The following is a 42844-nucleotide window of genomic DNA, read 5'->3' as shown; positions in this document are numbered from 1 at the left end:
TTTACAGCCCTACTCAACTGTGCGGGGGTGGGGAAGACGAACTCTTTTTAACTAGTCGGAGTTCTTTCCCACTCCCTTTTTAAACTTTTTATAGCTAAACTATCACTAATTATATATATTTTTAAAGAGGTCTTTAGAAATCGTTTTCAACATGCTATACTGGAGCTATAAAAAAGACCGAGATGTCTCAGTCTTTTTGGTTCTTAGTGATCGCGGTCACAGGAGATAAATTTAATCTTGTAGTAGTCACCGCGTTTATAGGTTTCCGTGTATTCAAGGATTTGGCCAGTCGCTTCTAGCTTGGTCGTCTTCACTTGTTTGACCGTTGGGAAATTTTCGTCGATCTTCAATACTTTAGCAACCTTGCTTGGTGTAGGAAAGACGATTTCGTTGACTTCTTCGAAGTGCTCGTCATTCATATGAATGTGGTAGTCTTCTTTGAAGCGATCATAGATAGAGCTGTAGTATTCCAAATTTGGATAGTTTGGATTGATGTATTGTTCAGGAACATAGGTTTGGTGGAAGATATAGGTATCATCCCCTGTCTGGCGAGTCCGTTCGATCTTATAGTAGAATTGCGTTGGGTTGAGGCCTAGTTTGTCTAGGATGCTTAAGGTATTTCCACGTTTAATAGAGAGAACTTTGACTTTGGCCTTTTGGATTGGGAAGGTTTCAACATCTGAAAATTCAACCAGTTTGTGTTTTCGAGCACGAGAAACAAAGGTTCCTTTTCCTTGCTGACGGACAATGTAGCCATCAGCAGCGAGGTCGTTCAAAGCACGGACAACGGTGATAGAGCTGACATCATAAATTTTAATGAGTTCAGCTTCAGTATAAAATTTATCTCCATTTTCAAATTTTCCGGAGATAATTTGCTGCTTCAATTCATCTTTGATGTGTTGGTACTTTGGAATTGCCATAGTGCTACCTCTCTTTAGATTTCTCTTATTTAACCCTATTTTAACATATTTTTTATAAAAGTGTTGACATTTTTTAAATAATTTATTATATTAATAAATGAAAAGGGTTACATATAAGAAAGGGGGGCGTTTATGGGAGTTTTTGAGATTCGCGATGCTTTCTATTTAAAAGATCAACCCTTCAAGATTTTATCCGGAGCGATCCATTATTTCCGAATTGACCCAGCAGACTGGTATCATTCCTTGTATAATCTAAAGGCTTTGGGGTTCAACACGGTTGAAACCTATGTCCCTTGGAATGCGCATGAACCCCGCAAAGGGCAGTTTGACTTTAGTGGTCGATTGGATCTAGAGCGTTTCATTCGAACAGCCCAGTCCCTAGGACTTTACATGATTGTAAGGCCGTCGCCCTTTATCTGTGCAGAGTGGGAATTTGGTGGATTACCAGCCTGGCTCTTAGAAGAAGATCTGCGAATCCGCTCATCTGACCCAGCCTTTATCGAATCAGTGGATCGTTATTATGATCGCTTGCTTGGCTTGTTGACACCCTACCAAGTGGATCAGGGTGGTCCAATCCTCATGATGCAGGTGGAAAATGAGTACGGCTCTTATGGAGAGGATAAGGATTATCTTCGTGCCATTCGGGATTTGATGAAGGAAAAAGGCGTGACCTGTCCTCTCTTTACATCAGATGGACCATGGCGAGCAACGCTAAGAACAGGAACCTTGATAGAAGAAGACCTCTTTGTGACGGGAAACTTCGGTTCCAAAGCAGCCTATAACTTTGGTCAGATGCAAGAATTCTTTGACGAATACGGCAAGAAATGGCCCTTGATGTGTATGGAATTCTGGGATGGCTGGTTTACCCGCTGGAAGGAACCCGTGATTCAAAGGGACCCAGAGGAGTTGGCAGAAGCTGTCCATGAGGTCTTGGAGCTTGGCTCCATCAATCTCTATATGTTTCATGGCGGGACCAATTTTGGCTTCATGAATGGTTGCTCAGCTCGGGGAACGCTCGATTTGCCACAGGTGACGTCCTATGACTATGGGGCTTTGCTCAATGAGCAGGGCAATCCGACGGAGAAATATTATGCTATTCAAAAAATGATGGCGACCTATTATCCGGAATACCCACAGCAGGAACCGCTCATCAAAGAATGTTTGCCAGAACAAACCTTGCAACTGGCAGCCAAGACTAGTCTTTTTGGAAATCTGGACAATCTGGCTCAGGTCGAGACCAGCCTTTATCCCGAAAAGATGGAAGAGTTGGGGCAAACCACAGGTTATCTACTATATGAGACAGACCTTGAGTTGGATGCGGAAGAAGAAAAACTGCGCATCATTGATGGTCGGGATCGGGTACAGATTTACCTGGATGATCAACATGTAGCAACACAATACCAAACAGAGATCGGTGAAGATCTTTTTATCAAAGGAAAAAAGAAAGCGGTTACGAATTTAAAAATCTTGCTTGAAAATATGGGTCGTGTCAACTACGGGCACAAGCTCTTAGCTGATAGCCAGCACAAGGGCATTCGCACAGGCGTCTGTGTGGATTTGCATTTCCACCTTCATTGGAAGCAGTACCCACTGGATTTACAAGATCTCAGTCAGCTCGATTTTTCAAAGGAATGGCAGGCAGGTGCTCCAGCATTTTACCGATATGATTTTCAGCTGGACCACACCCTTGACACTTATCTGGATATGACAGGATTTGGGAAAGGGGTCGTCTTTGTCAACGGCCACAACCTTGGTCGCTTCTGGGAGGTCGGACCGACCACTTCACTTTACGTGCCTCATGGTTTCCTCAAAGAAGGAGCCAATAGCCTGATCGTCTTTGAGACAGAAGGGCGTTACCAAGAGACACTTGAACTTGTTCAACAACCTACATTCAAAGAAGTAAAGGGGGAAAACTTATGACTATTGTAGGATGCCGTATCGATGGACGTTTGATCCACGGGCAGGTAGCCAATCTTTGGACTACCAAACTAAATGTTTCACGTATCATGGTGATCGATGATGAAGTCGCTCAAAATGATATCGAAAAAAGTGGCTTGAAACTAGCGACACCACCTGGTGTTAAGCTCAGTATCTTGCCAGTCGCAAAAGCTGCGGAAAATATCTTGGCTGGAAAATATGATAGCCAACGACTCTTTATCGTAGCTCGCAAACCTGATCGTTTCCTTCGTTTGATCGAAGCAGGCGTTCAGCTTGAAACGCTGAATGTCGGCAATATGTCTCAATCTGATGAGACACGCGCGATTACCCGCTCGATCAATGTGGTGGACGCGGACGTGGAAGACTTTAACAAAATCCACGAAAAAGGTGTGAAGATTACGTCTCAGATGGTGCCAAACGACACTGCAGAAGACTTTATGAAGTTATTAAAGTAAAAGAAAATTTTTAGGAGGAAATTGTCATGATACAATGGTGGCAAATTTTACTACTTACTTTGTACTCAGCTTATCAAATCTGTGATGAGTTGACGATTGTTTCATCAGCAGGATCACCAGTCTTTGCTGGTTTCATTACAGGACTTGTCATGGGAGATTTAAAGACAGGTCTATTTATCGGAGCTTCTCTTCAATTGACAGTGCTCGGTGTTGGTACTTTCGGTGGAGCTTCTCGTATTGACGCCACTTCTGGTGCCGTTCTTGCGACTGCCTTCTCAGTAGCAAAAGGGATTGATGCAGAGCTTGCTATTGCTACAATCGCTGTGCCGGTAGCAACTTTGTTGACTTACTTTGATATTCTTGGTCGTATGACTACAACTTACTTCGCTCACCGTGTAGATGCTGCGATCGAACGTTACGACTATAAAGGAATTGAACGCAACTACCTTCTTGGAGCGATTCCTTGGGCTCTTTCTCGTGCCCTTCCAGTCTTCTTGGCTCTTGCCTTTGGTGGTTCTTTCGTAGAAACTGTTGTTACAGGTCTTGCTAATGTACAATGGTTGGCAAACGGTCTGAAACTTGCAGGTCAAATGCTTCCAGGTCTTGGATTTGCGATCTTGCTTCGTTACCTTCCTGTTCGTCGTAACCTTCACTATTTAGCACTTGGCTTTGGCTTAACAGCAATGTTGACAGTGCTTTATAGCAATGTTCAAAGCCTTGGTGCTGCAGTGTCTAGCATTGTTGGTTCTGATGTGTTCGCTAAACTTCCAAAAGAACAAGCTATTACTTTTGTTAACAACTTCAAGAGTGTATCTATGATTGGTATTGCCATCATCGGTATCTTCCTTGCAGTACAACACTTCAAAAACAGCCAACGTACAGTTGTAGCTGCTCCAGCAAGCAATGTAGAAAGCGGGGAAATTGAAGATGACGAATTCTAATTACAAACTAACAAAAGAAGATTTTAAACAAATTAACAAACGTAGCCTCTTCACCTTCCAATTGGGTTGGAACTACGAACGGATGCAGGCTTCTGGTTACCTTTACATGCTTCTTCCACAATTGCGTAAAATGTATGGTGATGGCACTCCAGAATTGAAAGAAATGATGAAATTGCATACGCAATTCTTCAATACTTCACCATTCTTCCACACCATTATCACTGGTTTTGACCTTGCTTTGGAAGAAAAAGATGGTGTCAAATCAAAAGATGCGGTGAACGGGATCAAGACAGGTCTCATGGGACCATTCGCTCCTCTTGGGGACTCAATCTTTGGATCATTGGTACCAGCTATTATGGGTTCAATCGCAGCAACTTTGGCTGTTGCAGGAAACCCAGCCGGTATCTTCTTGTGGATCGCTGTGGCAGTTGCTTATGACATTTTCCGTTGGAAACAATTGGAATTTGCCTATAAAGAAGGGGTTAACCTCATCAACAACATGCAAAGTACCTTGACAGCTTTGATCGATGCAGCTGCCGTTCTGGGTATCTTCATGGTTGGTGCCTTGATTGCCAGCATGATTGGTGTTGAAGTTTCTTGGACTCCACACATTGGGGACAAAGCGATTGAAATTCAAGATATGCTCAACCTTATCTTCCCACGTTTGGTACCAGCTATCATCACAGGTGTAATCTACTGGTTGCTTGGACGTAAGGGTATGAACTCTACAAAAGCTATCTTGCTCATCATCCTTGCAGCAATCGCATTCTCAGCATTTGGCCACTTCTTCTTTGGAATGGCATAATGGAGTAAGGTATGGCAAAACACCTAGTATTGGTCAGTCATGGTCGCTTCTGTGAAGAGCTCAAAGCCAGTACAGAAATGATTATGGGACCACAAGACAACATTCATACAGTTGCACTCTTACCAGAAGAAGGGCCAGAAGACTTTACTGCTAAATTTGAAGCAACCGTCCAAGGTCTAGAAGACTATATTGTATTTGCCGATCTCTTGGGAGGAACTCCTTGCAACACTGTGAGTCGCTTGATCCTTGAAGGACGTGCGATTGACTTATACGCAGGGATGAATCTTCCGATGGTCATCGAATTCATCAATAGTAGCCTGACTGGTAATGAAGGGGACTACCCTGAACGTGCAAAAGAAAGTATTGTCAAGGTAAATGACCTCTTGTCAAACCTTGATGATGATGAAGATGAGTAGGTTGGTATGGGAGTCTGGGAGAATCATCTCAGGCTCCTTTCCCATTTATCAACGTTAGATTGTAGAAAGGAACAACAGGTTCTATGTTAGACTATACAAAAGAAGACTTGCAGGAGCTAGGAGCAGAGATCACCACTCGTGAGATCTACCAACAACCAAGTGTTTGGAAAGAAACGGCTCACTTGTACCAAGAAAGAAAAGCGGAAATAAAAGCTTTCTTAGAAAAAATTGGGCAAGAGCATGACTATATCAAGGTCATCTTGACAGGGGCAGGGACCTCAGCCTATGTAGGGGATACCTTGGTTCCATATTTGCAGGAAGTGCATGATGAACGCCACTGGAATTTCCAATCCATTGCGACGACGGATATCGTAGCGCATCCTCAAACCTATTTGAAAAAAGAGGTTCCAACGGTTTTAGTATCTTTTGCACGAAGTGGCAACTCGCCAGAAAGTGTCGCCACCGTGCAGTTGGCTCAAGACTTGGTTGATGAGCTCTATCAGATCACCATTACCTGTGCCGAAGAAGGAAAACTGGCCCAGCAAGCCCACGGAGATAAGCGCAATCTCTTGCTTCTTCAACCCAAAGAAACCAACGATGCTGGCTTTGCCATGACATCCAGCTTTACGTCTATGCTCTTGACAGCTCTCTTGGTCTTTGATCCAAGCGAGGAAGAGATCAAGGAAAAACGAGTAGCAGAGCTGGTTCATCTATCTGAGCAAATCTTGGAGCAGGACCGTGCGGTCAAGGAAGTGGTCGATCTAGACTTCGAGCGCGTGATCTATCTGGGAGCAGGACCTTTCTTTGGTCTAGCCCATGAAGCCCAACTCAAGATTTTGGAATTAACAGCAGGCAAAATCGCAACCATGTATGAGAGTCCTGTCGGTTTCCGTCACGGTCCGAAATCCCTCATCAATGACCAGACCCTCGTCTTGGTCTTTGGCTCCATTGATCCTTATACCCGACAGTATGATCTGGACTTGGTTCGCGAAGCTGCAGGGGATCAGATTGCCCGTCAAGTCGTCCTCTTGACGGATCAAGCTGCAGGCATTGAGCATGTACGAGAAGTGTTAGTGGAATCTTCTGCGGATTCCCTAGATATCTACCGTGCCTTCCCATACATTATCTATGGTCAATTGATTTCTCTCTTGACTTCGCTCAAGGTGCAAAATCGCCCAGATACGCCTTCACCAACTGGTACCGTCAATCGGGTTGTTCAAGGGGTGATCATTCATCCATTTCATAAAGAATAGCCACTAATTTTCTATAAAAAGTGGAGTGTTTCTTCTTGTGAAACTGATACAATGGAGAAAAACAGTGAGAGGAGAAGGTTTGTGAAACAGTATCAAGAAAGCGTGTTTGGGAAATGGCAGAATCAAGAGGTTCGGGCTTATCGCCTCGAAAATGACAAGGGTTACCAATTATCTGTCATGACCTATGGGGCAACGATCTTAGAATATGTGACACCGGATAAAGAAGACCAGTTTACGAATATTATTCTAGGCTTTGATCGCTTTGAGGACTATGTGGGCAATAGCCCTAAATATGGGGCTAGTATTGGCCCGGTAGCAGGCCGGATTGCAGGAGCTAGCTTTGAACTCAATGGAGAGACCTATCACTTGGAAGCCAATAACGGTGCTAACTGCAACCACAGTGGACCGACGGGTTGGGACAGCGCTTTGTTTAGCGTGGAGTCGGTAACGGATCAGGAAATCACCCTGTACACAGAGCGTGCAGATGGAACCGGTGGTTTCCCTGGAAATCTCAAGATCTGGGTAACCTATGGTTTGACGGAAGATGGTGAACTCGAAATTGCTTATCGGGTAGAAACGGGTCAAGATACCTTGGTCAACCCGACCAACCATAGCTATTTCAACCTATCTGGGAACTTCACCCAGCCGATCAATGATCATGTCTTTCAGATCAACCATCAAGGGCTTTACCCTATCCATCCAGACGGTGTCCCTCTTCAGACCGTGGATAGAGAAAGTCCGGTTGTTCAGCATCTCTACCAAGCCATGCTCTTGGAGGATCTTTTTAAGGACTCTGATCCGCAAATTCGCCTGGTAGAAGGATTAGACCATCCATTTGCTCTTCCAGAAGGGCATGAAAATGCTGGCTTTCTTTACCATCAGCCATCTGGACGTTTCTTGACCTTCAAGTCAGAAGCCCCAGCCTTGGTGGTATATTCAGCGAATTTCGTAGACGAGACCGTTCATCTGCAAGGCCAACCAATGGTTCAGCACAATGGCTTGGCTCTAGAATTCCAAACCGTGCCAGATGCCATTCACAGTGACCAAGCTGAAAAGGTCATCCTGAGGGCGGGTCAAGTCTTCACCAGTAAGACTAGCTACCATGCCATCGCTAAGAAATAAGGAGGAAAGGGGTGACCCAAACAAGGATGTGAAATCCTTGCTTGGGACATCCTCTTTTTCTCGAAAAAAATTTTTTAGAAAAACTATAAGGAAAGTTTAAGCTTCCTATCGTATACTAATACCATCATCAAAGACCTCCTAACTTTGAATGATAAAACTCCTAAAACTTTTTCATAATAATCTCCCTATAAGAGCCACCAAAACCGGTGGCTTTTTTCTGGGAGTGAGACAGAACAATTTTTTAAAATTGTTCGTTGTCTCACCCCCGCACAGTTGATTAGGTAATCTTTGGAGCTATAAGAGCGAACAAAGATACCAATCAACCACTGCGTTATGTAATTATTACTAAACCTATTTCATCTAACCAAGCCTGATAGGGACGTAGACGAGCTTAGGTACATTGATGCAATTTGAACGGAGCGAAAACTACGTTCCTTGTTTCTTAGCAAACGTTAGTGAGCTTAGGTACGTTGACGCAGTTCGAACGCAAGTGAGAACTACGATCTTTAAAAAACACATCCTATTTATGGTACCGAAGGTATCATTTTTTGCTATAATAGACTGTATGAGTAGAATTTTAGACAATGAAATCATGGGCGATGAAGAGGCCGTTGAACGGACGTTGCGCCCGCAATATTTACATGAATATATCGGTCAAGATAAGGTCAAGGACCAGCTGAAAATCTTTATCGAGGCAGCTAAGCTTCGGGATGAAGCGCTGGATCATGTCCTTCTTTTTGGCCCTCCGGGGCTTGGGAAAACCACCATGGCCTTTGTCATCGCCAATGAACTGGGCGTCAATCTCAAGCAGACTTCTGGTCCTGTCATTGAAAAGGCTGGTGACTTGGTAGCTATCCTCAATGATCTAGAGCCGGGCGATGTCCTCTTTATCGATGAGATCCACCGGCTGCCTATGTCAGTCGAAGAAGTGCTTTACAGCGCCATGGAAGATTTTTACATCGATATCATGATTGGCGCTGGGGAGAGCAGTCGGAGTGTCCATCTGGACCTTCCTCCTTTCACTTTGATTGGGGCAACGACGCGAGCTGGTATGCTGTCCAATCCCTTGCGCGCTCGCTTTGGGATTACCGGACACATGGAATACTATGAGCAGGATGATCTGACAGAGATTGTCGAGCGGACCGCCGAGATCTTTGAGATGGAGATTACCCACGAAGCTGCCGAAGAGCTTTCTCTTCGTAGTCGTGGGACTCCTCGGATTGCCAACCGTTTGCTGAAGCGGGTGCGCGATTTTGCCCAGATCATGGGCGATGGCTTGATTGACGATACCATTACCGACAAGGCCCTCTCTATGCTAGATGTGGACCATGAAGGACTGGACTATGTCGATCAAAAGATCCTGCGCACCATGATTGAGATGTACGGCGGTGGCCCGGTCGGGCTTGGGACTCTATCGGTCAATATTGCCGAAGAGCGCGAGACTGTAGAAGATATGTATGAGCCTTACTTGATTCAGAAAGGCTTTATCATGCGGACCCGGACAGGGCGCGTGGCGACCCGCAAGGCCTATGAACATCTGGGTTATCCCTACAATGGAGACTAGAAGAAGATGCTGACGGAAGAAGCAATAGTAGAACAAATCCAAGTGGATCCGGAGATGATGACTGTTTTGGCTATCATTCGGGATCTCAACTTAGCAGATGCCTGGTTAGCGGCGGGCGCGGTGCGCAATTTCATCTGGAACCAGCTCTCTGGAAAACCAGGGTTTGATGCGACGACAGATCTGGATCTGGTCTTTTATGACCCTACGATCAGCTATGAGGAGACTCAGCAGATCGAGCAGGAATTAAAGAAGACCTATCCCCAGTACGCTTGGGAAGTGAAAAATCAAGTCTATATGCACCAGCATAGCCCGGGGACGGCTCCATATCATAGTGCCTGTGATGCGGTTTCTAAATACCCCGAGCAGTGTACGGCTCTTGCGGTTCGCTTAAGGAAAGAGGGTCAGCTAGAGCTCTTTCTCCCTTATGGGACAAAGGATATCGAAGACTTCATCGTTCAGCCGACTCCGCATTTTTTAGCCAACCCAGAGCGTTTAACGGTTTATACAGAGCGGATGAAAAAGAAAAATTGGCAGAGTAAATGGCCTCCATTAGAGGTTCGTTTTCCAAAATAGAGAAACAGATCAGATTTGAAAAAGGAATCTGATTTTTCTTTAAAATGATGGAGCCACTTTGTCATCTTTCTGTCACATTTTTGTTATAATAGTAATAGTATGCTGGTTTTCCATAGTGGAAAGCCAAGAGCTCAGCTAGGTTGGGCAGTCCGAACAAGGAGTTAGGTGGAATCATGAAAAAAATCGTCTTTGTCTGCTTAGGAAATATTTGTCGGAGCACCATGGCGGAGTTTGTCATGAAGGATTTGACGGATCAGTATGAGATTGAAAGTCGGGCCACCTCGAGCTGGGAACATGGCAATCCCATCCATCGGGGAACCCAGAAAATCTTTCAACAACACCAAGTCCCTTATGATCCAGCCAAGACGTCCTTACAGATCAAGGAAGAGGATTTTTACAACTTTGATTTGATCCTAGGGATGGACGAAAACAATGTAGCAGATCTGAAGCAAATGGCTCCTGCGGGTACAGAGCACAAGATTCATCTTTTTGCTGCTGAAAGTGTGCCAGATCCGTGGTATACCGGTGATTTTGAGGAGACCTATTCCAGAGTCCTGAGTGGCTGTAAGGCTTGGTTAGATCAGTTAGCAACTTCTTAAGAGTTTGATATGTGAGAGAATACAGAATATGAAAGAATTTTATGAGACCTATAAGGTCTATCTGACGCGAAAAAATTTAGAAATAGCAGCAGTAGTCGTGATTATTCTATCTGCTTTGATGGTTTTCCTTTCAGCCATTCCAGGTCAGGGCGTCTTGACCTTGGATAAGGGTGCGATCCGTTACGACGGAAGTTTGGTCCGTGGCAAGATGAATGGCAAGGGAACCGTCACCTTTAAAAATGGGGATACCTATACAGGTAACCTCGTCAACGGCTCTTTTAGCGGCTATGGTAAGTTTAAGTCCAAGGATGGTTGGACCTATGAAGGGCAGTTTGTTAACGGCCAGCCGGAGGGCAAAGGCACCTTAACCACAGAAGCCAACGTCGTATACAAAGGAACATTCAAGCAGGGGATTTATCAAAATGCGCATTAAATGGTTTTCACTAGTCCGTGTTACAGGACTCTTATTGGTATTGCTTTACCATTTCTTCCAAAAAGCCTTTCCTGGAGGCTTCATTGGGGTAGATATTTTCTTCACCTTCTCAGGATTTTTGATTACAGCGCTCTTGATCGATGAATTTGCGCGCAAGCAAGGAATCGACTATCTGGCATTCTTGAAACGGCGTTTTTACCGGATCGTACCACCCCTTGTCTTTATGGTCTTGGTCGTGATGCCCTTTACCTTTATGGTCCAACGGGACTACGTGGCTGGTATTGGGACTCAGATTGCGGCGGTCTTCGGTTTTGTGACCAATTTCTTTGAGATGGCAACGGGTGGTAGTTACGAAAGTAACTTCATTCCACATCTCTTCCTTCATACCTGGAGTTTGGCCCTAGAAGTGCATTACTATGTGCTCTGGGCACTTTTGGCATGGTTCTTGGCTAAGCGGGCTAAGACGGTTGGAAAGTACCGAGGCATGCTCTTCCTGGCGTCCAGCGGACTCTTTCTCTTCACCTTCTTGTCTATGTTCATCCGCGCCTTTCTGACAGCTAATTTCTCCACTATCTATTTTTCTAGCTTCACTCACATCTTCCCCTTCTTTGCGGGATCATGCCTAGCAACGGTGACAGGGATTGCCAATGTCAGCCCGAACTTTACAAAGCTGGTGCAGTCTTGGAGCATGAAAAAGACCTTATCGGTCTTGGGTGGAAGCTTTGTCTTCTTGTTTGTGCTCAGTCTTTTCTTACCATTTGATAGCTTGTGGACCTATCTGTTTGGCTTTTTAGCAGCGACAATCGCAGCTTGTGCCATGATTCTGTCGGCCCGCATTCTCCATGAAAAGACGCCAGATAAAAAAGAACCAGCCATTCTCAATTTCTTGGCAGATACTAGTTATGGTGTCTACCTTTTCCACTGGCCTTTCTTTATCATCTTCTCTCAACATTTAGGGAATATGATGGCAGCCCTTGTGACGACGATCGTTTCCTTGATTCTAACGGCTCTGTCCTTCTATATTTTGGAGCCAACCATTGCAGGCAAGGAGCCTCGGGTCTTTGGTATGAAGATGGATCTCAGCTTTTTGACCAAGCCGATCTTTTACCTCATGATTCCACTGGCTCTCTTGATGATTGGCATCTCCGCCTTTGCACCAACCGTTGGAGCTTTTGATGAGAGTTTGGTAGTGAGTGGGCTCAATCAAGCAGACAGCAAAATGCAGGTCACACGGACGCAGGTGGACAATGCGACGGCAACAGACTATAACGTCTCAAATGGTGTGACCATGATCGGTGATTCCGTTAACTTGCGAGCGCAGGACTACCTGACTAAAGCCATCCCTGGCATCCAGATCGATGCAGTGGTGAGCCGTCAGTTGGAAAATGGAATGAAGGTCTTTGAGACTGATATCTCCAATAAAGTTCTCCTAAAAAATGTGGTCATTGCCCTAGGAACCAATACTGTAAGCAACTACAAAGAATTGCTGGATCAGTATGTTGAGAAACTTCCAAAAGGCCGTCGCTTGATCCTTGTGACACCATATGATGGGCGCTATGCCAACGATCAGTCCAGTGAATCGGTTCAAACCCGTCTTTATGAGTTGGAACTGGCTAAGAAATACGACTTTATCACGATTGCGGACTGGTACCAAGTAGCAATTGAAAATCCAAACATTTGGGTGGGAACAGACTCTGTTCACTTCAATATGGAAACCAATGGTGGGGAACTCTATGCTCAAACAGTCAAAGAAGCTCTTGATAAGGCCGAAAAAGGTCCGGTCAAGAAGTAAAAATGCTTCTCTGAAACTGAAACAAAACAAATCCTAACAAAATAAAACAAAAAGCAACTTTTTACTTGTAAAAAGTTGCTTTTTTTAGTAAGATTAAGAAAACGCTTACATAAATCAATTGAAAATATCACTTTGTGAAGAAAAAAATTTTTTAATTATTTTTTCACAATTTTGCTAGATGATTACTTTCACAGCAATAGGATTGATAAAATTTTCACAAACTTCAAAAAAATCTTTGTGAAAGTTGCTTGGAAGTGTTTACAAAAATCTCAAAATAGAGTACAATTATATTGTGAAATAATTAACAAATCGAAATTTCTTACACTATTCTTGAAAATTTCCGAAAACATGAAAAAAGTTCTAGAAAAGGATAAGGGTTTCAAACATTGGAGGAAAGCATCAAATGGCTGATAAAAAAACTCTCTCACCTGAAGAAAAGAAACTCGCTGCTGAAAAACACGTAGACGAGTTGGTGCAAAAAGCGCTCGTAGCGCTTGAAGAAATGCGCAAATTGAACCAGGAGCAAGTGGACTACATTGTAGCGAAAGCATCTGTAGCTGCTCTTGACGCACACGGTGAGCTCGCTCTTCATGCTTATGAAGAAACTGGTCGTGGGGTCTTTGAAGACAAGGCGACGAAGAACTTATTCGCTTGTGAACACGTTGTGAACAACATGCGTCACACCAAGACAGTTGGTGTCATTTCAGAAGATGATGTCACTGGTTTAACTTTGATTGCGGAGCCAGTCGGAGTTGTCTGTGGGATCACTCCTACAACAAACCCTACTTCAACAGCAATCTTTAAAGCATTGATTTCCTTGAAGACACGGAACCCTATCGTCTTTGCCTTCCACCCATCTGCTCAAGAATCATCTGCTCATGCGGCACAAATCGTACGCGATGCGGCAATTGCAGCTGGAGCACCTGAGAACTGTGTGCAATGGATTACCCAACCTTCTATGGAAGCAACTAGTGCCCTTATGAACCATGAAGGAGTTGCGACCATCCTTGCGACCGGTGGTAACGCCATGGTAAAAGCCGCTTATTCTTGTGGAAAACCAGCTCTTGGGGTAGGTGCCGGAAACGTTCCTGCTTACGTTGAAAAATCAGCCAATATCCGCCAAGCAGCACACGATATCGTCATGTCTAAATCATTTGACAATGGTATGGTCTGTGCGTCTGAACAAGCGGTTATCATCGATAAAGAAATCTACGATGAGTTTGTTGAAGAATTCAAATCTTACCACACTTACTTCGTTAACAAAAAAGAAAAAGCCCTTCTTGAAGAGTTCTGCTTTGGTGTAAAAGCCAACAGCAAAAACTGTGCGGGTGCGAAATTGAATGCGGACATCGTTGGGAAACCAGCAGCATGGATCGCTGAACAAGCTGGCTTCTCAGTCCCAGAAGGAACCAATATCCTTGCTGCAGAATGTAAAGAAGTTGGTGAAAAAGAGCCGTTGACTCGTGAAAAATTGTCACCAGTCATTGCTGTTTTGAAATCTGAAAGCCGTGAAGACGGAATTAACAAAGCTCGCCAAATGGTTGAATTCAACGGTCTTGGTCACTCAGCAGCCATCCATACTGCTGATGAAGAATTGACAAAAGAATTTGGTAAAGCAGTTAAAGCCATTCGTGTGATCTGCAACTCTCCTTCGACTTTCGGTGGTATCGGGGATGTTTACAATGCCTTCTTGCCATCATTGACACTTGGATGTGGTTCTTACGGACGCAACTCTGTTGGGGACAACGTTAGTGCCATCAACCTCTTGAATATCAAAAAAGTCGGACGCCGGAGAAATAACATGCAATGGATGAAACTTCCTTCAAAAACATACTTTGAACGTGATTCAATTGAATACCTACAAAAATGTCGTGACGTTGAACGTGTCATGATCGTTACAGACCACGCTATGGTAGAGCTTGGTTTCCTTGATCGTATCATCGAACAGCTTGACCTTCGTCGCAACAAGGTGGTTTACCAAATCTTTGCAGACGTAGAACCAGATCCAGATATCACAACCGTTGAACGTGGTACAGAGATCATGCGTGCCTTCAAACCAGATACCATCGTCGCTCTCGGTGGAGGATCTCCAATGGATGCGGCCAAAGTAATGTGGCTCTTCTACGAGCAACCAGAAGTGGACTTCCGTGACTTGGTTCAAAAATTCATGGATATCCGTAAACGTGCCTTCAAATTCCCATTACTTGGTAAGAAGACGAAATTCATTGCCATCCCAACTACATCTGGTACAGGATCTGAAGTAACTCCATTTGCCGTTATCTCTGATAAAGCAAACAACCGTAAATACCCAATCGCTGACTACTCATTGACTCCAACTGTTGCCATCGTAGACCCTGCCTTGGTATTGACTGTTCCAGGATCTGTTGCTGCTGATACTGGTATGGACGTTTTGACTCACGCAACAGAAGCTTATGTATCTCAAATGGCAAGTGATTACACTGATGGTCTTGCTCTTCAAGCCATCAAACTTGTCTTTGAAAACTTGGAAAGCTCAGTCAAGAATGCGGACTTCCATTCACGCGAAAAGATGCACAATGCGTCAACGATCGCAGGTATGGCCTTCGCCAATGCCTTCCTCGGTATTTCTCACTCCATGGCCCACAAGATCGGTGCGCAATTCCACACCATCCACGGACGGACCAATGCTATCTTGCTTCCATACGTTATCCGCTACAACGGTACACGCCCTGCTAAGACAGCTACATGGCCTAAGTACAACTACTACCGTGCAGATGAAAAATACCAAGATATCGCTCGTATGCTAGGACTTCCATGCTCTACACCAGAAGAAGCCGTTGAAGCTTACGCAAAAGCTGTATACGAACTCGGTGAACGCTGTGGTATCGAAATGAACTTCAAAGCACAAGGCATCGATGAAAAAGAATGGAAGAAACATTCTCGTGAATTGGCCTTCCTTGCTTACGAAGATCAATGTTCACCAGCTAATCCACGTCTTCCAATGGTAGACCATATGCAAGAAATCATCGAAGATGCTTACTATGGTTACAAGGAACGTCCAGGACGTCGTAAATAAGACGCAAGGAACAACTGATGTTTATCAGCTATCCCTCACTCGTAAAAGTGGGGGATTTTTGCTATTTGGGTCCAAAACTCGTTTTTTCATAAAAAATTAGACTTTTTTTCAAAAATTGTGTTATTTTTATAGCATTCCGAGCTATTTTATGTTACCCTATAGTGTATGAATCTGCCTGTAGCTGAAGGGTTATGATCCTTTTTCAGTTATAGGAAATGAAAAAACAAATCCAAGAAAGGAGGCCATCTCAAATGGAGTTAGAAGGTGACGTGCAAGGAAGACAAGATCAGGCACAGAAAATTATTGAAATGCCCCAACGAGATCGGGAAACTTCCACTTCAGAAAATCAGCCATCATCTGCTTCGGTGGTCTCCATGTATGGGCAGGAAAATCCAAGCATTTCTAGCCTCCATCAGCAACTGGCAGGCGCATCTGGAACCCAGACCATTCAATTGCGGGAGGAATTGGTGCTGGCGGTAGCGCAGAATGCTTCAGCGCAAGCAACTGTCTTTGAGGCAGAAATCAAGGATAAGCTTGAAGAGGCTAAGGAGACAGTTTCTCATAAGGTCGCTGAGGTGTCTCAAATGGCCCACAGCATGGCCCAATTTTTAACAGATGCAGAAGTGGAGCAACTATTAGGAGAGTTCTCCATGGATACTTGTTGGGACCAAGCAGTAGAGGCGGAAAACCTCGCCCAAGCAAAGGCCTACTCCACTCGCTTGTCAGATTTGGCAGGTCAGCTGGAGGCTGCATCAGCTCAATTGGTGGACTTGGACAAGGGACAAGCGACGGCCTTTGATTTTTCATAAGTAGGAGAAAAAGATGTTAGAGATCCTGGGAGAGGACAGAGAACGAATTGAGGAGCTCCATCGAGAGATTAAAAAGGAGCAAGAGCGGATTGCGATCAGAAGTTTGATTGCAACGCAAAAAGCCTTGATGATGTTGGAAGGGATGAGTTTGCAGGTAACCTTGGGCGGTCAATCCGAAAAGATGCGCTCTTTTGCTACAACGACCCTCGTTAGTGATTTGAAAGATGGATTTACAGGAGGAGCAGCGGACGCGGTAGAAACAGCACTGAAAGCAGTGAAGAAGCCGATTTTATTGAGTCCGATTAAAGGAGGTATGTGATGTACCATTCAGGAAATAGTGAATTAGAACAACTAGAAGATCGACATTACCGCTTCAATCAAAAGCTTAGTGAGTTGGAGTGGGATTATGCGGATATGCGTATGGATGTCCGCCAACATACAGAAAATTTAGTGGACTGGCTAAGTGCCCTGCATTTTCAAGCCCCAAGTGCGGAGGCCCAAAGTGGCTTGGAGCGTTTATTTGCCTTGCAAGAAGAGTTTGAGGCAGAACTCAAGCGCTATGAAGAGCGCTTAGAAGAAGAGCGTGAGCGCGAGCAGCAAGAGTACTATAAGCAGCGTCAACAATTAGAACAAGGTGATTGAAACATTCCTCTGGTAGAGATAAGAGGAATGTTTTTGTTTGCTCAAAAAACTTTTAAAAATGTGCTCATAAATTCTTGCAAGCGCTTACTTAGTATGTTATAATATTCACAAATAAACGAAAACAAAATGGTTTTATCAAACCAACAAAAAAGGAGTCGCTTATGAAAGCTGCAACCTATGTATCTGCAGGCAATCTGCAACTGCTGGATCAACCAAAGCCAGTGATCAAAAATCCAACGGATGCCATTGTGCGTGTCTTGAAGACAACCATCTGTGGGACAGACCTTCATATCCTAGGAGGAGATGTGCCAGCTTGTAAGGAAGGCACAATTTTAGGCCACGAAGGAATCGGGATCGTCGAAGAAGTCGGCGATGCGGTTAATAATTTCAAGGTGGGCGACAAGGTCATTATCTCTTGTGTCACAGCTTGTAATACCTGCTACTACTGTAAACGTAGCCTACCATCTCACTGTGAAGATGGTGGTTGGATTTTGGGTCACTTGATCAACGGAACCCAAGCAGAGTATGTCCACATTCCGCATGCTGATGGTAGTCTTTATCATGCGCCTGAAACTGTGGATGACGAAGCCTTGGTCATGCTCTCAGATATTCTCCCAACCTCTTATGAAATCGGGGTCCTCCCATCTCATGTAAAACCAGGGGATAATGTCTGTATCGTTGGAGCTGGTCCGATCGGTCTTGCAGCTCTCTTGACTGTGCAGTTCTTCTCACCAGCTACGATTATCATGGTGGACTTGTCTGAATCCCGTCTTGAAGCGGCTAAGAAATTTGGGGCAACTCATACCATTTGTTCCAGCGATATTGCTGAAATCAAGGCCTTTATCAATGAAGTGACGGACGGCCGTGGGGTCGATATTTCTATGGAATGTGTGGGCTATCCTGCTACTTTTGATGTCTGCCAAAACGTCATCTCTGTCGGTGGTCACATCGCCAATGTCGGTGTCCACGGGAAACCGGTTAGCTTCAATTTGGACGATTTGTGGATCAAGAACATTACCCTCAACACCGGTCTTGTCAACGCTAATACCACTGAAATGTTGCTCAATGTCTTGAAGTCAGGCAAGATCGATGCAACCAAGCTCATCACCCACCACTTCAAACTCTCAGAAGTTGAAAAAGCCTATGATGTCTTTAAACATGCGGGTGAAAACAATGCACTCAAGGTGATTATCGAAAATGATATCAGTGAATGAAGTGGCAACTAATGTTTGTTCATAGTTTTTTTAGACGAGGCTGGGACAAAAGTCCTAGCCTCTCTTTTGTCTTTGAATTGTCGAGCAAGACGCAGTGGTTGAGTGGGCTCTACTACGCTGATCTCATCAGCTTTTACAGCCCTACACAACTGTGCGGAGGTGGGGCGACGAAATCGAATTCTAACGAATTACCGATTTCTGTCCCACTCTCTATTTTCAACCCCAAATAGCCCATGATTCCTTGCAAAATAAATTTGTTGTCTTATAATAGAAGTACAGAAAACGATTACATAAAGAGAAAGGTGTGATCTTATGAAACGGTTTTGTTATCATCGTGAATTCTGGATGGACTTCCATTTCTGGATCTTGGTCTTGCTTTTAGTGGCTGTAGCTTTGACGATGCGGGCTCCGCTTTCGGTGGTTAGCATCGCTTATCTTGCTTTTGTTGGGATTTTGATCCTTCTTCAGGTCTTTCAACCGCCTGTATCGACACGGCAGTATCCAGAAGGTAGCTACCATTTCAATTGGACCTTCTATCGGGATACCCGACTGTATATCAATCTCTTTTTATTAGCGGGTCTCTTGGCAGGCCCAATTGTTTCATCGGATATGGTCTATTGGATCTTGCTTGGAGCCGTCGTCGGCTCTATTGGCTTTGTATTTGTTGTAAAGGAAAAAGCGACTCAAAAGATGGCCTAGGTAGATGAGATGGTTTCAATATTATAGAGTAGAAATACTTCTTTAGAATAATCAAAAAAACCAAGAAGGATGAGTTTTATCTCATCCTTCTTGGTTTTTTAAATAGGGAGACCATATTAAGATTTTCGAGAACGTTGACTAGAGAGTTTTTTGTGTTCCCAGTAGCTATTAAAGACAATTTCTTTTTGTTCTCGGTTGATATTAAGAAAATGGGCATAGATGAGGTCGACCACAATTAGTAAGGGGAGAACCGCCGAGATGCGATCGATATAGGTATTGCTTGGAAGAGGTGCAGCTGGCACCACTTCAGTGAAATCTTGGTGGATACCAGCAGGATTGGCAGTTACAAGGACTGTTTTTGCACCGTTTTTCTTGGCTTTCAACAAACTGTCTGTAATAGCACTCGTCTTACCTGATAAAGAAAATCCAATGACTAAGCAGGAGGAATCTAGAATGCTGGTGGTCTGATTAAATCCGTCTTGATTAGTCACGACTTCCCCTGCCACACCAAGTCGCATAAGGCGCAATTTCATCTCCCGAGCCACCAAGCTGGAACTTCCAATCCCGAAGTAATAGATCCGATCTGCTTGATCAATTAAATCTGCTACATGCTCTAATTGAGGATCTTTGACGAAATTTTCAGTGACATTACCGATATGGTGGTAGCGTTGCAAGACGCTGAGAGTGAGTTCGTCATGTTCTTGTACCTGTTTTTGATTTTTGGTTTCTTCGTTAAAGTGATAGACAAACTCTCGATAGCCGGTGAAACCACATTTTTGAGAGAAACGCGTTAAGGCAGCCTTTGAGACATGGAGTAACTCAGTTACACGAGAAGAGGACAGAGAGTGCTGTCGTGCTTCGGATGATAAAAAATATTGGGCAATGTCGCGTTCCATATCCGTTAACTCAGCTTCATGGCTGGCGATAATGGTTCGTAAATCTTGATCTTGTTTCACAGCAATCCTCCTTTCTCACAGGATGAAATAACAGGATGCTCCTATAATATATTACACATTATAACATGGAGACACCCTTTTATTCAAGTAAAAGCAAGTAAAATACATTGAAACTAGTATCAGTATTTAAAGGGTGAAATAATAATTTTAAAAGTGCTCAAAAGACTAAATTTACTTTCAGAAATAGAAGGCTAGAAATAGAGATCATAAAATTGTAGCTATAAGAAATAAATAGGAAAGTAAGGTAACGTTGTGAAAGAACCCATTCTCATAGCTTGATAAGAAAGAGCCTTTATAAATAACATAAAGTATTTGTATAATAAATAAAATAGGTATACAATAAAACTATAGGAATTACTAGGATTTTTTAGAAAGTACTTTCTAATTATAGGGAAAGTATTGAAAATACATATTTAAAGTATTATGATTAATGGTGTAAGAGCTTACAAACTAAAAAAAGAAGCAGGTGATTAAATCATGGAAGAGTTACGGCATAAGCTGATTGTTTCGTGTCAAGCTCTACCAGACGAACCATTGCATAGTGATTTTATTATGGCTCGTATGGCAGTAGCTGCCGAGGAGGGCGGAGCATCTGGAATTCGCGCCAATTCTGTTGTTGATATTGCAGCGATTCGAAAAGCGGTGGATTTACCGATCATTGGGATCATAAAACGAGATTACGTAGATGCAGATGTTTATATCACGGCAACTATGAGAGAGGTAGATGAACTCATGACGGTTCGTCCGGATATCATTGCGATAGATGCCACAACCTCTACACGACCAAATGGCGAAAGCTTAGAAGATTTTTTCCAAAAAGTAAAGAAAAAATATCCGGATCAATTGTGGATGGCAGATTGTTCTACTATTGATGAAATGCTTACGGCTGACCAATTAGGTTTTGATTATATTGGGACAACATTGGTAGGCTATACCAAGCAAAGTAAGGGCGATAAAATCGAATCAAATGACTTTGAAATTATTCGCAAAGCTCTTAGTAAACTATCTCATCCATTAATTGCAGAAGGTAACATAGATACCCCTGATAAAGTCCATAGGGTATTGGAGTTAGGTGCCTATAGTGTTGTCGTAGGTTCAGCTATTACACGTCCACAATTAATTACAAAAAAATTTGTAGAAGCAACAAAATAAAGAAAGAGGTTTCCAAATGACAAATACAAATTTGAAGAAATATGAAGGTGTTATTCCAGCGTTTTATGCTTGCTATGATGAAAATGGTGAAGTGAGCCCAGAAAGAGTACGTGCTTTGGCTCAATACCATATTGATAAAGGAGTACAAGGGGTTTATGTCAACGGATCTTCTGGAGAATGTATTTATCTTAGTGTTGAAGATCGTAAGCTGATTTTAGAGAATGTAATGGCGGTCGCTAAAGGAAAACTAACTGTTATTGCCCACGTCGCATGTAACAATACCAAAGATAGCGTTGAACTTGCAAAGCATGCTGAAAGTCTTGGAGTAGATGCTATTGCTGCTATCCCACCTATTTACTTCCGTCTTCCTGCCTATTCGATTGCTCGCTATTGGAATGACATGAGCAAGGCTGCACCAAATACAGATTTTATCATTTATAATATTCCGCAACTGTCTGGTACCACCCTCACACGCGACCTGTATGCTGAAATGCGCAAGAATCCACGGGTGATCGGGGTGAAAAATTCATCTATGCCAACACAAGATATTCAAATGTTTGTAGCTGATGGAGGAGATGACCATATTGTCTTTAATGGACCAGATGAACAGTTCATTAGTGGCCGCGTTATTGGTGCAAAAGCTGGAATTGGTGGTACTTACGGGGTGATGCCTGATTTGTTCTTAAAATTAAATGAGTTGATCAAAGAATCCGATTTTGAAACAGCTAAAGAATTGCAATATGCGATCAATGATGTCATTTATAAGATGGTCAGTGGTCGAGCAAATCTTTATGCAGTGATCAAAGAAATTCTCCGTCTAAATGAAAAATTAGATCTTGGTTCTGTAAGAGCCCCACTCGAACCCTTGCATGAAGAAGATCTGGCAATTGCAAAAGAAGCAGCAGAACTTATTCAACAAGCACGAAAAGAATTTTTATAATAAATAAAATCAATATGGAGATATGTTATGGGCACAACAGGATTTACAATAATTGACTTAATTATCTTGATTGTTTATTTACTTGTGGTATTGGTTGCAGGTATCTATTTCTCTAAAAAAGAGATGAAAGGAAAAGAGTTCTTTAAAGGAGATGGTTCGGTTCCTTGGTATGTTACTTCGGTATCCATTTTTGCCACAATGCTCAGTCCGATTTCCTTCTTGGGACTCGCTGGTAACTCTTATGCAGGTAGCTGGATTTTATGGTTTGCTCAATTAGGGATGGTTGTAGCTGTTCCACTGACAATTCGTTTTATCTTACCTATCTTTGCACGGATAGACATCGATACGGCATATGATTACTTGGATAAACGTTTTAATTCTAAAGCACTTCGTATTATTTCAGCACTCTTGTTTATTATTTATCAATTGGGACGTATGTCTATCATTATGTACCTCCCATCAGCTGGTTTATCAGTATTGACAGGAATTGACATCAATATTTTGATTATTTTGATGGGTGCAATTGCAATTGTTTATTCTTATACTGGTGGTCTAAAATCCGTATTATGGACAGACTTTATTCAAGGTGTGGTTCTGATTAGTGGTGTCGTTGTAGCTTTATTTGTACTGATGGCTAATATTAAAGGTGGCTTTGGTGCAGTAGCAGAAACATTAGCAAACGGGAAATTCCTTGCTGCAAATGAAAAACTTTTCGATCCTAACTTGCTTTCAAACTCCATCTTCTTAATTGTGATGGGTTCAGGCTTTACAATCTTGTCTTCCTATGCTTCATCTCAAGATTTGGTTCAACGTTTTACTACAACACAAAATATTAAGAAACTTAATAAAATGTTGTTCACAAATGGTGTCTTGTCACTTGCAACTGCAACAGTCTTTTACTTGATCGGTACAGGCTTGTACGTATTCTATCAAGTACAAAATGCAGGTAGTGCAGCTAGCAATATCCCTCAAGACCAAATCTTTATGTACTTTATTGCATACCAGTTACCAGTAGGTGTCACAGGTTTGATCTTGGCAGCGATTTATGCAGCAGCTCAATCAACTATTTCAACAGGTTTGAACTCTGTTGCAACTTCATGGACATTGGATATTCAAGATGTCATTTCTAAAAATATGTCAGACGATCGTCGTACGAAAATTGCACAATTCGTATCTCTAGCAGTAGGTTTATTCTCAATTGTTGTTTCCATTATCATGGCTCATTCAGATATTAAATCTGCATACGAATGGTTCAATAGTTTCATGGGACTTGTACTTGGTCTACTTGGTGGTGTATTCATTCTTGGTTTTGTTTCTAAAAAAGCAAATAAACAAGGTGCTTATGCAGCGCTGATTGTATCAACCATCGTTATGGTATTTATTAAATACTTCCTTCCTCCAACAGCTGTTAGCTACTGGGCATATTCATTGATTTCAATTTCTGTATCAGTAGTTTCAGGTTATATTGTATCTGTTCTTACTGAAAATAAAGTATCTGCACCTAAATATACAACGATTTATGATATTTCAGAAATTAAAGCGGATTCAAGTTGGGAAGTTCGTCACTAGTCACTAATAGAAAAGAGAAAATAATATGATTATTTCTGAACAATCTGATTTTAGACGATATGCTTCTGTCAATAAACATTTTTCAAAAGTCTGTGATTTTTTAGAAAATACAAATTTGACAGATTTAGTTGATGGAAAAATTGATATTGACGGGGAAAATGTTTTTGCAAATTGTATGACTTATCTAGCTGATGGAGTCCCAGGAGATATTTTTGAAACTCATAAGAAATATTTAGATATTCATATTGTTGTTGAAAATACAGAAAAAATGGCAGTAACTTCCCCAGTTCGTGCTCAGTCACGTGTACCTTTTAGCGAAGAGAAGGATATTGCTTTTTACGATAGCAAAGACTATCAAATTGTTGAATTGCTTCCAGGGAATATGTTGGTGACTTTTGAAGAAGATCTTCACCAACCAAAGATTCATTGCAATGATGAAACTGTTAAAAAACTTGTTATCAAAGTTTTAAACGAGGAAAAATAAAATGAAAAAAATATTAAACAATATGTAACCTTAGGTACTGTATTGGATTGATGTTTGAAAAATTTGATTCATGGTATCGTAATGAACTTCATATGAAAAATGTTGTACCATATATAACATTTAAGATTGAAGATTTGAAAAAGAATTAAAGCTGAAATTTAAAAATATATAGAAAGAGGATAAAAATTATGGTAAATTACGGTATTGTTGGAGCTGGATATTTTGGAGCTGATTTGGCTCGCTCAATGAACAAAATTGAAGATGCAAAAGTGGTTGCGGTATTTGACCCAAATCATGGAGAAGAAGTTGCTCAAGAGTTGGGATCAGATGTTTGTGCAAGTTTAGATGAACTTGTAGCACGTGAAGATATTGATTGTGTGATCGTAGCTTCACCTAGCTACCTTCACCGTGAACCTGTTGTGAAAGCTGCTCAACATGGCAAACACGTATTTTGTGAAAAGCCAATTGCATTGTCTTATGAAGATTGTAAAGTCATGGTTGACGCATGTAAAGAAAATAATGTTATCTTTATGGCTGGTCACATCATGAACTTCTTTAATGGTGTACACCATGCTAAAGAATTGATTACTCAAGGTAAAATCGGTAAAGTTCTTTATTGCCATGCCGCTCGTACAGGTTGGGAAGAACAACAACCAACTGTATCATGGAAGAAACTTCGTTCTCAATCTGGAGGACATTTGTACCACCATATTCATGAATTAGATTGCATTCAGTTCATCATGGGAGGACTTCCTGAAAAAGCGACAATGGTAGGAGGCAATGTATATCATAAAGGTGAAAACTTTGGTGATGAAGATGATATGCTCATTGTAAACCTAGAATACTCTGATGATCGTTATGCTGTTTTGGAATATGGTAATGCTTTCCGTTGGGGTGAACACTACGTCTTGATTCAAGGAACTGAAGGAGCTATCAAACTTGACTTGTTCAATACTGGAGGTACTCTTCGTGTTAAAGGTGAAGGAGAATCACACTTCTTAGTACATGAAACTCAAGAGGAAGATGATGACCGTACAGCTATCTATACCGGTCGTGGTATGGATGGAGCAATTGCGTACGGTAAACCAGGAGTACGTTGCCCATTATGGTTACAAACATGTATTGATAAAGAAATGGAATATCTACATGACATCATTAAAGGTGGAGAAATTACAGAAGAATACGAAAAACTTCTCAATGGTGTAGCTGCTTTAGAATCAATCGCTACCGCTGATGCATGTACTTTATCAGTTAAAGAAGATCGAAAAGTAAGTCTTTCAGAAATCACAAATGCTTAACTATTGTAAAACAGAATAGTAAATTCTTGTCATTTTATAGGCTATTGATACGATAAGAAAATAAGGCCCTATTTCAATGAATAAGAGCAATCAGAAGATGTTGCTTGCTATTTCTAAGAAGCCCAGGTTGAATTCGAAAGGAGTTCCAGTATGGAATTAGTACAATATAAAGATGCAGTGATTGCACGGGACATTCAACACCCTGCACTCAAGAAAGTTGTAGATTATTTAAAAACACATGATGTCAGTCAAGATGAAAAGGGGACACATTCAGTCTCTGATGATTTCTTTTACAATGTGATTGAAATGGAAACAACGGATGAAGAACATCGTGTGTGGGAAAGTCACCGAGACTACTATGACGTTCATGTTCTATTCGAAGGTAAAGAACGAATCTCATATAATTTTCTGTCCAATATGAACTTGGAAGATTATGTGAAAGAAGAGGATTGGCAACAAATGTCTGGCCATTCGATGTTTGATATTCATTTCACACCTGGTGCCATTTTATTATTAGATCCAAATGATGCGCATAAGACAGGTTTGAAAGTGGATCAGGCTCAAGATATTCGCAAGATAGTATTTAAAGTGCGGTTATAGCGTGCATTATTCATTCTTTTCATTCCGAACGGGAGTAATAGAACAATTTTTGAGAGAAGGATCTTGTTATCTAGTTACTGATTTCTCTCATTGAGTGGATCGAAAGGTCTTATAAGATGATGGATGTTCTCATGAATTGTTAATGGAGGTTGGAGACTATTCCCAGCCTCTTTCCCCGTTTTTAGAAGATGTTGTCAGAGTGGAGGAGAAATGGTTACATTAGAAAAAAGTATACAACCTGTTATTGAGTCAGTCTATGAAAGCTTAACAGATTTAGAAAAGAAAATAGCTGACTATTTTTTATCTGATCATGTCATGCAAGATGATTTATCTGCGAAATCAGTGGCTAAACGATTGTATGTTTCCCTCTCTTCTTTGACAAGATTTGCTAAGAAGTGTGGGTTCACAGGATATCGTCAATTTGTTTATGAGTTTGAGGAGTCAAATCAGGACATCCAAAATGTCAGTCGACATATTACAAAAAGTGTCTTATCTGATTATGGAGAGTTGTTAAATAAGACTTTTTCTTTGATTGATGAAGAGCAGTTCTTGCGTGTTAGTCGGATGTTAGACAAGGCTAAGCGGGTATATATATACGGAATTGGGAGTTCAGGTCTTGTAGCACGTGAGATGGAATTTCGCTTTATGAGGCTGGGAATGATTTGTAAGGCGATTACCGATGACCACATGATACGAGTCAATAAAGTCATGCTGGATGATGAGTGTCTGGTTATTGGAATTTCGTTATCAGGTGAGACAAAAGAAATTCTGGATGCTGTGTATCAAGCAAAGCAAAAAGGTTCTAGGACTGTTCTAATAACATCGAAAATAAGTGCGTTTTTAAAAGGGCGGTGTGATGAACTGGTGTCTGTGGCAGTAAAGGAAAGTTTGCCTCAAGGTACGCTCATATCTCCACAATTTCCAGTCTTAGTTGTAGTCGATATTTTTTATGCCTATTATGTTGACTTGGATAGAGAGAGAAGGAATCATATATTCACCAATACACTTTCGGCCCTCAATTTACATAAAACGGAGGATGGACAATGAATATTTTAGGAATTGACATTGGAGGTACATCCATTAAGTCAGATGTATATAATGAAGAAGGCAATGCTTTGGGATATTTTTCAGAACAGAGTACCAAGATATGCCATGAGAACCAGACAAATGGGATACTGGAGCAAATTTGTGACCTCATTTCCGGCTATCAATCTAGTCTTGATTTAGACGGGGTTGCGATTTCGACAGCAGGTGTGGTCGACAGCCAATCAGGGAAAATTGTATATGCAGGTTATACCATTCCTTCTTACAGTGGGACTGACTTTTCCAGCGAGATTCAGAAACGATTTTCCATCCCTGTCACAGTAGAAAATGATGTCAATTGCGCCTTGTTAGGAGAAATGTGGAAAGGTGCAGCCAGAAATAGCCATTCTACTGTTATGATTACGGTTGGGACCGGTATCGGTGGTGGTATTTTCACCAATGAACAAATCTTGTCCGGGCATAATTTCACAGCAGGTGAAATCGGATATTTACCGATTGGGAATGCCGATTGGCAATCCTTAGCGTCTGCATCAGCACTTGTTCAGATGTATGAGGAAGCATCTGGCTTACACCATCAAACCGGTAAAACTTTTTTTGAGGCGGTGGATAAGAGTGATCCAGTTGCTTTGAAGGTCTTAGAAACATACGTTCATCATTTGGCACAAGGATTGGTTACTCTTTCTTATGTCTTAAATCCAGAGAAAATGATCTTAGGAGGTGGCATCTTTGCTCGCTCAGATGTTTTGCTACCTCTGTTGCAAAATGAGTTGTATCATGCAGTTCAGGACAAACGATTCTTACCGCGAGAAATTGTAACGGCTACATTAGGAAATGAAGCAGGAAGATTGGGAGCGGTAGCCAAATTTTTAATGGATCAAGGGAAAAACTTGTCTTAAAATACGGTCGTTTTAGGAGCGATCGATCCCTAATTTCCCGATCAAAACCATGTAAAATATGGTATAATCTAAGGTAATTATACTGTTGTTGGAAGAACAATAGTTGAATAAGGAGGTGTGACGATGTCGAATGCAACACTCGAGATGATGCAAGAGATCGAACAGGCTGCTCAAGGAGTGATCGCTACTTATGAAGATCAGGTCGAGCAAGTCCGTACGGATTCGCGCGATCGCCTTGCAACAGTGGCGCAGCATTACGATGAGGAAACCAAGCAATTGGTCACAGAGGCAGAAAAAAACGCTCAGGAAAGACTCGTCCGTTTAACGAAAGATCTGGAAGAAACGGTTGCGCGCAATGATGCCAAGGTACAACAGGCGATGACCGACAAGCGAGCTGGGTTAGTTGAAGCCATTGTAGAAAAGGTGGTAGCAAGCTATGGCCGTTAGTCAGATGCAAAAACTGTCCCTCATCTTACCCAAAGATGACTTGGACAGTCTCCTACTAGCGCTACAGTCTGAGGCAAAAATCCAGATTTATGACCTCAGTGAGCATGAAGAATGGCAGGCTGCCTTTGAGGAAAATACCTTGTCTCAACCCTTGACAGAGGACAATCGTCAAGCCTTGGTAGAGCTACAAAAACGTCAAGAACAAGTTGAAAAAATGATTCAGACTCTAGAGCCCTACATGCCTGAGAAGAAGGCCCTGCAAGCTCTGAAGGAAGAACCCTTAAGCTTGTCTTTTGATGACTTGCAGGCCCACGGGATGATTCGAGACGAGGATCTTCTATTGACCAAGTTGAAACGCCAATTGCGCGTGTTAGACAAGGCTCGTCAGAAGATTGCGGATGCAAAGGGAGAGATAGAACGCTTAGAAAAATGGCGACCGTTAGAGGTGACGCCAGCTGCTCTCGCTACTTTTCACTATGTGCATGGCTTGATCGGGACGATCCCAAATAGCGATACAGACGCTGTTCGTTCTTCCTTAAAAGCTCATCCTGAGCTGGAGTTAGAAGAAGTCTTTACGTCTGAAACCGAACACGGTTATGTCATCTTGTATCGTTCGGGAGATCGTGTAGCTGTTCAGGAGCTTCTGGAAGACCATGGGTTCAAAGAATTGGACTATGAAGAAGAGCAGGTCCCGGCCGCCTACTTGGATCGCCTAGAAGGGGAAATCAAAGAGCAAGAAGCTGTCGTTGCAGCAACCCTAGCAGAGTTGCAAAACTCCCAGAAGGAGTTGGACCAGCTCAAGTACCAGATGGATTACTTGCTGAGTTCGGGAGCTCGTGAGGAAGCCAAGTCGCTTCTTGCCAGCACGCAAAGCTTGGTAGCCCTAGAGGGTTGGATTGAAACATCCCAAGTGGCCTCGTTACGAGACTTCTTGCAACAAGGTTTTGGTTCTCGGGTCTTACTAGAGACGCGCGATGTGATGGAAAAAGATTGGGATGACGTGCCGATCCAGTTGCGAAATAGTGCCTTGGTAGAGCCCTTTGAATTAGTCACAGAGATGTACGCTCTGCCTAAGTATTACGAGAAAGATCCGACTCCGATCGTTTCGCTCTTCTACTTTGTTTTCTTTGGCATGATGGTCGCAGATATCGGTTATGGACTCTTGCTAACGGTAGCGACAGGCTTTGCCCTTAAAGCCTTTAAGCTCAAGCCTAGTACAGCCAAGAACCTTCGTTTCTTCAGTCTCCTTGGAATTTCAGTTGCCCTTTGGGGTGTGGTCTATGGCTCTTTCTTTGGATTTGAGATGCCTTTTGCCTTGATCAGTACGACCAGTAACGCCATGACCATCCTGATCCTCTCAGTGGTCTTTGGTTTTGTCACTGTCTTAGTGGGCCTCTTCCTAGGAGGAATGAAAAATGTTCGCCTCAAAGACTACACCGAAGCCTATAATGCTGGCTTTGCTTGGGTCTTGATCCTACTTGGCTTAATGCTTCTAGCAGTAGGCAATATCTTGCCAGGGATGAGCCTTCTAGTTCCGATTGGCAAGTGGCTGGCTATTTTGAATGCCATTGGGATCTTGATTGTTTCCATTGTCAGTGCCAAGAAGCTATCCGGTTTAGCGTCTGGTCTCTTTAACCTCTACAATGTTAGTGGGTACGTCGGAGACTTGGTCAGCTTCACCCGTTTGATGGCCTTGGGCTTGTCTGGAGCGAGTATCGGTTCGGCCTTCAACCTCATTGTCAATCTCTTTCCACCGCTTGGACGGTTTACGGTAGGGCTTGTGCTCTTTATCGTCCTACATGCCATTAATATGTTCCTGTCCTTCTTGTCAGGATATGTGCATGGAGCCCGTTTGATCTTTGTGGAGTTCTTCGGTAAGTTCTACGAAGGAGGAGGCAAGCCATTTCGTCCTCTCAAACCTTCTGAACGCTATATTAAAACAAAAAAATAAGTATTATCTTTAATAAATAGGAGTATATTCATGGAATCTTTAGCATCATATTTTTCAGCCCATGGGGGCGCCTTCTTTGCAGCATTTGGTGTGGCGATCGCCGTTGCACTTAGTGGAATGGGATCTGCCCTTGGGGTTGGTAAAACGGGTCAAGCAGCAGCAGCGCTCTTGAAAGAACAACCTGAAAAATTTGCCCAAGCCTTGATTTTGCAATTGTTGCCAGGTACACAAGGTTTGTACGGTTTCGTTATCGGGATCTTGATCTGGTTGCAAATTAAGCCAGATATGCCACTTGAAACAGGGGTTGCATACTTCTTTACAGCTCTTCCAGTTGCGATCGTTGGTTATTTCTCAGCCAAACACCAAGGAAATGTTGCGACAGCAGGGATGCAAATCTTGGCCAAACGCCCTGAAGACATGATGAAAGGGGTTATCCTTGCGGCCATGGTTGAAACCTACGCCATCTTGGCCTTCGTTGTGTCCTTCCTATTGACCCTACGCGTCGGCTAAGAGCTAGCTTTGATGGATTCGCCTTACGAGGCGAAAAACACAAGACGCATGCAATAGGAGAAAAAACGATATGGATGAACAAACCCAATTAAAGGATTCGATCTTGGCCCAAGCCCACGAAAAAGGGCGTAAACTCTTAGAAGAGGCCAAGGAAACCATCCTAAAAGAAGAGACTGCGCAAGAAGAGCGTTTGATTCAAGATAAACTCAATCAACGCTCCGAGCAGCTCAAGCGGATTCAACGTCAATTGCAACGTGAAACCCAACAAATCGAAAATAAAAAACGCCAATCAACCCTTGTCACCAAGCAACGCGTCTTAAAGGATCTCTTTGCAGATGCTTATGAAGCGATGGTGGCTTGGCCCCTTGAAAAGGAAATGCAGTTTGTAGATGCGGTCTTAGATCGCTATCAGGGACAAGTTGTGACCCTGACCTTCGGTGCGGTGAGTGCTAGCAAATTTGATTCAGCAGCTCTCGAGAGATTGAAGCAGACGCATCAGAATGTGACAGTTGCAGATGCAACGATCCCAGCTCAAGCAGGCTTTGTCCTGTCGGTTGGGAAGATTGATGACAACTATCTCTACCGTGATTTGGTGGATTCCATTTGGGAGCAAGAAAGCTACCAGATGGCAGCCAGCATTTTCACAGATGAAGAGAACTAGGAGGTTGCAATGAGCGAACGGACCTATTCTCAAGTTAATACAGGAATCAGCGTACGTGAGGCTAGTTTTGTCAGTCCCAGTCAGTTCGAGCAGTTGCTTGCAAGTCCCTCTAGTGAGAGCCGAGAAGGCTTGCTACAAGGGACACCTTATGCTTTAGACAGCCACGAGATCAAGGATTTAGCAGCCCTTGAAAAGCGCCTGATGGCAGCCTTGTTGGCGGAATACCAATGGGCTTTTGAGGTAAGCCCTCAGTCAGACCTGGTTAGCCTTTTTACCTTGAAGTACACCTATCATAATCTCAAGGTTTATCTAAAACACAAGGCGACAGAGCGCAAGTTGGGGCACTTATTGATCCCTATCGGTCCTTATTCTCTCGATGTGCTCGAGCATTTGGTGGCGACCTTTTCTGCAGAGCATTGCCCAGCCTTTATGGCGGAAGAAGTGGCTGCAACCTGGCAAGAATTCCAAGACTATCAGGACTTGCGGGTTCTCGAAATCGGGATGGACTTAGCTTATTTTAAACACCTGAGATACTTAGGGGACAGCCTAGATCATCCGATTCTGAAGCAGTTAGTGGATGTGACTATTGACTTTTACAATGCGATTACGGTCAAGCGGGCCTTGGATCAGCAAAAACCACATAGCTTTATGCACCAATTGCTCTCAGATGAAGGGAGCCTTAGTGCCCATCAGGTGATCGACCTGCTAGAATCCGGTCAGTGGTTGACCTGGTTTTATCAAGTTAATCCGCTGGAGTACGATCTCGCCTTAGAGACTTATGAAGAAAAGATGCGCACCGGTCAACTAAAGACCGTAGAGTTGGAGTATTTAGAGAGTTTGGTGAAATTCAGTCTTCTAGACGCTGGCCGTTTTGAAGTCGATGGACCACTCCCTCTTGTCCGTTATCTTTACGGAAAAGAGTTAGAGGTGACCAACCTTCGTTTGGTCCTCTCTGGTTTGGACAATGGTTTTCCGTTAGCAGACATCAAAGAAAGGATGAGACCGATTTATGGACAAACAGACCTATAAGATCGCAGTTGTGGGCAATCGGGACGCCATCCTTCCTTTTCGCCTGATTGGCTTTCAAACCTATCCGGTCACAGAGCCACAAGAAGCGATCAATACCTTGCGAAAACTCAGTCGGGAAAACTTCGGGATTATCTACCTGACAGAGGATATTGCTCAGGCCATTCCAGATACAGTGGCTTTTTACGACCAGCAGCTGACACCGGCTCTGATCCTTATCCCGACCCATAGAGGGACTACAGGACTGGGCCAACAGCGGATTCGTGATAATGTCGAAAAAGCAGTAGGACAGGATATTTTATGAGAACAAATGAATTTGGCCAAGCGATTGGCGATGCACTGCCGGATTTTACACCGGGGCTTCTGCCAGCTATTGAGCGGATCGAAGGTCGCTATACCGTGATCGAGCGCCTCTCGAAAGAAAAACATGGAGCAGATCTTTATCAAGTCTACGGGCCGGACTCTCCAGCAGCGATGTGGACCTTTCTGTTCAAAGGCCCTGCCCACAATGAAGAGGAGTGGGACCACTTATTAGATGATCTCATGACAGCCCAAGGTCGCTTTTACTATGCGATTGTAGACAAAGATTCAGGTAAGGCTTTGGGGACATTCTCTCTCATGCGGATCGATCAAGCCAACCGGGTGATCGAAGTCGGAGCAGTGACCTACTCACCAGCGCTCCAAAAGACTCGCATGGCTACGGAAGCCCAGTATCTATTAGCACGCTATGTGTTTGAGGAGTTAGGCTACCGCCGCTATGAGTGGAAATGCGATGCCTTAAACCAAGCTTCTCGAAAAGCAGCTGAGCGCTTAGGGTTTACCTATGAAGGCTGTTTCCGCCAGGCTGTTGTTTATAAAGGTCGTACCCGCGATACAGACTGGTTGTCTATCATTGACCAAGAATGGCCAGCAATCAAAGAGCGCTTCGAAGCCTGGTTGGATCCAAGCAATTTCGATGCCAATGGCCAACAAAAACAAGCTCTAAGAGAGATAGTGCAAAAGTAATACAAAGAAACAAAGGATTCCCAGGAGGAATACATGACTCAAGGAAAAATTATCAAAGTTTCCGGTCCCTTGGTGGTTGCATCAGGGATGCAGGAGGCCAATATCCAAGACATTTGCCGGGTCGGCGATCTTGGTTTGATTGGCGAAATTATTGAGATGCGGCGGGATGAAGCCTCTATCCAAGTATATGAAGAAACGTCTGGAGTTGGTCCAGGAGAACCAGTGGTCACAACCGGAGCTCCCCTTTCGGTAGAATTGGGACCAGGCTTGATCTCTCAGATGTTTGACGGGATCCAACGCCCCTTGGAACGCTTCCAAGAAGTCACCGCCAGCGATTTTTTGGTTCGTGGGGTGCAAGTTCCTAATCTCGATCGGGACACCAAATGGGCCTTCGAACCAAGTGTAGTAGAAGGAACTGAGGTGGTCGCAGGAGACATCGTCGGTACCGTTCAAGAGACCAATATGGTGGAACACCGCATCATGGTACCGTTTGGTGTGAGTGGACGTGTGACCAAGATCGCAGCAGGTTCTTACACAGTAGAAGAACCAGTTTATGAGATCGAGCAAGCAGATGGTAGCCTCTTTACTGGTACTTTGATGCAAAAATGGCCAGTTCGTCGAGGCCGCCCCTTTGCACAAAAACTGATTCCGGTAGAGCCTTTGGTCACCGGTCAACGGGTTATTGATACCTTCTTCCCTGTTACGAAAGGGGGAGCTGCAGCTGTTCCTGGTCCTTTCGGAGCTGGAAAAACCGTCGTACAACACCAGGTGGCCAAGTTTGCCAATGTAGACATCGTGATCTACGTTGGTTGTGGGGAACGTGGAAATGAAATGACGGACGTTCTGAATGAATTTCCAGAATTGATCGATCCAACAACTGGCCAATCCATCATGCAACGGACTGTTCTGATCGCCAATACTTCGAACATGCCAGTGGCTGCGCGGGAAGCTTCTATCTACACAGGGATCACCATTGCGGAATACTTCCGTGATATGGGCTATTCCGTTGCCATCATGGCCGATTCGACATCGCGCTGGGCTGAAGCTCTCCGTGAAATGTCTGGTCGTCTAGAAGAAATGCCAGGTGATGAAGGCTACCCAGCCTACCTTGGTAGCCGGATCGCCGAATACTACGAGCGTGCAGGTCGGGTCAAGACACTTGGAACCACTGCGCGTGAAGGTTCGATTACGGCAATCGGTGCCGTTTCCCCTCCGGGTGGAGATATTTCAGAGCCGGTGACACAAAATACCTTGCGAATTGTTAAGGTCTTCTGGGGCTTAGATGCTCAATTGGCCCAACGTCGCCACTTCCCAGCTATCAACTGGTTGAGTTCTTATTCCCTTTACCAAGATGAAGTTGGTCGCTATATCGATCTACATGAACAAATCAGCTGGTCTGAAAAAGTGACCCGCGCTATGAACTTGCTTCAAAAGGAAAGTGAATTGCAAGAAATCGTCCGCTTGGTTGGTCTAGATTCCTTGTCTGAAAAAGACCGCTTGACCATGAATGCGGCCAAGATGATCCGTGAAGACTACCTGCAACAAAATGCCTTTGATGAGGTCGATACCTATACCTCTTTCAGCAAGCAGGTGGCCTTGTTGACCAACATTTTGACCTTTGACCAAGAAAGTCAAAAAGCACTAGAATTAGGGGCTTACTTCACAGAAATCATGGAAGGAACCGTGGCTCTTCGAGACCGCATTGCCCGGAGCAAGTTCATCCATGAGGACCAGTTGACCACTATCCAGGCCTTGAAAGAAGAAATCGTAGAAACCCTACACCAAATCGTCGCAAAAGGAGGAGTAGACAATGAGCGTGATTAAAGAATACCGTACTGTCAGCGAAGTTGTTGGCCCCTTGATGATTGTCGATCAGGTCGAAGGGGTTCACTACAATGAACTCGTAGAAATCAAGCTTCATGATGGAACGACCCGTCAGGGACAAGTCCTCGAAGTCCAAGAAGACAAGGCCATGGTCCAGCTCTTTGAAGGATCTAGCGGGATCAACTTAGAAAAAGCCAAAGTCCGCTTTACCGGACGTCCCCTAGAACTTCCTGTGTCTGAAGACATGGTCGGACGCATCTTTAACGGGATGGGAAAACCCATCGATGGCGGTCCGGAGATTATCCCAGAGAAGTACTTGGACATTGATGGACAAGCCATCAACCCTGTTTCGCGGGACTATCCGGATGAATTTATCCAGACAGGGATCTCAGCCATTGACCATTTGAATACCTTGGTTCGGGGCCAAAAACTCCCAGTATTCTCAGGTTCTGGTCTTCCTCACAAGGAGTTGGCGGCTCAGATTGCTCGTCAAGCGACGGTTCTTAATTCTGAAGAAAACTTCGCCGTGGTCTTTGCGGCTATGGGAATCACCTTTGAAGAAGCCGAGTTCTTTATGAACGACCTTCGGGAGACAGGTGCGATTGACCGCTCGGTCCTCTTTATCAACTTAGCTAATGACCCCGCTATCGAGCGGATTGCCACTCCTCGGATCGCCTTGACAGCTGCCGAATATTTGGCCTATGAAAAAGACATGCACGTCTTGGTTATTATGACCGATATGACCAACTACTGTGAAGCCCTTCGGGAAGTATCCGCTGCCCGCCGGGAAGTTCCAGGTCGTCGGGGTTATCCAGGTTATCTCTATACCAACCTCTCAACCCTCTACGAACGTGCAGGACGCTTGGTTGGAAAGAAAGGATCTGTGACCCAAATTCCGATCCTCTCTATGCCAGAAGATGACATCACCCACCCCATCCCTGACTTGACAGGCTACATCACCGAAGGTCAGATTATTCTGTCCCGCGATCTCTACAATAGTGGTTACCGCCCACCGATCAATGTTCTTCCATCCCTTTCTCGTTTGAAGGACAAGGGTTCTGGTGAAGGCAAGACTCGGGAAGACCATGCGGCGACCATGAACCAGCTCTTTGCGGCCTACGCCCAAGGAAAACAAGCCAAAGAACTGGCTGTAGTGCTTGGGGAATCTGCCTTGTCAGATACCGACAAGCTCTATGTTAAATTTACAGACCGCTTTGAGCAAGAATACATCAACCAAGGTTTCACTACCAATCGGACGATTGAGGAAAGTTTGGATCTCGGTTGGGAACTCTTATCCATCCTTCCACGAACAGAGCTTAAACGGATCAAGGATGAGATGATTGACAAGTATCTGCCAAACAAAGAGGATTAGCCTATGGCACGATTAAATGTAAAACCAACTCGGATGGAGCTCAATATTCTCAAAGAGCGCCTCAAGACAGCAACCCGGGGGCACAAGTTGCTCAAGGATAAGCGGGATGAACTCATGCGTCGCTTTATTGAAGCTGTGCGAGAGAATAATCGTCTGCGCCAAAAGGTGGAGGCAGCGCTGGTGGGCAATATGCAAGATTTCGTGATGGCCAAGTCCTTGGAGAGTGACCTCATGGTAGAAGAAATCTTTGCCGTTCCCACTCGAGAAGTGATGCTACACATCGAGGAAGAAAATGTCATGAGTGTGCGCGTGCCCAAGCTCCATGCCCGTATCGATAATCCATACGGAGATGATGAAGGGGACGTGGTTTATAGCTACCTCGCCTCCAACAGTCAAATGGATAGCACGATCCAAGAAATGGGGGATCTACTCCCTGATTTGCTCAAGTTAGCGGAAATCGAAAAAAGCTGCCAACTCATGGCAGATGAAATCGAGAAAACCCGCCGTCGAGTGAACGGACTCGAGTATGCGACCATCCCAGACCTCAAAGAGACTATCTATTATATCGAAATGAAACTCGAAGAAGCCGAACGCGCCAACCTCGTCAGAATCATGAAGGTAAAATAAGATACAAAGCCGTTAAGCAACTCAAAGGAAAATAGGAAATCCAACGACGAAGCGTCCGCTTCTAGTTGGATTTATCTTTTTCCAAAGAGTTGTAGGCGTGTTCAGTTATAAGAAACAAAGTCCGTAAAATGCAAAGTGAAAATAGGGAGCAGGACAGAAGCACTGTTGTATAGAATGCTTCGTTGTCCAATCAGCTACTGTGCCTTTGAAGTTAGTACTATTACAGTTTGCGTTTTTCACCCAGCTTTTCAGCCGGCCTCAATTACTTAAAAAATACAAGAACCTCATCAAGAAACCATTCCTTGATGAGGCTTTTTTGCGCCCTCGAACTCTTCTTCCACCACCCTCTTTTCATGTTACTAGTTTGTAACAATGTGACAAGAAAGACGAAATGTTACAAGAAAAATACAGTTTTGTTAAATAGCCAAAAAGGCCTTTTATTATTTATAAATTGTGATAAGATAGTATAGTAGTTAATTTGTTCAAGAAAATCTTGAGCAAAAAAACAAAGAAAAAAGAGGATAAAAGATGAAATTAAAAGTTAATACGAAAGCCTTGATCGCTTCAACAGTAGCTCTTGCAGTGATTCCATTTACAAAAGCCACTGCAGAAACACTTGAAGATTGGGTAGCTCGCTCAGTAGATGAAATCAAACATGATATCCAACAAAGCGGTGAAAACCAACAAACTTATACCATCAAATATGGTGATACATTGAGTTCGATCGCAGAGGCGCTTGGAATCGATGTACATGTGTTGGCAAACTTGAACAACATCAGCAACATGGATTTGATCTACCCAGGTACTGTTTTGAAAACAACAGTAAATGATCAAAAAGAAGTAACTTCAGTTGAAATCCAAACTCCTCAAGCAGGTGCGACAGATGCTACAACTGCAAGTGCTGATTTGACAACAAACCAAGTGACAGTTGACGACCAAACAGTCGCTGTTAATGACTTGTCAAAACCAGTCAATGAAGATAACAAAGCAGTTCCAGTTGCTCCAGCAGCAGAAACTCAAGAAGCACCAGCGGAAGCTCCAGTAATTGATCTACCAACTGCAAACCAATCTCAACCAGCTGTTCCAGAAACACCAAACTACGGTGCTCCAGCTACCAATGTTGCAACTCAAAACCCAGAAACAGCCCCAGCTTCTGCTCCTGAAGCTCCAGCAACTCAACCAGAAGCGCCTGCAGAAACACCAGCTTCTGCTCCTGAAGCTCCAGCAGACGAAGCTCCGGCAGCACAACCTGCATCAGTAGAAACTGCAACAGCACCTGAAGTGCAACCAGTAGCAGAAACTCCAGCAAGCGGAAATACTATTCCAACTGATCCAAATCTTAAACCGCAAGCGGAAGCTTTCCGTCAAGAAATCGCTGCAAAATTTGGTATCACAAACATTGGTGGTTACCGTGCAGGTGATCCAGACGATCATGGTAAAGGGCTTGCAGTGGACGTAATGGTACCAACAAGTTCTGAACTTGGAGATCAAGTTGCCCAATATGCTATTGACAACATGGACCGTGCAGGTATCTCATACATCATCTGGAAACAACAATTCTACATGCCAGTAGATAACATTTACGGACCTGCTAACACATGGAACCAAATGCCAGACCGTGGTGGAGATACAGCAAACCACTACGATCACGTACATATCTCATTTAACGGATAATAAAACTTTGAACTAGGACAAGTGCCTAGTTCTTTTTTTGTACGCACAAAAAAGGCCGGAAGACGAATCTTCCAGCCAGACGATGGTTATAAAATATGATCAACTTTTTCCACCTGATAAAGGGCAATGGCCATGATAATGGTTAAGACCAGTAGCATAAGAATGGCAGGTGTCCAAGAGTGGAAAAGAGATTTACTGTAGCCGAAGAGGATGGGACCAAAGGCTGCAAAGACGTAGCCTCCTGTTTGGGCAAGTCCAGAAAGTTGGGCTGTTTTTTCAGGTGTGCTGGATTTCATGGAGAAAGCGACCATGAGGTAAGGGAAGAGCGAACTAACGGAACTTCCAATCAGGGCATTTAATACCAACCAGTAGAAGAAGTTGCTGGTCGGGATTAAGAGCATGGCTACCCCCAGAATCCCTGCTCCGACAACAATCGTAAGCATCAAGTGTCGATTGCGATCGGATAACCGTGTCGTTAAACTTGGGATCGTCAAGGAGAACGGGAGACTGATCAGGGTGAAGACGGAGGCCAGTAGTCCAGATTCAACCTTTGAAAGGCCAGCTTGAACAGCCATGGTCGGAAGCCAGGTCATACTTGTGTAGAAAAGCAGTGACTGCAAGCCTCCGAAAATCATGATAGCCCAGACATATTTATTGGTATACCACTTGCTACTAGATTCCGTAGTAGCAGCCTTTTTGAGTCGGTGGTTGTAGCGAAGGTTAGGAATCCAGATGACCAAAGCAAGAGCACACAAGGCTGTCAAGATGTTGACCAAACCTTGCCAAGAAGTGGCTTTGGTGATCGGAACGGCCACAGAAGAGGCGATCGCTGTGGACATCCCCATAGAAGTGATGTACAAAGTGGTCAGAATGCCTAGTTGACGGGGTCTGTTCGCTTGAATCAGGCTTGGAAGCAGCACATTGAGAAAGGCGATGCCAGCTCCAATCAAGATGGTTCCCAGATAGAGGAAGGGGAGGTTGATAATCCGAATGGCAGATCCGATCGTAATCGCGATCAAAACTAGGAAAAAGAGGCGCTCAATCCCCAACCTTTTAGCAAATTGAATCGCAAAAGGTGAGAAAATGGCAAAGGTGAGAAGTGGCAAGCTAGTCAATAGTCCCAGAGAGCTCACATCAACCCCCAAACCAGCTGCGATGTCAGACAAGACCGTCGGAAGCGTAGTAAATGGTGTTCGTAAAACAATCCCAAGCATAATGATGCCCGGGATGAATAGCTTAGAATGTGTTTTTTTCATAAATCCTCCTCAGACAAAAATTCTCTTCATTATAACACAGATTGAGCATAAATTGGAGTATTGATACAAATGAAGGAGAAGGACCGTAGTTCTCACTAGCGTTCGAACTGTGTCAACGTACCTAAGCTCACTAACGTTTGCTAAAGGAATAAGGATCGTAGTTCTCACTGTCGTTCGAACTGCGTCAACGTACCTAAGTTCGTCTACGCCCCTATTGGACTTGACTCACTAAGGTACGTAGAAAAAGCCACCGGTTTTGGTGGCTCTTATAGGGAGATTATTATGAAAAAGTTTAGGATTTTCTATCAAACAAAGTTAGGAGGTCTTTATTTGATGGTTTTATTATAAGGCGGTTTGCTTAAAGAAAACTTAAGAAAAGGCGCTGACCGAAAGAATCGGTCTAAAGTCTGAGACGTCTTTATTCGCTGAAGAAATCAATGCCGGTTTTGTTGAGTTCGTTGACTCGCAACATGAATTTTGTTTTGATTTGAACAAGTGGGCTTCCGAAATTTTCGAGTGCAATCAAACCTTCCAGGGCTTTTAGGACCTGCTTGGCACGGTAAACCCCTTCCTTGTCATTTAAGCCAAGGAGGGCATAGACCTGCATAAATTCTAACTGCATGGAAATACTGGTGTTTAAAATCGGTTTGCGCTTGCGAAGCTGGTTAATTGATTGAAGAAAATTCAGAGCTTCTAGGTAGAGTTCTTTTTTAATAAGATAGTTGGCCAGATTTAACAGCAAAGAGGCCAACGCATTGGCAGAGTAGGCAGAATAACTGCTTTCAAAAAGTTCCAAGGATTCCTTTCGAATCTTAGCGACGACTTCATAGGGCAAGACAGATAAAAGGGCAATGGTGAAGTCTTGCTCAATTTCATTTTGATAGGCAAACGGCACTTCTTGAGCGATTCGTTGAATCGAGACAGGTGCGTCCTCCAGGTGGATTTCTTTTCCCATCGCGTTATTGACATTGATTTCAAGCGAACGCAAATAGAGTTGCCAGAGCTCTTTGTTCTCCTCGGCAACAGGTGATTTTTCGTGCTTTAAGCGCTCAATAATGGACAGAAAATCCATGTTTTCTTGATTGATATGTTTCATCAAAATGGGGCTGAAATTTTGAATAGTTAAGCCAGGATAATGGGACAAAAAGGTGTCCCAATCCACCCCCATAGACAGCAAGAGGCGAGAGAAGGTCTCGATGGTCACTCCTTTTTGAGAACGCTCAAATTGGCTGAGGAACTGAGGAGAGACAATATCTGCAGCGACTTCTTTTAGAGAAAGACCGCGTGCTTCACGAATTTTACGGAATGTTGGACCAAATGGCGAAGATGAGGACATAGGGGAACTTCCTTTCAATTATCATACCATTAGTATACCTCAAAAAAGGCTGGAATTAAACTCAGAGTTTAATTTTTGACAAAAAAACTAGAAATTCTTCGATTTTTAAGAAAAATGAAACTATAGTTTACATGGCCCTTTTTTAGGGAGGGATTTTTGATAAAATAAGGTCAATTCTAGAAGATAAGCTTATAACAAAAGGAGATTTACAATGACGACACAAGAAATTTTACAACTATTAGATGAAAAGCGCGTGCTAACGGCCCCTGCAGCAGTTGCTTGGGATGAAGTTCAACGGCAACAAAACCGATTAAATAAAGCAGCGAAGAGACTCAATGGGCCAATCACGGTCACACTGGCCCTCAATCTTCTTTTCGCCTTTACGATTTTTCTCTTAGAACAAAGTCACCTGATGCACGGTTTTCTACTGATGCTCGGATTGATGGGTGGGTTGATTGCGATCAAATATTTTGTATTTGTAGCCCCAGCCAAGCAAGCTCTTGCCAATGCCCAGGCCCTTTATAACCAGGAAATCAGCCAACCAGCCTACCAACAAGGGATGCAAGGTTTCCCGCAAAAATTTTACAATTACCACGATCTCTTCCGACTGTATAACTTAATTGCAGAAGGACGTGCCTCTACCTTGCCAGAAGCCTACAATCTGCTTGAAATGCAACAATTCCAAGAAACGCAAGTCAATCTGCAAGAAGAAGCCAATGCCCTACAAGCTGATATCGCACGTAGTTCAAGGGTCAGCGCCGTTGCTAATGTAGTCACTGCTTACAATACTTATCGTATCCACAAAGATATGTAATGTCAAAAAGATAAAAGATGAAAAAACCTCCCAAGAGTCATGATCGAAAATCAGAGCTCTCGTGGAGGTTATTTTGTTGTCCTGTAAAAAGTAGTTCCGCAAGGCATCCATGTACTTAAGTTCGCTAACGTATTAAGGACCGTAGTTCTCACTGTCGTTCGAACTGCGTCAA

General features: G+C 43.5%; 41 protein-coding genes and 2 pseudogenes. 39 read left to right on the top strand and 4 right to left on the bottom strand.

Annotated elements, in window-relative coordinates:
- Positions 1-203: 203 nt before the first annotated feature.
- The gene (locus HMPREF2686_RS03545; RefSeq protein WP_049472675.1) at positions 204-920 is read right to left on the bottom strand and encodes a GntR family transcriptional regulator; all 717 of its coding nucleotides are present in this window, start codon (positions 918-920) and stop codon (positions 204-206) included.
- A 132-nt stretch (positions 921-1052) separates the two neighbouring features.
- Between HMPREF2686_RS03545 and HMPREF2686_RS03540 the strand changes: the two genes are divergently transcribed.
- From HMPREF2686_RS03540 to HMPREF2686_RS03450, 19 genes and pseudogenes are all read left to right on the top strand, one after another.
- A complete protein-coding gene (locus tag HMPREF2686_RS03540) occupies positions 1053-2840 on the top strand; it encodes a glycoside hydrolase family 35 protein (protein WP_070449237.1) in 1788 nt (595 codons plus the stop codon).
- On the top strand, positions 2837-3313 hold the full coding sequence (locus HMPREF2686_RS03535; protein ID WP_003009322.1) for a PTS sugar transporter subunit IIB: 477 nt from the start codon (positions 2837-2839) through the stop codon (positions 3311-3313). Before HMPREF2686_RS03540 ends, HMPREF2686_RS03535 begins: the two co-directional genes overlap by 4 nt.
- 26 nt (positions 3314-3339) lie before the next feature.
- Positions 3340-4254 (top strand): PTS mannose/fructose/sorbose/N-acetylgalactosamine transporter subunit IIC, encoded by a 915-nt coding sequence (locus HMPREF2686_RS03530; protein ID WP_070449236.1) that lies wholly within the window; start codon positions 3340-3342, stop codon positions 4252-4254.
- Positions 4241-5059, top strand: coding sequence for a PTS system mannose/fructose/sorbose family transporter subunit IID (locus HMPREF2686_RS03525; protein ID WP_045760097.1), 819 nt, complete (start codon positions 4241-4243; stop codon positions 5057-5059). Before HMPREF2686_RS03530 ends, HMPREF2686_RS03525 begins: the two co-directional genes overlap by 14 nt.
- A gap of 11 nt (positions 5060-5070) precedes the next feature.
- Complete coding sequence (locus HMPREF2686_RS03520) at positions 5071-5475, top strand: PTS sugar transporter subunit IIA (RefSeq protein ID WP_070449234.1); 405 nt, start codon at positions 5071-5073, stop codon at positions 5473-5475.
- An 83-nt stretch (positions 5476-5558) separates the two neighbouring features.
- Positions 5559-6150: pseudogene (locus HMPREF2686_RS10790) on the top strand (SIS domain-containing protein); the annotation flags it as partial.
- 65 nt (positions 6151-6215) lie between these two features.
- Positions 6216-6728, top strand: a pseudogene (locus HMPREF2686_RS10785) (SIS domain-containing protein); the annotation flags it as partial.
- Positions 6729-6809: 81 nt separating this feature from the next.
- The gene (locus HMPREF2686_RS03510) at positions 6810-7850 is read left to right on the top strand and encodes an aldose epimerase family protein (RefSeq protein ID WP_070449231.1); all 1041 of its coding nucleotides are present in this window, start codon (positions 6810-6812) and stop codon (positions 7848-7850) included.
- 565 nt (positions 7851-8415) lie between these two features.
- The gene (gene ruvB, locus HMPREF2686_RS03505) at positions 8416-9414 is read left to right on the top strand and encodes a Holliday junction branch migration DNA helicase RuvB (RefSeq protein WP_021154208.1); all 999 of its coding nucleotides are present in this window, start codon (positions 8416-8418) and stop codon (positions 9412-9414) included.
- A 6-nt stretch (positions 9415-9420) separates the two neighbouring features.
- Positions 9421-9987: a nucleotidyltransferase family protein gene (locus tag HMPREF2686_RS03500; RefSeq protein WP_061590920.1), complete on the top strand. Its 567-nt coding sequence runs from the start codon at positions 9421-9423 to the stop codon at positions 9985-9987.
- Between the two features lie 173 nt (positions 9988-10160).
- Positions 10161-10586 (top strand): low molecular weight protein-tyrosine-phosphatase, encoded by a 426-nt coding sequence (locus tag HMPREF2686_RS03495; protein WP_070449230.1) that lies wholly within the window; start codon positions 10161-10163, stop codon positions 10584-10586.
- 28 nt (positions 10587-10614) lie between these two features.
- Positions 10615-11019: an MORN repeat-containing protein gene (locus tag HMPREF2686_RS03490; protein ID WP_049483966.1), complete on the top strand. Its 405-nt coding sequence runs from the start codon at positions 10615-10617 to the stop codon at positions 11017-11019.
- Entirely contained in the window at positions 11009-12811 is a 1803-nt protein-coding gene (locus tag HMPREF2686_RS03485; RefSeq protein ID WP_070449228.1) for an acyltransferase family protein, read from the top strand. The genes HMPREF2686_RS03490 and HMPREF2686_RS03485 overlap by 11 nt, the downstream gene beginning before the upstream one ends.
- Positions 12812-13214: 403 nt before the next feature.
- Positions 13215-15866: a bifunctional acetaldehyde-CoA/alcohol dehydrogenase gene (gene adhE / locus HMPREF2686_RS03475; RefSeq protein WP_070449224.1), complete on the top strand. Its 2652-nt coding sequence runs from the start codon at positions 13215-13217 to the stop codon at positions 15864-15866.
- A gap of 251 nt (positions 15867-16117) precedes the next feature.
- Positions 16118-16675, top strand: a complete 558-nt coding sequence (locus HMPREF2686_RS03470) for a hypothetical protein (RefSeq protein WP_070449221.1) — start codon at positions 16118-16120, stop codon at positions 16673-16675.
- Positions 16676-16688: 13 nt separating this feature from the next.
- Positions 16689-16994 carry a hypothetical protein gene (locus tag HMPREF2686_RS03465; protein WP_049472664.1) on the top strand — a complete coding sequence of 102 codons (306 nt, stop codon included), beginning with the start codon at positions 16689-16691 and terminating at the stop codon, positions 16992-16994.
- Positions 16994-17317, top strand: coding sequence for a hypothetical protein (locus HMPREF2686_RS03460; protein ID WP_003009394.1), 324 nt, complete (start codon positions 16994-16996; stop codon positions 17315-17317). Before HMPREF2686_RS03465 ends, HMPREF2686_RS03460 begins: the two co-directional genes overlap by 1 nt.
- A gap of 161 nt (positions 17318-17478) precedes the next feature.
- On the top strand, positions 17479-18531 hold the full coding sequence (locus HMPREF2686_RS03455; protein WP_070449219.1) for a zinc-dependent alcohol dehydrogenase family protein: 1053 nt from the start codon (positions 17479-17481) through the stop codon (positions 18529-18531).
- 312 nt (positions 18532-18843) lie between these two features.
- Complete coding sequence (locus HMPREF2686_RS03450; protein ID WP_070449217.1) at positions 18844-19230, top strand: ABC transporter permease; 387 nt, start codon at positions 18844-18846, stop codon at positions 19228-19230.
- Positions 19231-19346: 116 nt separating this feature from the next.
- On the opposite strand, the gene HMPREF2686_RS03445 is transcribed toward HMPREF2686_RS03450, so the two are convergent.
- The gene (locus HMPREF2686_RS03445) at positions 19347-20186 is read right to left on the bottom strand and encodes a MurR/RpiR family transcriptional regulator (protein WP_070449215.1); all 840 of its coding nucleotides are present in this window, start codon (positions 20184-20186) and stop codon (positions 19347-19349) included.
- 477 nt (positions 20187-20663) lie between these two features.
- On the opposite strand from HMPREF2686_RS03445, the gene HMPREF2686_RS03440 reads away from it, so the two are divergent.
- The 19 genes from HMPREF2686_RS03440 to HMPREF2686_RS03350 all read left to right on the top strand — a co-directional run bounded on the left by HMPREF2686_RS03440 (position 20664) and on the right by HMPREF2686_RS03350 (position 39266).
- A complete protein-coding gene (locus HMPREF2686_RS03440; RefSeq protein WP_070449213.1) occupies positions 20664-21338 on the top strand; it encodes an N-acetylmannosamine-6-phosphate 2-epimerase in 675 nt (224 codons plus the stop codon).
- A 16-nt stretch (positions 21339-21354) separates the two neighbouring features.
- Entirely contained in the window at positions 21355-22278 is a 924-nt protein-coding gene (locus tag HMPREF2686_RS03435; protein WP_049483959.1) for a dihydrodipicolinate synthase family protein, read from the top strand.
- 27 nt (positions 22279-22305) lie between these two features.
- Positions 22306-23847: a sodium:solute symporter family protein gene (locus HMPREF2686_RS03430; protein ID WP_049483958.1), complete on the top strand. Its 1542-nt coding sequence runs from the start codon at positions 22306-22308 to the stop codon at positions 23845-23847.
- A 25-nt stretch (positions 23848-23872) separates the two neighbouring features.
- Positions 23873-24331, top strand: coding sequence for a NanQ anomerase/TabA/YiaL family protein (locus HMPREF2686_RS03425; RefSeq protein ID WP_000587140.1), 459 nt, complete (start codon positions 23873-23875; stop codon positions 24329-24331).
- Positions 24332-24519: 188 nt separating this feature from the next.
- Positions 24520-25629: a Gfo/Idh/MocA family protein gene (locus HMPREF2686_RS03420; RefSeq protein WP_070449211.1), complete on the top strand. Its 1110-nt coding sequence runs from the start codon at positions 24520-24522 to the stop codon at positions 25627-25629.
- A gap of 150 nt (positions 25630-25779) precedes the next feature.
- On the top strand, positions 25780-26229 hold the full coding sequence (locus tag HMPREF2686_RS03415; protein ID WP_049483957.1) for a NanQ anomerase/TabA/YiaL family protein: 450 nt from the start codon (positions 25780-25782) through the stop codon (positions 26227-26229).
- Positions 26230-26439: 210 nt separating this feature from the next.
- Positions 26440-27276 carry a MurR/RpiR family transcriptional regulator gene (locus tag HMPREF2686_RS03410; protein WP_070449209.1) on the top strand — a complete coding sequence of 279 codons (837 nt, stop codon included), beginning with the start codon at positions 26440-26442 and terminating at the stop codon, positions 27274-27276.
- Positions 27273-28169 (top strand): ROK family protein, encoded by an 897-nt coding sequence (locus HMPREF2686_RS03405; RefSeq protein WP_070449207.1) that lies wholly within the window; start codon positions 27273-27275, stop codon positions 28167-28169. Before HMPREF2686_RS03410 ends, HMPREF2686_RS03405 begins: the two co-directional genes overlap by 4 nt.
- A 123-nt stretch (positions 28170-28292) precedes the next feature.
- Positions 28293-28616 carry a hypothetical protein gene (locus tag HMPREF2686_RS03400; RefSeq protein WP_049523811.1) on the top strand — a complete coding sequence of 108 codons (324 nt, stop codon included), beginning with the start codon at positions 28293-28295 and terminating at the stop codon, positions 28614-28616.
- Positions 28606-30567 (top strand): V-type ATP synthase subunit I, encoded by a 1962-nt coding sequence (locus HMPREF2686_RS03395; protein ID WP_070449205.1) that lies wholly within the window; start codon positions 28606-28608, stop codon positions 30565-30567. The genes HMPREF2686_RS03400 and HMPREF2686_RS03395 overlap by 11 nt, the downstream gene beginning before the upstream one ends.
- Before the next feature lie 30 nt (positions 30568-30597).
- Complete coding sequence (locus HMPREF2686_RS03390) at positions 30598-31077, top strand: V-type ATP synthase subunit K (RefSeq protein WP_003009435.1); 480 nt, start codon at positions 30598-30600, stop codon at positions 31075-31077.
- 70 nt (positions 31078-31147) lie between these two features.
- On the top strand, positions 31148-31738 hold the full coding sequence (locus HMPREF2686_RS03385; RefSeq protein WP_049498129.1) for a V-type ATP synthase subunit E family protein: 591 nt from the start codon (positions 31148-31150) through the stop codon (positions 31736-31738).
- Positions 31739-31747: 9 nt separating this feature from the next.
- Positions 31748-32767 (top strand): V-type ATPase subunit, encoded by a 1020-nt coding sequence (locus HMPREF2686_RS03380; RefSeq protein ID WP_070449203.1) that lies wholly within the window; start codon positions 31748-31750, stop codon positions 32765-32767.
- Positions 32748-33068: a V-type ATP synthase subunit F gene (locus HMPREF2686_RS03375; protein WP_003009443.1), complete on the top strand. Its 321-nt coding sequence runs from the start codon at positions 32748-32750 to the stop codon at positions 33066-33068. Before HMPREF2686_RS03380 ends, HMPREF2686_RS03375 begins: the two co-directional genes overlap by 20 nt.
- Positions 33065-33769, top strand: a complete 705-nt coding sequence (locus HMPREF2686_RS03370) for a GNAT family N-acetyltransferase (RefSeq protein ID WP_070449201.1) — start codon at positions 33065-33067, stop codon at positions 33767-33769. The genes HMPREF2686_RS03375 and HMPREF2686_RS03370 overlap by 4 nt, the downstream gene beginning before the upstream one ends.
- Positions 33770-33802: 33 nt before the next feature.
- Positions 33803-35593, top strand: coding sequence for a V-type ATP synthase subunit A (locus HMPREF2686_RS03365; protein WP_070449199.1), 1791 nt, complete (start codon positions 33803-33805; stop codon positions 35591-35593).
- Positions 35580-36965: a V-type ATP synthase subunit B gene (locus HMPREF2686_RS03360; RefSeq protein WP_003002370.1), complete on the top strand. Its 1386-nt coding sequence runs from the start codon at positions 35580-35582 to the stop codon at positions 36963-36965. The genes HMPREF2686_RS03365 and HMPREF2686_RS03360 overlap by 14 nt, the downstream gene beginning before the upstream one ends.
- 3 nt (positions 36966-36968) lie before the next feature.
- Positions 36969-37592, top strand: coding sequence for a V-type ATP synthase subunit D (locus tag HMPREF2686_RS03355; protein ID WP_003002380.1), 624 nt, complete (start codon positions 36969-36971; stop codon positions 37590-37592).
- A 528-nt stretch (positions 37593-38120) separates the two neighbouring features.
- Positions 38121-39266: a LysM peptidoglycan-binding domain-containing protein gene (locus HMPREF2686_RS03350; RefSeq protein ID WP_061591036.1), complete on the top strand. Its 1146-nt coding sequence runs from the start codon at positions 38121-38123 to the stop codon at positions 39264-39266.
- Between the two features lie 86 nt (positions 39267-39352).
- Here the strand turns inward: HMPREF2686_RS03350 and HMPREF2686_RS03345 are convergent, their stop codons facing one another.
- On the bottom strand, positions 39353-40522 hold the full coding sequence (locus tag HMPREF2686_RS03345; RefSeq protein WP_061591035.1) for a CynX/NimT family MFS transporter: 1170 nt from the start codon (positions 40520-40522) through the stop codon (positions 39353-39355).
- A gap of 418 nt (positions 40523-40940) precedes the next feature.
- Positions 40941-41858, bottom strand: coding sequence for a helix-turn-helix domain-containing protein (locus HMPREF2686_RS03340; RefSeq protein WP_003015436.1), 918 nt, complete (start codon positions 41856-41858; stop codon positions 40941-40943).
- 211 nt (positions 41859-42069) lie between these two features.
- Here HMPREF2686_RS03340 and HMPREF2686_RS03335 point away from each other — a divergent pair, with 211 nt between their 5' ends.
- Positions 42070-42672, top strand: coding sequence for a hypothetical protein (locus HMPREF2686_RS03335; RefSeq protein ID WP_049486045.1), 603 nt, complete (start codon positions 42070-42072; stop codon positions 42670-42672).
- Positions 42673-42844 lie beyond the last annotated feature (172 nt).

Source organism: Streptococcus sp. HMSC057G03 (assembly GCF_001808745.1).
In the GTDB taxonomy this organism is placed as follows: domain Bacteria; phylum Bacillota; class Bacilli; order Lactobacillales; family Streptococcaceae; genus Streptococcus; species Streptococcus parasanguinis_Z.
The sequence above is the reverse complement of the archived record's forward strand: the minus strand, read 5'-3'. Positions and strand labels throughout refer to the sequence as shown.

Excerpts from the sequence above, each read along its gene's own strand:
- HMPREF2686_RS03355 (WP_003002380.1), top strand. The coding sequence starts at position 36,969 with ATGGCACGATTAAATGTAAAACCAACTCGGATGGAGCTCAATATTCTC.
- ruvB (WP_021154208.1), top strand. The coding sequence starts at position 8,416 with ATGAGTAGAATTTTAGACAATGAAATCATGGGCGATGAAGAGGCCGTT.
- HMPREF2686_RS03540 (WP_070449237.1), top strand. The coding sequence starts at position 1,053 with ATGGGAGTTTTTGAGATTCGCGATGCTTTCTATTTAAAAGATCAACCC.
- HMPREF2686_RS03525 (WP_045760097.1), top strand. The coding sequence starts at position 4,241 with ATGACGAATTCTAATTACAAACTAACAAAAGAAGATTTTAAACAAATT.
- HMPREF2686_RS03340 (WP_003015436.1), bottom strand. The coding sequence starts at position 41,858 with ATGTCCTCATCTTCGCCATTTGGTCCAACATTCCGTAAAATTCGTGAA.
- adhE (WP_070449224.1), top strand. The coding sequence starts at position 13,215 with ATGGCTGATAAAAAAACTCTCTCACCTGAAGAAAAGAAACTCGCTGCT.
- HMPREF2686_RS03370 (WP_070449201.1), top strand. The coding sequence starts at position 33,065 with ATGAGAACAAATGAATTTGGCCAAGCGATTGGCGATGCACTGCCGGAT.
- HMPREF2686_RS03390 (WP_003009435.1), top strand. The coding sequence starts at position 30,598 with ATGGAATCTTTAGCATCATATTTTTCAGCCCATGGGGGCGCCTTCTTT.
- HMPREF2686_RS03440 (WP_070449213.1), top strand. The coding sequence starts at position 20,664 with ATGGAAGAGTTACGGCATAAGCTGATTGTTTCGTGTCAAGCTCTACCA.
- HMPREF2686_RS03470 (WP_070449221.1), top strand. The coding sequence starts at position 16,118 with ATGGAGTTAGAAGGTGACGTGCAAGGAAGACAAGATCAGGCACAGAAA.
- HMPREF2686_RS03335 (WP_049486045.1), top strand. The coding sequence starts at position 42,070 with ATGACGACACAAGAAATTTTACAACTATTAGATGAAAAGCGCGTGCTA.
- HMPREF2686_RS03405 (WP_070449207.1), top strand. The coding sequence starts at position 27,273 with ATGAATATTTTAGGAATTGACATTGGAGGTACATCCATTAAGTCAGAT.
- HMPREF2686_RS03485 (WP_070449228.1), top strand. The coding sequence starts at position 11,009 with ATGCGCATTAAATGGTTTTCACTAGTCCGTGTTACAGGACTCTTATTG.
- HMPREF2686_RS03400 (WP_049523811.1), top strand. The coding sequence starts at position 28,293 with ATGTCGAATGCAACACTCGAGATGATGCAAGAGATCGAACAGGCTGCT.
- HMPREF2686_RS03495 (WP_070449230.1), top strand. The coding sequence starts at position 10,161 with ATGAAAAAAATCGTCTTTGTCTGCTTAGGAAATATTTGTCGGAGCACC.
- HMPREF2686_RS03425 (WP_000587140.1), top strand. The coding sequence starts at position 23,873 with ATGATTATTTCTGAACAATCTGATTTTAGACGATATGCTTCTGTCAAT.
- HMPREF2686_RS03455 (WP_070449219.1), top strand. The coding sequence starts at position 17,479 with ATGAAAGCTGCAACCTATGTATCTGCAGGCAATCTGCAACTGCTGGAT.
- HMPREF2686_RS03360 (WP_003002370.1), top strand. The coding sequence starts at position 35,580 with ATGAGCGTGATTAAAGAATACCGTACTGTCAGCGAAGTTGTTGGCCCC.
- HMPREF2686_RS03490 (WP_049483966.1), top strand. The coding sequence starts at position 10,615 with ATGAAAGAATTTTATGAGACCTATAAGGTCTATCTGACGCGAAAAAAT.
- HMPREF2686_RS03545 (WP_049472675.1), bottom strand. The coding sequence starts at position 920 with ATGGCAATTCCAAAGTACCAACACATCAAAGATGAATTGAAGCAGCAA.
- HMPREF2686_RS03420 (WP_070449211.1), top strand. The coding sequence starts at position 24,520 with ATGGTAAATTACGGTATTGTTGGAGCTGGATATTTTGGAGCTGATTTG.
- HMPREF2686_RS03365 (WP_070449199.1), top strand. The coding sequence starts at position 33,803 with ATGACTCAAGGAAAAATTATCAAAGTTTCCGGTCCCTTGGTGGTTGCA.
- HMPREF2686_RS03380 (WP_070449203.1), top strand. The coding sequence starts at position 31,748 with ATGAGCGAACGGACCTATTCTCAAGTTAATACAGGAATCAGCGTACGT.
- HMPREF2686_RS03450 (WP_070449217.1), top strand. The coding sequence starts at position 18,844 with ATGAAACGGTTTTGTTATCATCGTGAATTCTGGATGGACTTCCATTTC.
- HMPREF2686_RS03465 (WP_049472664.1), top strand. The coding sequence starts at position 16,689 with ATGTTAGAGATCCTGGGAGAGGACAGAGAACGAATTGAGGAGCTCCAT.
- HMPREF2686_RS03415 (WP_049483957.1), top strand. The coding sequence starts at position 25,780 with ATGGAATTAGTACAATATAAAGATGCAGTGATTGCACGGGACATTCAA.
- HMPREF2686_RS03385 (WP_049498129.1), top strand. The coding sequence starts at position 31,148 with ATGGATGAACAAACCCAATTAAAGGATTCGATCTTGGCCCAAGCCCAC.
- HMPREF2686_RS03375 (WP_003009443.1), top strand. The coding sequence starts at position 32,748 with ATGGACAAACAGACCTATAAGATCGCAGTTGTGGGCAATCGGGACGCC.
- HMPREF2686_RS03530 (WP_070449236.1), top strand. The coding sequence starts at position 3,340 with ATGATACAATGGTGGCAAATTTTACTACTTACTTTGTACTCAGCTTAT.
- HMPREF2686_RS03430 (WP_049483958.1), top strand. The coding sequence starts at position 22,306 with ATGGGCACAACAGGATTTACAATAATTGACTTAATTATCTTGATTGTT.
- HMPREF2686_RS03345 (WP_061591035.1), bottom strand. The coding sequence starts at position 40,522 with ATGAAAAAAACACATTCTAAGCTATTCATCCCGGGCATCATTATGCTT.
- HMPREF2686_RS03410 (WP_070449209.1), top strand. The coding sequence starts at position 26,440 with ATGGTTACATTAGAAAAAAGTATACAACCTGTTATTGAGTCAGTCTAT.
- HMPREF2686_RS03435 (WP_049483959.1), top strand. The coding sequence starts at position 21,355 with ATGACAAATACAAATTTGAAGAAATATGAAGGTGTTATTCCAGCGTTT.
- HMPREF2686_RS03520 (WP_070449234.1), top strand. The coding sequence starts at position 5,071 with ATGGCAAAACACCTAGTATTGGTCAGTCATGGTCGCTTCTGTGAAGAG.
- HMPREF2686_RS03460 (WP_003009394.1), top strand. The coding sequence starts at position 16,994 with ATGTACCATTCAGGAAATAGTGAATTAGAACAACTAGAAGATCGACAT.
- HMPREF2686_RS03500 (WP_061590920.1), top strand. The coding sequence starts at position 9,421 with ATGCTGACGGAAGAAGCAATAGTAGAACAAATCCAAGTGGATCCGGAG.
- HMPREF2686_RS03395 (WP_070449205.1), top strand. The coding sequence starts at position 28,606 with ATGGCCGTTAGTCAGATGCAAAAACTGTCCCTCATCTTACCCAAAGAT.
- HMPREF2686_RS03350 (WP_061591036.1), top strand. The coding sequence starts at position 38,121 with ATGAAATTAAAAGTTAATACGAAAGCCTTGATCGCTTCAACAGTAGCT.
- HMPREF2686_RS03535 (WP_003009322.1), top strand. The coding sequence starts at position 2,837 with ATGACTATTGTAGGATGCCGTATCGATGGACGTTTGATCCACGGGCAG.